The 57671-nt window shown below is 64.4% G+C and carries 52 protein-coding genes (2 of these 52 cut by a window edge); 31 read left to right on the top strand and 21 right to left on the bottom strand.

Annotation, left to right across the window (positions count from 1 at the left end; all coding sequences use genetic code 11):
* Positions 1–40 carry the 3' end of a hypothetical protein gene (locus IVB18_RS23120; protein ID WP_247991234.1) on the top strand. Its footprint begins 170 nt before the window's first position, so 40 of the gene's 210 nt are visible here — the last part of the coding sequence; its start codon lies off the left edge, out of view; its stop codon occupies positions 38–40.
* Here the strand turns inward: IVB18_RS23120 and IVB18_RS23115 are convergent.
* Positions 30–578 (bottom strand): CreA family protein, encoded by a 549-nt coding sequence (locus tag IVB18_RS23115; RefSeq protein WP_247991233.1) that lies wholly within the window; start codon positions 576–578, stop codon positions 30–32. The genes IVB18_RS23120 and IVB18_RS23115 overlap by 11 nt on opposite strands.
* A gap of 208 nt (positions 579–786) precedes the next feature.
* On the opposite strand from IVB18_RS23115, the gene IVB18_RS23110 reads away from it, so the two are divergent.
* The 5 genes from IVB18_RS23110 to IVB18_RS23090 all read left to right on the top strand — a co-directional run bounded on the left by IVB18_RS23110 (position 787) and on the right by IVB18_RS23090 (position 6743).
* A complete protein-coding gene (locus IVB18_RS23110; protein WP_247991232.1) occupies positions 787–2385 on the top strand; it encodes a L,D-transpeptidase in 1599 nt (532 codons plus the stop codon).
* A gap of 91 nt (positions 2386–2476) precedes the next feature.
* Positions 2477–3046, top strand: coding sequence for a glutathione peroxidase (locus tag IVB18_RS23105; RefSeq protein ID WP_247991231.1), 570 nt, complete (start codon positions 2477–2479; stop codon positions 3044–3046).
* A 164-nt stretch (positions 3047–3210) separates the two neighbouring features.
* Positions 3211–4212, top strand: coding sequence for a polysaccharide deacetylase family protein (locus IVB18_RS23100; protein ID WP_247991230.1), 1002 nt, complete (start codon positions 3211–3213; stop codon positions 4210–4212).
* Between the two features lie 8 nt (positions 4213–4220).
* A complete protein-coding gene (locus IVB18_RS23095) occupies positions 4221–4775 on the top strand; it encodes a dihydrofolate reductase (RefSeq protein WP_247991229.1) in 555 nt (184 codons plus the stop codon).
* Positions 4776–5018: 243 nt separating this feature from the next.
* Positions 5019–6743: an IS1634 family transposase gene (locus IVB18_RS23090; protein ID WP_247983724.1), complete on the top strand. Its 1725-nt coding sequence runs from the start codon at positions 5019–5021 to the stop codon at positions 6741–6743.
* Between the two features lie 81 nt (positions 6744–6824).
* On the opposite strand, the gene IVB18_RS23085 is transcribed toward IVB18_RS23090, so the two are convergent.
* Positions 6825–7277 (bottom strand): DoxX family membrane protein, encoded by a 453-nt coding sequence (locus tag IVB18_RS23085; protein WP_247991228.1) that lies wholly within the window; start codon positions 7275–7277, stop codon positions 6825–6827.
* Positions 7278–7585: 308 nt separating this feature from the next.
* A complete protein-coding gene (locus IVB18_RS23080) occupies positions 7586–9895 on the bottom strand; it encodes an NADP-dependent malic enzyme (RefSeq protein WP_247991227.1) in 2310 nt (769 codons plus the stop codon).
* Between the two features lie 248 nt (positions 9896–10143).
* Here IVB18_RS23080 and IVB18_RS23075 point away from each other — a divergent pair, with 248 nt between their 5' ends.
* Complete coding sequence (locus IVB18_RS23075; protein ID WP_247991226.1) at positions 10144–12123, top strand: hypothetical protein; 1980 nt, start codon at positions 10144–10146, stop codon at positions 12121–12123.
* Between the two features lie 182 nt (positions 12124–12305).
* Here the strand turns inward: IVB18_RS23075 and aspS are convergent, their stop codons facing one another.
* On the bottom strand, positions 12306–14081 hold the full coding sequence (gene aspS, locus IVB18_RS23070; protein ID WP_247991225.1) for an aspartate--tRNA ligase: 1776 nt from the start codon (positions 14079–14081) through the stop codon (positions 12306–12308).
* A 193-nt stretch (positions 14082–14274) separates the two neighbouring features.
* Between aspS and IVB18_RS23065 the strand changes: the two genes are divergently transcribed.
* The 7 genes from IVB18_RS23065 to rnd all read left to right on the top strand — a co-directional run bounded on the left by IVB18_RS23065 (position 14275) and on the right by rnd (position 23007).
* Positions 14275–15750, top strand: coding sequence for a protein adenylyltransferase SelO (locus tag IVB18_RS23065; protein ID WP_247991224.1), 1476 nt, complete (start codon positions 14275–14277; stop codon positions 15748–15750).
* A gap of 200 nt (positions 15751–15950) precedes the next feature.
* Complete coding sequence (locus IVB18_RS23060) at positions 15951–16799, top strand: phosphodiesterase (protein WP_247991223.1); 849 nt, start codon at positions 15951–15953, stop codon at positions 16797–16799.
* A gap of 1 nt (position 16800) precedes the next feature.
* Positions 16801–17751, top strand: a complete 951-nt coding sequence (locus IVB18_RS23055) for a sugar ABC transporter permease (protein WP_247991222.1) — start codon at positions 16801–16803, stop codon at positions 17749–17751.
* A complete protein-coding gene (locus IVB18_RS23050; protein WP_247991221.1) occupies positions 17748–18617 on the top strand; it encodes a carbohydrate ABC transporter permease in 870 nt (289 codons plus the stop codon). Before IVB18_RS23055 ends, IVB18_RS23050 begins: the two co-directional genes overlap by 4 nt.
* Positions 18618–18628: 11 nt before the next feature.
* Positions 18629–19960, top strand: a complete 1332-nt coding sequence (locus IVB18_RS23045) for an ABC transporter substrate-binding protein (RefSeq protein WP_247991220.1) — start codon at positions 18629–18631, stop codon at positions 19958–19960.
* A gap of 153 nt (positions 19961–20113) precedes the next feature.
* The gene (locus tag IVB18_RS23040; protein WP_247991219.1) at positions 20114–21484 is read left to right on the top strand and encodes an MATE family efflux transporter; all 1371 of its coding nucleotides are present in this window, start codon (positions 20114–20116) and stop codon (positions 21482–21484) included.
* Between the two features lie 374 nt (positions 21485–21858).
* Positions 21859–23007, top strand: a complete 1149-nt coding sequence (gene rnd, locus IVB18_RS23035; RefSeq protein WP_247991218.1) for a ribonuclease D — start codon at positions 21859–21861, stop codon at positions 23005–23007.
* Positions 23008–23070: 63 nt separating this feature from the next.
* Here rnd and IVB18_RS23030 read toward each other — a convergent pair whose 3' ends face one another.
* The 5 genes from IVB18_RS23030 to IVB18_RS23010 all read right to left on the bottom strand — a co-directional run bounded on the left by IVB18_RS23030 (position 23071) and on the right by IVB18_RS23010 (position 26603).
* Positions 23071–24453, bottom strand: a complete 1383-nt coding sequence (locus tag IVB18_RS23030) for an aspartate aminotransferase family protein (RefSeq protein ID WP_247991217.1) — start codon at positions 24451–24453, stop codon at positions 23071–23073.
* A gap of 131 nt (positions 24454–24584) precedes the next feature.
* Positions 24585–24755, bottom strand: coding sequence for a hypothetical protein (locus tag IVB18_RS23025; protein WP_247991216.1), 171 nt, complete (start codon positions 24753–24755; stop codon positions 24585–24587).
* 34 nt (positions 24756–24789) lie between these two features.
* Positions 24790–25353 carry an isochorismatase family protein gene (locus IVB18_RS23020; protein ID WP_247991215.1) on the bottom strand — a complete coding sequence of 188 codons (564 nt, stop codon included), beginning with the start codon at positions 25351–25353 and terminating at the stop codon, positions 24790–24792.
* Positions 25354–25378: 25 nt separating this feature from the next.
* Positions 25379–25999: a GNAT family N-acetyltransferase gene (locus IVB18_RS23015; protein ID WP_247991214.1), complete on the bottom strand. Its 621-nt coding sequence runs from the start codon at positions 25997–25999 to the stop codon at positions 25379–25381.
* The gene (locus tag IVB18_RS23010) at positions 25986–26603 is read right to left on the bottom strand and encodes a hypothetical protein (protein ID WP_247991213.1); all 618 of its coding nucleotides are present in this window, start codon (positions 26601–26603) and stop codon (positions 25986–25988) included. The genes IVB18_RS23015 and IVB18_RS23010 overlap by 14 nt, the downstream gene beginning before the upstream one ends.
* A 71-nt stretch (positions 26604–26674) precedes the next feature.
* Here IVB18_RS23010 and IVB18_RS23005 point away from each other — a divergent pair, with 71 nt between their 5' ends.
* Positions 26675–27715 (top strand): LysR family transcriptional regulator, encoded by a 1041-nt coding sequence (locus IVB18_RS23005; RefSeq protein ID WP_247991212.1) that lies wholly within the window; start codon positions 26675–26677, stop codon positions 27713–27715.
* A gap of 7 nt (positions 27716–27722) precedes the next feature.
* Here IVB18_RS23005 and IVB18_RS23000 read toward each other — a convergent pair whose 3' ends face one another.
* Positions 27723–28868: an autotransporter outer membrane beta-barrel domain-containing protein gene (locus IVB18_RS23000; RefSeq protein WP_247991211.1), complete on the bottom strand. Its 1146-nt coding sequence runs from the start codon at positions 28866–28868 to the stop codon at positions 27723–27725.
* A gap of 377 nt (positions 28869–29245) precedes the next feature.
* Here IVB18_RS23000 and IVB18_RS22995 point away from each other — a divergent pair, with 377 nt between their 5' ends.
* Positions 29246–29452, top strand: coding sequence for a cold-shock protein (locus tag IVB18_RS22995; protein ID WP_007591938.1), 207 nt, complete (start codon positions 29246–29248; stop codon positions 29450–29452).
* A 95-nt stretch (positions 29453–29547) separates the two neighbouring features.
* Here the strand turns inward: IVB18_RS22995 and purN are convergent, their stop codons facing one another.
* Positions 29548–30204, bottom strand: coding sequence for a phosphoribosylglycinamide formyltransferase (gene purN, locus IVB18_RS22990; RefSeq protein ID WP_247991709.1), 657 nt, complete (start codon positions 30202–30204; stop codon positions 29548–29550).
* Positions 30205–30209: 5 nt separating this feature from the next.
* Positions 30210–31283, bottom strand: a complete 1074-nt coding sequence (gene purM / locus IVB18_RS22985) for a phosphoribosylformylglycinamidine cyclo-ligase (RefSeq protein ID WP_247991210.1) — start codon at positions 31281–31283, stop codon at positions 30210–30212.
* A 154-nt stretch (positions 31284–31437) separates the two neighbouring features.
* On the opposite strand from purM, the gene IVB18_RS22980 reads away from it, so the two are divergent.
* The 4 genes from IVB18_RS22980 to ppx all read left to right on the top strand — a co-directional run bounded on the left by IVB18_RS22980 (position 31438) and on the right by ppx (position 36603).
* Complete coding sequence (locus IVB18_RS22980; RefSeq protein ID WP_247991209.1) at positions 31438–31980, top strand: CDP-alcohol phosphatidyltransferase family protein; 543 nt, start codon at positions 31438–31440, stop codon at positions 31978–31980.
* A 92-nt stretch (positions 31981–32072) separates the two neighbouring features.
* Positions 32073–32750, top strand: coding sequence for a DnaA/Hda family protein (locus IVB18_RS22975; protein ID WP_247991208.1), 678 nt, complete (start codon positions 32073–32075; stop codon positions 32748–32750).
* A 145-nt stretch (positions 32751–32895) separates the two neighbouring features.
* Positions 32896–35085: an RNA degradosome polyphosphate kinase gene (locus IVB18_RS22970; protein ID WP_247991708.1), complete on the top strand. Its 2190-nt coding sequence runs from the start codon at positions 32896–32898 to the stop codon at positions 35083–35085.
* A 15-nt stretch (positions 35086–35100) separates the two neighbouring features.
* Positions 35101–36603: an exopolyphosphatase gene (gene ppx, locus IVB18_RS22965; RefSeq protein WP_247991207.1), complete on the top strand. Its 1503-nt coding sequence runs from the start codon at positions 35101–35103 to the stop codon at positions 36601–36603.
* A gap of 9 nt (positions 36604–36612) precedes the next feature.
* Here the strand turns inward: ppx and IVB18_RS22960 are convergent, their stop codons facing one another.
* A complete protein-coding gene (locus IVB18_RS22960) occupies positions 36613–37473 on the bottom strand; it encodes a TerC family protein (RefSeq protein WP_247991206.1) in 861 nt (286 codons plus the stop codon).
* Positions 37474–37517: 44 nt separating this feature from the next.
* Positions 37518–37940: a nucleoside-diphosphate kinase gene (ndk, locus tag IVB18_RS22955; RefSeq protein ID WP_106943663.1), complete on the bottom strand. Its 423-nt coding sequence runs from the start codon at positions 37938–37940 to the stop codon at positions 37518–37520.
* A gap of 310 nt (positions 37941–38250) precedes the next feature.
* Here ndk and IVB18_RS22950 point away from each other — a divergent pair, with 310 nt between their 5' ends.
* From IVB18_RS22950 to IVB18_RS22940, 3 genes are all read left to right on the top strand, one after another.
* Positions 38251–38502 (top strand): sulfur globule protein precursor, encoded by a 252-nt coding sequence (locus IVB18_RS22950; protein WP_247286380.1) that lies wholly within the window; start codon positions 38251–38253, stop codon positions 38500–38502.
* A gap of 244 nt (positions 38503–38746) precedes the next feature.
* The gene (locus IVB18_RS22945; RefSeq protein ID WP_247991205.1) at positions 38747–38926 is read left to right on the top strand and encodes a hypothetical protein; all 180 of its coding nucleotides are present in this window, start codon (positions 38747–38749) and stop codon (positions 38924–38926) included.
* Positions 38927–38981: 55 nt separating this feature from the next.
* On the top strand, positions 38982–40844 hold the full coding sequence (locus IVB18_RS22940; RefSeq protein ID WP_247991204.1) for an ABC-F family ATP-binding cassette domain-containing protein: 1863 nt from the start codon (positions 38982–38984) through the stop codon (positions 40842–40844).
* Between the two features lie 279 nt (positions 40845–41123).
* Here the strand turns inward: IVB18_RS22940 and IVB18_RS22935 are convergent, their stop codons facing one another.
* The 4 genes from IVB18_RS22935 to leuC all read right to left on the bottom strand — a co-directional run bounded on the left by IVB18_RS22935 (position 41124) and on the right by leuC (position 45626).
* Positions 41124–41969: an alpha/beta hydrolase gene (locus IVB18_RS22935; RefSeq protein WP_247991707.1), complete on the bottom strand. Its 846-nt coding sequence runs from the start codon at positions 41967–41969 to the stop codon at positions 41124–41126.
* Positions 41970–42210: 241 nt separating this feature from the next.
* Positions 42211–43533 (bottom strand): 2-hydroxycarboxylate transporter family protein, encoded by a 1323-nt coding sequence (locus tag IVB18_RS22930; RefSeq protein ID WP_247991203.1) that lies wholly within the window; start codon positions 43531–43533, stop codon positions 42211–42213.
* A gap of 63 nt (positions 43534–43596) precedes the next feature.
* Positions 43597–44205 (bottom strand): 3-isopropylmalate dehydratase small subunit, encoded by a 609-nt coding sequence (gene leuD / locus IVB18_RS22925; RefSeq protein ID WP_276581221.1) that lies wholly within the window; start codon positions 44203–44205, stop codon positions 43597–43599.
* The gene (gene leuC / locus IVB18_RS22920) at positions 44202–45626 is read right to left on the bottom strand and encodes a 3-isopropylmalate dehydratase large subunit (protein ID WP_247991202.1); all 1425 of its coding nucleotides are present in this window, start codon (positions 45624–45626) and stop codon (positions 44202–44204) included. Before leuC ends, leuD begins: the two co-directional genes overlap by 4 nt.
* A 128-nt stretch (positions 45627–45754) precedes the next feature.
* On the opposite strand from leuC, the gene IVB18_RS22915 reads away from it, so the two are divergent.
* Positions 45755–46675: a LysR family transcriptional regulator gene (locus IVB18_RS22915; RefSeq protein WP_247991201.1), complete on the top strand. Its 921-nt coding sequence runs from the start codon at positions 45755–45757 to the stop codon at positions 46673–46675.
* Between the two features lie 159 nt (positions 46676–46834).
* Here the strand turns inward: IVB18_RS22915 and IVB18_RS22910 are convergent, their stop codons facing one another.
* From IVB18_RS22910 to IVB18_RS22900, 3 genes are all read right to left on the bottom strand, one after another.
* Complete coding sequence (locus IVB18_RS22910) at positions 46835–47332, bottom strand: hypothetical protein (RefSeq protein WP_247991705.1); 498 nt, start codon at positions 47330–47332, stop codon at positions 46835–46837.
* A gap of 165 nt (positions 47333–47497) precedes the next feature.
* Positions 47498–47950 carry a DNA polymerase III subunit chi gene (locus tag IVB18_RS22905; RefSeq protein ID WP_247991200.1) on the bottom strand — a complete coding sequence of 151 codons (453 nt, stop codon included), beginning with the start codon at positions 47948–47950 and terminating at the stop codon, positions 47498–47500.
* 6 nt (positions 47951–47956) lie between these two features.
* Complete coding sequence (locus IVB18_RS22900; protein ID WP_247991199.1) at positions 47957–49456, bottom strand: leucyl aminopeptidase; 1500 nt, start codon at positions 49454–49456, stop codon at positions 47957–47959.
* 344 nt (positions 49457–49800) lie between these two features.
* Between IVB18_RS22900 and lptF the strand changes: the two genes are divergently transcribed.
* The 7 genes from lptF to IVB18_RS22865 all read left to right on the top strand — a co-directional run.
* Positions 49801–50970: an LPS export ABC transporter permease LptF gene (gene lptF / locus IVB18_RS22895; RefSeq protein WP_247991198.1), complete on the top strand. Its 1170-nt coding sequence runs from the start codon at positions 49801–49803 to the stop codon at positions 50968–50970.
* Positions 50967–52064, top strand: coding sequence for an LPS export ABC transporter permease LptG (gene lptG / locus IVB18_RS22890; RefSeq protein WP_247991197.1), 1098 nt, complete (start codon positions 50967–50969; stop codon positions 52062–52064). Before lptF ends, lptG begins: the two co-directional genes overlap by 4 nt.
* On the top strand, positions 52064–54553 hold the full coding sequence (locus tag IVB18_RS22885) for an LPS-assembly protein LptD (RefSeq protein ID WP_247991196.1): 2490 nt from the start codon (positions 52064–52066) through the stop codon (positions 54551–54553). The genes lptG and IVB18_RS22885 overlap by 1 nt, the downstream gene beginning before the upstream one ends.
* A 66-nt stretch (positions 54554–54619) precedes the next feature.
* Positions 54620–55546 carry a SurA N-terminal domain-containing protein gene (locus IVB18_RS22880; protein ID WP_247991195.1) on the top strand — a complete coding sequence of 309 codons (927 nt, stop codon included), beginning with the start codon at positions 54620–54622 and terminating at the stop codon, positions 55544–55546.
* Complete coding sequence (pdxA, locus tag IVB18_RS22875) at positions 55546–56559, top strand: 4-hydroxythreonine-4-phosphate dehydrogenase PdxA (RefSeq protein ID WP_247991194.1); 1014 nt, start codon at positions 55546–55548, stop codon at positions 56557–56559. The genes IVB18_RS22880 and pdxA overlap by 1 nt, the downstream gene beginning before the upstream one ends.
* Positions 56559–57416: a 16S rRNA (adenine(1518)-N(6)/adenine(1519)-N(6))-dimethyltransferase RsmA gene (gene rsmA, locus IVB18_RS22870; RefSeq protein WP_247991193.1), complete on the top strand. Its 858-nt coding sequence runs from the start codon at positions 56559–56561 to the stop codon at positions 57414–57416. The genes pdxA and rsmA overlap by 1 nt, the downstream gene beginning before the upstream one ends.
* 129 nt (positions 57417–57545) lie before the next feature.
* On the top strand, positions 57546–57671 hold the 5' portion of the coding sequence (locus tag IVB18_RS22865) for an alcohol dehydrogenase (protein ID WP_247991192.1). The gene runs 933 nt beyond the window's last position; only the first 126 of its 1059 coding nucleotides appear in the window; its start codon is at positions 57546–57548; its stop codon lies beyond the right edge, outside the window.

Raw genomic sequence — 57671 nt, 5'->3', positions numbered from 1 at the left:
TGCCAAACCGCGCATCAGCCGCGAGCGCGTCACTGAGTGAAGAAGTCGCCGCACTTCTGGACGTTTGCGTCAGCCGCACCCCACGGCATGATCGGCACGGTCGAGGTCGAGTTCTTCGGCGAGCCCTCGATCAGCCTGTCCGAATAGACCATGTAGACCAGCACGTTGCGCTTGGCGTCGCAGCCGCGCACGATCTGCATCTTCTTGAAGAACAGCGAGCGGCGCCGCCGGAACATGTCGTCGCCCTGCTCCATCTTGTCCTTGAACTTGATGGGTCCGACCTGACGGCAGGCAAGCGAGACGTCCGAGACCTCCTCGGCAAGGCCGAGCCAGCCCTTGAAGCCGCCCTTTTCCGGCACCGTGAAATGACACGCCACACCCTCGACCTCGGGATCGTCGAGGCCATAGGTCGCGAGCTTGTCATTCGGGCTCATCAATTTGAACACGGTGGAGCGGCGGAAAATCAGATCCGGCTCGTCGGCGGCTGAGGCGGACGCCGCCGGCAAGACCAGCAGCAGGAGGAATAAAGCGAAGCCTTTCAAGCGGATGCCGGAAAGAGCGGGGAAACGAGATGACATGAAGTTCTCCGGTAATAAGTCCCCACAATGTAGGCATGCGATAGCGGGTCAGGAGGGCGACGGGCAAGCCGCCGCGGCCGCCGTTTACCGCTCCGTGAGGCTTTTTTGCTACGGTTTGGACAAATGTAGCTGACGGCTGAACTGCAGTGCCGGTGAACGCGTATCCCCTCTGAGAGACTAACATCTGATTTGGATTATGGATTCGAGGATGAATAGCGTGAACGGGTCTGGTTTTTCTGCCAAGCCGGCGCGGCTGTGGCAGGTCGCCATTTTGACGGCGGCGGGTGCGATCGGCACGGCCAGCCAGGCGGAAGCAGCGTTTTATTATTGGACGGATTATTCCGACGGGTCCTCCTACGGCCGGCAGGAGCGGCAGCCCGAAATACCGCGGCAGAAGCCGCAGAAGCGCGGCGCAGCCGGCAAGAAGGACGTCGTCGCCGAGAAGGAAAACGGCACGAAGCCGCAAGGGCCGCTTGTCATTGTCGTCTCGATCGATCGGCAGAAGGTCACCGTCTACGACACCAACGGTGTGTTCGCAGAAGCCCCGGTGTCGACCGGCATGAAGGGCCATTCGACACCGATGGGTGTGTTCAGCATCATCCAGAAGCACAAATTCCACCACTCCAACATCTATAGCGGCGCGCCGATGCCGTACATGCAGCGGATCACCTGGTCCGGCGTCGCCATGCATGCCGGTATGCTGCCTGGCTATCCGGCCTCGCACGGCTGCATCCGCATGCCGATGGCGTTCGCCGTGAAGATGTGGAACTGGACCAGGATGGGCGCGCGCGTCGTCGTCACGCCCGGCCAGATGACTCCGCAAAACTTCTCGCATCCCCTGCTCGCCTCCGTGCGCGTCCCGCCGCAGCCTGCGGCGAGCCTCCAACCGACGACGACCGTTGGCGAAAAGGCAGACAAGGGCGCGGTCGACGGCGAGGTCGCTGAAGCAAAGCCGGTCGAGACCAAGACCGCCAGCGCGGACGCCGTGCTCGAGCTGCGCTCGTCGGTCGGACACGCCGTGATGTCGGATGTGACGACCGGCAACGCGTCGGCGCGCGAGGAAGCCGCCGCACCTGCCGCTGACGCAGCGGCGAAGCCCGCCGAGGGCGCGGAAGCGCCCAAGACGGCGACGACCGAAGACAAGCCCGCCGACAAGATCGAAGCCGCCAAGGTCGAAACTGCAAAGCCCGAGCCCGCGAAAGCGGAGTCGGCCAAGACTGAGGCTGCCGACACCGCAAAGAAGCCCGACACAACTGTTACGGCCACAACGCCGGCCGCCTCGCCGGATGCGAAGAAGGACGAGAGCCGGGTCGCCGATCCCGCGCCCGCCGCAAAGCCGGAGGCGCCGAAGCGGGCCGGCCAGATCGCGGTCTTCATCAGCCGCAAGGATTCCAAGCTCTACGTGCGACAGAATTTTTCGCCGCTGTTCGAAGTGCCCATCACGATCGCCGCGAGCGACCGGCCGCTTGGCACGCACGTCTTCACCGCCGAGGTCGACAAGACCGACACCAATGCGCTGCATTGGTCGGTGGTGTCGCTGCCCGTGTCGATACGATCCGCCGCCCGAGAGGACGACGGCCGCATGACGCGCCGCCAGCGTGGTGCCGCCGTGATCCCGGTCGCCGCAAAGCCCGTGGTCACCCCGGATAGCCCGGCCGAGGCGCTTGACCGCGTCTCGATCCCCGCCGACACCATGGCGAAGATCAACGAAATGCTCACCAGCGGCAGCTCGATCATCATCTCCGATCAAGGCATCAACCAGGGCGAGACCGGCGAAGGCACCGACTTCATCGTGCGCCTGTACTGAACGGTTCACCGCGTCAGATAACGCGGTGTTGAGCAGGCCGATCGCATCGGCGGCGTAAAGTGCGTCCCGGATCATTTCGGGGGACGCCGCCATGCTGAACCGCAGGACCGTGCTCACCGCGGCGCTTGTCGCGACGGCCGCATCAGCAACGCGTGCATTGGCCGATGGCGGGATGAGCCGAATCTCGGCCTACGCCTTCTCCTTCCCCGCATTGTCCGGCGACGACATCCGCCTCGCCGCCTTCACCGGCAAACCGCTGCTGGTCGTGAACACCGCTTCGCTCTGCGGCTACACCCCGCAATATGCGGGGCTGCAAGAACTCTGGAGCGAGTTTCGCGAGCGCGGGTTCACCGTTATCGGCGTGCCCTCCAACGATTTCGGCAGCCAGGAGCCCGGCGGCACCAGCGAGATTTCGGAGACCGCGCACCACCAATACGGCGTTACCTTCCCGATCGCGGCCAAGGCGATCGTGGTCGGGCCGATGGCGCATCCCTTCTACAAATGGGCGGCCGACGCACGGCCTCGGGAGGTTCCGCGCTGGAACTTCCACAAATACCTGATTGGCTGCGACGGCTATGTCGCCGAGGTATTTGCCTCCGCCGTCGAGCCAACCGACACACGGATCAAGATGGCGGTCGCCAAGGCTTTGGCCGATAGTTGACGCGCCGCCTCCCAACACGCTTGGGCACAATTGTGGCGGAGTGCCAAACAGCCGTTGCAATGGCGATGGCCCACCATCTAGGCTAGGCTATCTGGGGCAGGACAGGTTTTGCCGGAAGCGAAAAGCCACGGCGGAACAACGGGATCAATCTCGAGGACAACACCATGCGTGTGGCGGCAGGACTCATTTTGGCAGGCGCGATGTCTCTGGCGATGACAGGCGCGGCATGGTCGCAGACCCCGGCCACGAAACCCTCAGCCGCGACGCAGGCAGCACCGGCTGCGACGACGGCAGCTCCAGCGCCCGCAGCAGCACCCGCACCGCAAGCCGCCACAAAACCGACCGCGCCGCAGCAGGCGCCGCAGCCCGCCCGCGCAGCCTGCAACACGCCGGGTGCACTCGGGGTCGCCCGCACCGTCGAGATCGATACCACAGGCGGTCCGGGCTTCGGCTTCGAGCACTTCAAGGAGCTCGACTTCCTGCGCGACCATGAGGTGGTCCTGACCTTCGACGATGGCCCTTGGCCGAAGAACACGCCCGCGGTGCTGAAGGCGCTCGCCGATGAATGCACCACCGGCATCTTCTTCTCCATCGGCAAGCACGCGACCTATGAGCCGGAGATCCTGAAGCAGGTCTACGCGGCCGGCCACACGGTGGGCGCTCACACCTGGTCGCACGCCAACCTCAACAACAAGAAGCTCACCGAGCAGCAGCGCAAGGAAGAGATCGAGAAGGGCTTTTCGGCGGTGAAGTGGGCGCTTGGCGGCATCTCACCCTCGCCGTTCTTCCGCTTCCCCGCGCTCCAGCATCCGCCGGAGATGGTCACTTATCTCGGTAACCGGAACATCGCGATTTTCTCGTGCGACATCGATTCCTTCGACTTCAAGGCCTCCAAGCCCGAGAAGGTGATCGAGACCGTGATGAAGAAGCTCGACGGCAAGGGCAAGGGCATCATCCTGATGCACGACTTCCAGAAGCACACCGCGGAAGCCCTGCCCGAGCTCCTCAAGCGCATGAAGGCCGGCGGGTACAAGGTGGTGGCGATGCGTGCCAAGTTCCCGGCGTCAACGCTGCCCGAGTATGACCAGGAGCTGCTCAAGGACGTCAAGCTGCCGACGGTGAGCAACCGGCCGGTCAACAGCGTCGTGACGACGGTCTCCGAATAGCCGCGCCATTGTCCTTTCGTATCGAAGGCTACGTCATCGTCTCCGCGGACGGCATGCTCGCCGACGCGACGCATGTCATGCCCGGCAGCCTGAAATTCGAGGGTGACAAGCTGTTCTTCGAGCAAGCGCTCGAGCGCGCTGCATTGATCGTGCACGGCCGGCATTCGCACGAGCAGCAGCCCAACTCGCCGAAGCGCAAGCGGCTGGTCACGACCCGCAAGATCAAAACCCTCACCGTTGATCCGGAGCTGCCCAACGCGACGCTGTGGAATCCCGACCATGCGAGCTTCGAGGAGGCCTGCGCCTTTGCCGACGTCGCCTCCGGCACGGTCGCGATCATCGGCGGCCCCGTCGTGTTCGACATGTTCATGGACCGTTACGACACATTCTGGCTGTCGGAAGCCCCGCATCTGCGGCTGCCCGGCGGCGAAGGCTGTTTTGTCGGCGTGCCGGCGCGGACGCCGCATGAGGTGCTCGCCGAACACGGGATGAAGCCGGGCGCGCCATTCGTGCTCGACGCGGCGCATGACGTCACCGTAACGCCGTGGCGCAGGACCGGTTAGCGCCTCGCCGGCCTACCCCACCCGCCTCGCAAAATTATCGAAAACAACCCCATGCAAAGTAGAATGGCCCTGCCGGCCAGGATGCTTTGAGCGGCACCTGCGGAACTCTAGACCGAACTTCCCCTCGGGATTTTTGTTAGAGCGTTGAGAGGATTTGAGAAGTTTGGATCGGGCTGATTTTGTAGGCATGTAAATGATGATTTTTGGCTTGCGAATGGCAGGTTTCCGTGATTCGATTCCAGCATGTTCGTCGCCCGCATTCCCAACCGCAACTCACCGCCCGCGATCCTGTTGCGCGAGAGCTATCGCGAGGGCGACAAGATCAAGTCGCGCACGCTGGCCAACCTGTCGCATTGGCCGGATGAGAAGATCGATGCGCTGCGCCGCGTCCTGAAAGGCGAGGAGCTGGTCTCGCCGGCCGAGCAACTGCGGATCGAGCGCTCGCTGCCGCACGGCCACGTGGCCGCGGTGCTCGGCATGGCGCGCCAGCTCGGACTGCATCGCCTTGTCCCGGACAAGCCCAGACGGTTGGCCAGGCTGGCTTTGGCCTTGATCGTGGCACGGGTGATCGAACCGGCCGCCAAGCTGGCCACGGCGCGCCAGCTCAGCGAGGCGACGGCGGCGCATTCGCTGGGCGAACTGCTCGATCTCAGCGCCGTCGACGAGGACGAGCTTTACGAAGCGCTCGACCTGCTCGGCACGGCCCAACCGGGGATCGAGGCGACGCTCGCCAAGCGCCATCTGCATGACGGCTCGCTGGTGCTCTACGATCTCACCTCCAGCTATCTGGAGGGGCGACATTGCGAATTGGCGCGGCATGGTTACAGCCGCGACGGTCGTTCCGACAAGCTGCAGATCGTGTTCGGCTTGCTGTGCGCCGCCGACGGCTGCCCGGTGGCGGTGGAGGTGTTCGAAGGTAACACCGCCGACCCGAGCACGCTGGCCGCGCAAGTCGACAAACTGAAGGCCCGCTTCAAGCTGTCGCGTGTGGTACTGGTCGGCGATCGCGGCATGATCACCAGCGCCCGTATCGAAGCCGATCTGATGCCGGCCGGGCTCGATTGGATCACCGCTCTGCGGGCGCCGGCGATCCGCAAGCTCGCCGAGGACGGCGGCCCGCTGCAATTGTCGCTGTTCGACGATCGCGATATGGCCGAGATCACGTCCCCCGACTTCCCCGGCGAGCGCCTGATCGTGTGCCGCAACCCGGATCTGGCCGACGAGCGTCGGCGCAAGCGCGGCGAGTTGCTGGCGGCGACCGAGAAGGATCTCGCCCGCGTCAAGGCCGCCGTGCAGCGTCAGCGCAACCCCTTGCGCGGCGAGGATGAGATCGGTCTGAAGGTCGGCGCCGTGCTGGGCAAGCGTAAGATGGCCAAGCACTTCCACCTCGCCATCACCGACACTTCGTTCGACTTCAGTCGGATCGAGGATGCCATCGCCAACGAAGCGTCGCTCGACGGCTTCTATGTGCTACGGACCAACGTGCCGGCCGAGAACCTCGACACCGCCGCCACGGTGCGTGCCTACAAGAGCCTGGCCCAGGTCGAACGCGCCTTCCGCACCATCAAGACCGTCGAACTGGAGGTGCGCCCGATCCACCATCGCCTCGCTGGCCGCGTGCGCGCCCACGTCTTCCTCTGCATGCTCGCTTATTACATCGTCTGGCACATGCGCCGCGCGCTGGCCCCGATCCTGTTCGACGATCACGACCGCGAGGCCGCCGACGCCGCGCGCGTCTCGCCCGTCGCCAAGGCCAGAGTCTCGGCCGCGGCCAGAACCAAGGCTAATCGCAAGCACACCCACGATGGCCGGCCCGTGCACAGCTTTCGAACGCTGTTGCAGGATCTCGCCACGCTCACACGCAACATCGTTCGCATCGGTCAGGACGCCCCGGCCGCTATGCTCACAAGTCCAACCCCACTACAACAAGACGTCTTCAATCGGCTCGGCATTCCTATCGCCCCATAATGTAGGCAGACGCGCCGTCACGCCCGCTGGAATTACACGCCAGCTCAAATGCTTACGTCGCTACTCAAGGGGAAGTTCGGTCTAGACGTCGCCGTAGGCCGTCTCGGCCGGGCGCGTGGCACGGCCGTAGCCCATGATCATGAACAGCGCACCGATGATGGACAGGTTCTTCAGCGCGTCGACCAGCACCTTGCCGTTCTCGGGCGGCACCTGGTTCCAGAAATCGTAGAACAGCACGGTTGCGACGGCGACGTAGATGATCAGCAACATCGCGAACAAGCGCGCACCGAAATTCAGCGCGATCATCACCCCCGCGATGATCTCCAGCGCGCCGACCGCGATCGCCAGCAGCTGCGGCGTGGTCATGGCGGTCGCCGTCTCGATCTGCTTGGCGTAAGGCGCGATCATGTCGGGCACCACGACCTTGGTGGCGATGAAATCGGCCGTCGCCTGGATCGCGAACAGCTTCGTCGCGCCGGTGTAGATGAACAGCACGGCGAACAGAATTCGCCCGAAAGTCACGAACGCTGGCATGGTCGGCCTCTTGGCAAAGCTTTGAGCGCGGGATGCTTCAGGTGATTATGAAGAGTCCGTCTGAGCTTTTCAAACGGGGAAATGGAGAACTACAGGCAATTCAAAGTGTGCAGCGCGCTGTGCTGTGGCGCTCCCTAGCGGAATCGAACCGAGCTCTCCTTCCACGCCCTCAACGTCGTGGCCGGGCTTGTCCCGGCCATCCACGCCTTGCCCAGCTGTACGAAGAACGTGGATGCCCGGGACAAGCCCGGGCATGAGGAGTTCACGGGAGGATCGACTGTCCGAACGACGGAGGCCCGTAAGAGCAGCTACGTGAACAACGCCGGCTGCTGTCGTGCCGCGCGCTCCTGTGCTTCCACCACGGCGACCGCGGTCATGTTGAGGATGCCGCGGGCCGTAACCGACGGGGTGAGGATGTGCGCGGGCCGGGCCGGACCGATCAGGATCGGGCCGACAGGGAGCGCGTCCGCCAGCGACTTGATCATCTGATAGGCGACGTTGGCGGTATCGAGGCTCGGCATGATCAGGATGTTGGCCTCGCCCTCAAGCTTGGAGTGCGGCAGCACCATCCTGCGCGCCGCGGCGGAGAGCGCGGTGTCGCCCTGCATCTCGCCGTCGGCCTCGATCTCCGGATGCTTCTCCTTCACGAGTTGGGTCGCCCGGCGCATCTTGCGCGAGGATTCGGTGTCGTAGCTGCCGAAATCGGAATGCGAGACGAAGGCGATCTTCGGCTTGATGTTGAAACGCTGGACGTGGACTGCCGCCAGCGAAGCGATCTCGGCAAGCTCCTCCGCGCTCGGATTGGGCCGAACTTGCGTGTCGGCGATGAAAAAGGCACCCTTGCTGGTGATCAGCAGCGCCAGCGCCGCATAGTCGCTGATGCCGGGCGAGAAGCCGACGATCTCGCGGACATGGCGCAGATGGCTCATGTAGCGGCCCTCGACGCCGCAGAGCATGGCATCCGCCTCCCCGCGCACCACCGCGAGCGCCGCGATCACGGTGTTGTTGGTGCGCACCACCGTGCGCGCCGCATCCGGCGTGACACCGCAGCGACCTGCAACCTCGACATAGGACTGCACATAGGAGCGGTAGCGCGGATCGTCCTCGGGATTGATGAGATCGAAATCCTTGCCGGCCCGGATCGAGAGGCCGAAGCGCTTGATGCGGGCCTCCACCACCGACGGACGGCCGACCAGGATCGGCTGCGCCAGCTTCTCCTCCAGCACCACCTGCGTGGCGCGCAGCACGCGCTCGTCTTCGCCTTCGGCATAGATCACGCGAACCGGCTGGGTCTTGGCCTTCGCGAACATCGGCTTCATGACGAGGCCGGAGCGGAAGGCGAAGCGCTCGAGCAGCGCGGTGTATTCGTCGAAATTGGTAATGGGGCGCGTCGCCACGCCCGATTCCATCGCGGCCTTCGCAACGGCCGGCGCGATGCGCAGGATCAGCCGCGGGTCGAACGGGCTCGGGATCAACGAGCCCGGGCCGAAACCCTGCGTCTCGCCGGTATCAAAACCCTGCGCCACGGCATCCGACGGCGCCTCGCGCGCGAGCTGCGCGATGGCCTCGACCGCGGCGTGCTTCATCTCCTCGTTGATCGCGATGGCGCCGACGTCGAGCGCGCCGCGGAAGATGAAGGGAAAGCACAGGACGTTGTTGACCTGGTTCGGATAGTCGGAGCGCCCGGTGCAGATCATGGCGTCGGGACGGGCTTTGCGCGCCTCCTCCGGCATGATCTCCGGCGTCGGGTTCGCGAGCGCCATGATCAATGGCTTGTCGCCCATCGCCTTAGCCATCTCGGGCTTTAGCACGCCCGGTGCAGAGAGGCCGATGAAGATGTCGGCGCCGCCGATGACGTCGGCGAGCGTGCGCTTGTCGGTGTTCTGCGCATAGACCGCCTTCCAGCGGTCCATCGAGGTGTTGCGGCCTTCGTGCACGAGGCCGTCGATGTCGCAGACCCAGATGTTCTTGCGTTGCGCGCCCATCGACACCAGGAGATTGAGCGTCGCGATCGCCGCAGCCCCTGCCCCGGACGCCACGATCTTGACGTCCGACAGCTTCTTGCCGTTCAGCCGCAGGCCGTTGGTGATGGCGGCGGCAACGATGATCGCGGTGCCGTGCTGGTCATCATGGAAGACCGGGATCTTCATGCGCTGCTTCAGCTGCGCCTCGATCTCGAAGCATTCCGGTCCGCGGATGTCCTCGAGATTGATGCCGCCGAAGGTCGGCTCCAGCGCCGCCACCGTCTCGACCACGCGGTCGATGGTGTCGGCGGCGATCTCGATGTCGAACACGTCGATGCCGGCGAACTTCTTGAACAGAACCGCCTTGCCCTCCATCACCGGCTTCGACGCCAGCGGGCCGATATTGCCGAGGCCGAGCACCGCGGTGCCGTTCGAGACCACGGCAACCAGATTGGCGCGGATCGTCAGCGTCGCGGCCTCCGCCGGGTTCTTGGCGATCTCGGTACAGGCGGCGGCAACGCCCGGAGAATAGGCAAGCGCGAGGTCGCGCTGGTTGGCAAGCGGCTTGCTCGCCTGGATCTCGAGCTTTCCGGGGCGCGGCAGACGGTGATAGGCCAGCGCAGCCTGGTGGAGATCATCAGAATAGGACGACATGCGGTGTCTCGCCTCGCGTTACCGGCCTCGAAAATGCATGATTTGGAGCGGCCGCCCGTTCGGACGGTATTCCGGGTCATGGAAACGGGATGAAGCACGGCCCACGCCCCGGTGGCAACATCCGATTGCGGACCCATCAACAGACCGCGCATTCAAATATTTGAAAACCATAGCTTTCCCTGGACCGCACAAGGCTTTGCGAATATGGCAGGTTGCGCGGTGCACAATGGGCAACTGGAGCCAGAGGAATGAAGCGAATCCTGATCGGCCTGATCGCGGCGGCCGTGCTGGCCGCGGGCGGATGGTTCGGCTTCAACCTCTACGCAAAACATCGCGCCACCGCTGAGATCGAGGCGACGTTCGAGCATATCCGCAGCCAGGGCGGCAAGGCGAGCCACGGCAAGATCGCGTTCGACGTGATCAGCCGGACGCTGACGATCGAGGACATCGCGGTCGATCCAGGCCCGCAGTCGCAGTTGAATGCCAGGATCACCGGCATCAAGGCAGCTGGCGTTCGCCAGATCGACGATGCGCGCTTCTCCGCCGAAACCATCGACGTATCGGGCATCGAGTTCACGGTCGACACCGCAGTTGGTCCCTCGCAGCTCAAAGCCACCTATAAGATCCCGCAGGCCGCGGTACGGGACTACACCGGCGAGCTTCGTCTTCCGGATGCGCGGGCATCGGGCTCTATCGTCGACCTCTACCGCTTTTGGCTCGAGCAGCTTGGACGCGTCACGGCGTCTTCAATTCTGGTGCCGACCATTACCATCGCCACCACCACCAATTCCGGCTCGAGCGCGTCCAACATCGGCGACATGGCCTATTCAGGTCTACAGATCCGCAACCTGCGCCGCGGCAAGGCCGATGCAACCAACGCAGATCGCTTCACCTTCACCATGCAGGTGCCGCAGCCGGGCAAATCCGAGAAGATCACGGGCGAGCTGTCCAACCTGGTCATGAATGATCTCGACATGACCGCCATGCTCGCGAGCTTCGATCCAGAGAAGGCGAATGACGACAGCTACCACCGGGTTTACAGGCAAATCTCGACCGGCCCCTATGTCCTGACGTCCACGCAAGGCGTGCGCATGCAGATCGACAGCATCACGGTCGATGATCTCGCAATCAAGCCGTCGAAATTCCGGATGGCCGAGATGCTGGCCGCGCTGCCGCAAGATCAGTCGGCCCCTCCGACGCCTGCGCAGGCGCGCGACATTATTGAGAAATTTGCCGGCGTTTATGAAGGCTTGCTGATCGGCAAAGTCGGCGTTCGCAATCTATCGCTCGGCACACCGCAAGGGACCGCGCGGCTCAATGCCGTCAAATACGACCAAGGCGAGTTTGCGCTCGAGGGCCTCGATGCGCCCACGCCGCAAGGCCAGATCAAGATGGAGCGCTTCGCACTCAAGTCGCTCAGCCCGACGCACCTGTTGCGCTGGACGGCAGGCCTCATCAATCCCGGACAGGCGCCGTCGCCAGATCAGATGCTGGGCCTGTTCCGGGCGCTCGACGGCGCCGAAATCAAGGGCGCGGTCACGCCCTACAAGAACACACGGCAGCTCGTCACCATCGACACGATCAGCCTGAACTGGGGACAATTGGTCGGCTCGATTCCGAGCAAGGCCAATCTGGTCGTGAAGATGGTCGCCCCGACCGATCGGACCAATCCGGCACAGCTGCCGCTGACCATGGCCGGCATCGACAAACTGGCAATCAACCTCGATCTCGGTGCGGCCTGGACGGAGGCGTCGGGGGCTTTCGCGCTCGCGCCCGTCACCATCGATCTCGGCAATCTCGCCAAGGCGCAGGCCCGCCTCGCGCTCGCCAGCGTGCCGCGCGGCGTGTTCTCAGCTGATCCGGCGCAAGCGATGGGCCAGGCCGCGCAGATCGAGACCGGTGCGATCGAGCTCTCCTTGCGCGACAACGGCGCCATCGATCTGGTCGTGGCGCAGTTCGCGCGCATGCAGAACGTCAGCCGTGACGCTGCGCGCAGCACCATTGTCGAGCTGATCAGGGCAAGGGGTGAGCAGATCGCTTCCGCCAATCCCGACATCAGGGCGGCGGTGGATGCGTTCGCGAGCTTCGTCGCAACCTCGGGCCAGACGCTCGCCATAAAGCTGACGCCGCTCGGCAAGGTACCGGTGGTTCAGCTCATGAACCTCCTGAGCAACGAGCCGATCGTAGCCCTCGCGCAATTTCGGATCGAGGCGTCGACGGGGTTGTAGAAAGCCGCGAACGTGGCTGCGCTCCCTCGCCCCGTTCTTACGGGGAGAGGGTTGGGGTGAGGGGCTGCTTCCACAATCACGGTGACAATTTGGACTCGCGGAGAGTCCCCCCTCACCCGGATCGCATCTACGATGCGATCCGACCTCTCCCCGCAAGCGGGGCGAGGTAAAGAAGCGGCAGCTCAGCTCTTCTGCGGCAGGTTCACCCGCACATGCAGCTCGCGGAGCTGCTTGGTGGTGGCCTCCGAGGGCGCGCCCATCAGCAAGTCCATGGCTTGCTGGTTCATCGGGAACAGCGAGATCTCGCGCAGGTTGTTGGTGCCGCAGAGAAGCATGACGATGCGGTCGACGCCCGCGGCCATGCCGCCATGCGGCGGAGCGCCGTACTGGAAGGCGCGGTACATGCCGCCGAAGCGCTCGACCACTTCCTGCTCGCCATAGCCCGCGATCTCGAACGCCTTCACCATCGCTTCCGGCACGTGGTTGCGGATGCCGCCCGAGGCGATCTCGTAGCCGTTGCAGGTGATGTCGTACTGGAACGCCTTGATCGTGAGCGGGTCCTGGCCCTTGAGCGCGTCAAGGCCGCCCTGCGGCATCGAGAACGGGTTGTGCGAGAAGTCGATCTTCTTGTCGTCCTCGTTGTACTCGTACATCGGGAAGTCGACGATCCAGGCGAGCTCGAACCGCTCCTTGTCGGTGAGGTTCAGCTCCTCGCCGACCTTGTTGCGGGCAAGGCCTGAAAACTTCCAGAACTTGTCGGGATCGCCGGCGACGAAAAAGGCGGCGTCGCCTTCCTTGACGCCGATCTGCGCGCGGATCGCAGCGGTGCGCTCGGGCCCGATGTTGTTCGCGAGCGGTCCGGCGCCCTCGCCGCCCTCACGCCACATGATGTAGCCAAGGCCCGGCTGGCCCTCGCCCTGCGCCCAGGAATTCATGCGGTCGCAGAACGCGCGCGAGCCGCCGCCCGGCGCCGGGATCGCCCAGACCTGGTTCTTGGGGTCTTCGAGCATGCGCGCGAACACCTTGAAGCCGGAGCCGCGGAAATGCTCTGATACGTCCTGCATCTCGATGGGGTTGCGCAAGTCCGGCTTGTCGCTGCCGTACTTTCGCAGTGCTTCCGCGAACGGAATCCGGCGCCAGCCCTTCGTCACCGGCTTGCCCTTGGCGAACTCCTCGAACACGCCCGTGATCACGGGCTCCATCGCCGCGAAGACGTCATCTTGCGTAACGAAGCTCATTTCCACGTCGAGCTGGTAGAACTCGCCCGGCAGGCGGTCGGCGCGCGGGTCCTCGTCGCGGAAACAGGGCGCGATCTGGAAGTAGCGGTCGAAGCCCGACATCATCAGCAGCTGCTTGTACTGCTGCGGCGCCTGCGGCAGCGCATAGAACTTGCCGGGATGGATGCGCGAGGGCACCAAAAAGTCGCGCGCGCCTTCCGGCGAGGATGCGGTCAGGATCGGGGTGTTGAACTCGAAGAAGCCCTGCCCCTTCATGCGGCTGCGCATGGAGTCGATGATCGCGACGCGCGTCATAATGTTCTGGTGCAGCTTCTCGCGACGCAGGTCGAGGAAGCGATACTTGAGCCTGATGTCCTCGGGATATTCCTGGTCGCCGAACACCGGCAGCGGCAGGTCGCCCGCCGGGCCCAGCACCTCGATCTCGCTGACATAGATCTCGATCTTGCCGGTCGGCAAATCGTCATTGTCGGTGCCTTCGGGGCGGCGGCGGGCCTTGCCGTCCATCCGCACCACGAATTCCGAGCGCAATTTTTCGGCCCGCGAGAACGCCGGCGAGTCCGGATCGACCACGCACTGGGTCAGGCCGTAATGGTCGCGCAAGTCGATGAACAGCACGCCGCCATGGTCGCGAACGCGATGGACCCAGCCCGAGAGGCGGATCGTCTCGCCGATGTTGCTCTCGCGGAGCGCGCCGCATGTATGTGACCGGTAGCGATGCATGGTCGTCCCAAAATGATGTCTGAGGATCGAATCGGACGGCCGAAACGGCCGGTCCAAAGTTGCGGCAGGGTTTACCCGACGAGGCCGGGGGCGGCAACCAAGGGAACGGCCTGTTTTGGGCCCGAACCGCCCATTTTCGCCCAATCAAGGCCCGGGCCTTTGCCGATCGGCATTCCCCGCCTATCTTTAGGCCATGACGATCCATTTCCCCTTCCAGAACTCCTATTCGGCGCTGCCGGACGCTTTCTTCGCCCGTGTCGCGCCGACCCCTGTCGCAGCCCCCCGGCTGATCAAGCTGAACCGGCCGCTGGCGGTCCAGCTCGGGCTCGATCCCGACCTGCTGGAGACGCCGGAGGGCGCCGAGATTCTGGCCGGAAAGACGCTTCCAGCCGGCGCCGATCCCATCGCCATGGCCTATGCCGGCCACCAGTTCGGGCAGTTTGTTCCTCAACTCGGCGACGGAAGGGCGGTCCTGCTCGGCGAGGTCATCGACAGGAACGGCGTCCGCCGCGACATCCAGCTCAAGGGAAGCGGCCCTACCCCGTTCTCCCGCCGCGGCGATGGCCGCGCCGCGCTCGGGCCGGTCTTGCGCGAATACATTGTCAGCGAAGCCATGTTCGCGCTGGGCATCCCGACCACGCGCTCGCTCGCCGCCGTCGTCACCGGCGAGCACGTCATCCGCGAGACCGCGCTGCCGGGCGCGGTGCTGACCCGCGTCGCCGCGAGCCACATCCGCGTCGGCACCTTCCAGTATTTTGCGGTTCGCCGCGACACCGACGCGATCCGCCAGCTCGCCGATCACGTCATCGCCCGCCACTATCCGGAGCTGCTCGGCACCGAGCGGCCCTATCACGCGCTGCTCGCCGGCGTGGTCGCGCGCCAGGCCGAACTCGTCGCGCGCTGGCTGCTGGTCGGCTTCATCCACGGCGTGATGAACACCGACAACAGCTCGATCTCCGGCGAGACCATCGATTACGGTCCCTGCGCCTTCATGGACGCCTACGATCCCGCGCAGGTGTTTTCCTCGATCGACGAGACGGGCCGCTACGCCTACGCCAACCAGCCGCGCATCGCGCTGTGGAATCTGACGCGGCTCGCAGAGTGCCTGCTGCCGCTGTTCGGCGAGGAGCAGGACAAGGCGATCGAGCAGGCGCAGGAGATTCTCGGTGCGTTTCCCGACATCTTCAGCAAGGCGTATCAGGCGGGCCTGCGCAAGAAGGTCGGCCTGTTCACGGAGCGCGACGGCGACGAGGCGCTGATCCAGGATTTGCTGGATGCGATGGCCAAGAACACCGCCGACTTCACCCTCACCTTCCGCAAGCTCGGCGATGCCGCGGGAGATCCGGCTGCTGACGACGCGCGCGCAGAGTTCATGGACCCCGCAGCCTTCGACGACTGGGCCAAACGCTGGCGCGAGCGTATCGCCGCGGAGCCGCAGACCGCCGCCGAGCGGCAGACCGCCATGAACGCCGTCAATCCCGTCTTCATCCCGCGCAATCACCGCGTCGAGGCCGTGATCCAGGCCGCCGTCAACAACGACGACTACGCGCCGTTCGAGGAGCTGGTGAAGGTCTTGGCCAAGCCGTACGAGGACCAGCCGGACTACGCCGCCTACGCCGATCCGCCGCTGCCGGATCAGCGCGTGTTGCAGACGTTCTGCGGGACGTGAGGCGCGGCCAATCTTCGCCACCACTTTTAATTGGTTCACGGGTGGATTACGCCTTCCGCTAATCCATCCCGCGCGGCGGACGTTGTGGACATGTCCCGCCCGCAGGAACCGCTGTCATCAAACTGAAACACTCGCGCTCTAACGGGCTGACGGGCCGTCTTGCCGGAGGCGACCATCCTCCAACAGCCCGACAGCGTGCCATGCCCTTCAAATTCATCCACATCACCGATACGCATCTCGCGGGCCCGGGACAAAAGCTCTATGGCCTCGATCCGCGCGCCCGGCTGGACGCTGCGATTGCCGACATCAACAAGCATCAGTCCGATGCCGCCTTCGCGGTCGTGACCGGCGACCTCACCCATTGGGGCGAGCCCGCGTCCTACGCGAATTTCGCCGAAGCGATGACCGCGCTAAAAATTCCCTACATCGCCATGGTCGGCAATCACGACCGCCGCGTCGCCTGCCTCGACGGGCTGAAGGCTGCGCCGCGCGATCCCAACGGTTTTGTGCAGGGGACGCGGACCACCGAGCACGGCCTGTTCGTCTTCCTCGACACGCTGGACGAGACCAGCCATGCCGGCGAGATGTGCGCAAAGCGCCTCGGCTGGCTTGCGAGCACACTTGCCGCAGCTCCAACCGACACGCCGTTCGTCGTGTTCATGCATCATCCGCCCTTCCCCGTCGGCGTACTCGCGATGGACGAGATCGCGCTGGCGCAGAGCGCCGAATTTGCCGAGGTGATCGGGCCATATCGTTCGCGCATCCGTCACCTTTTCTTCGGCCATGTGCACCGGCCGATCTTCGGCAGCTATGGCAATATCCCGTTCTCGACGCTGCGCGGCACCAACCATCAGGTCTGGTTCGAGCTCGATGCCAACGCGCCGCATCTGGCGAGCCACGAGCCGCCAGCCTATGGCGTGGTGCTGATCGACGGCGAGAACCTGGTCGTGCACAGCCACGACTTCCTCGACACCAGTCTGCGTTTCCCCTTTGCCGCACCGGCGGGAGTGGACGACCGCGACTATGCGCTCAATTTCCCGGCGCGGTGAGATGAGCTTCGCTGAACCCGCGACTCTCGCGGTCGCGGCCTCGGCGCCGCCGCGACTGCACATCGTGAGGCGGTTCACGACCGGTTTCAAAACCTCGCTGCCAGCTTATCTGCTGCTACTCCCGTCGCTGGTCTTTCTGGCGCTGTTCACCTACGGCGCGATGGGGCGCGTGTTCGTCGACGCGCTCTACCAGCGCGCCACGCCCAAAGCGCCTGTCCGCTTCGTCGGCCTCGACAACATCAGTACGGTGCTTGCGGATCCCGCCTTCACCGGCGCGGTCGTGAATAACCTCATCTACGCCGTCGGCACGGCGATCCCGAGCATCGCCCTCGCGCTGTTGTTCGCGCTGGCGCTGGCGCGCACCAACGCCGTGACCAGCGCGTTGCGCGCAGCCCTGTTCCTGCCGGTGCTGATCCCGATGGTCGCGGCGTCCGCGCTGTTCCTGTTCATCTTCCTGCCCAATGTCGGACTGCTCGACTATTACATCGGCAGCCTGCTTCCGGTGTTGCCGAACTGGCTCGGCGATTCCGACATCGCGCTTTACGCGATCATGATCATCACGATCTGGAAGAACGCGGGCTACTACATGCTGTTCTTCCTCGCCGGACTTCAGGCGGTGCCCGAGGACGTGATGGAGGCCGCCCATCTCGACGGCGCCGGGCCGTACCAGCGCCTGCGCCACATCATCCTGCCCGAGCTGCGCCCGACCTTCCTGTTCGTCACGGTGATCGCCACGCTCAATGCGGTCACGCAGGTCGACCACGTCTTCGTCATGACCAAGGGCGGACCATCCAACTCGACCAACCTCGTGCTGTTCTACATCTACCAGCAGGCAGTGGAGCATTACGACATCGGCAAGGCCTCTGCAGCGACGCTGCTGACGCTCGCCGCGCTGATGGGGCTCACCGCGCTCTCCTTCCGCACGATGGCGAACCGCGAGGGCGGGCCATGAAGCTGTTCGATGGTCTGTTCAAGGACGCGCCGCTCGCCACGCGCGGCGAGATCTCGCCGAAGCTCGGCTTCGTGCTGACGGTGCTGCTTGCGATCATCTGGCTGATCCCGTTCCTGTGGATGGGCGTGGCGACGCTGCGCCCCGCCTCTGACGGCATCAACCTGATGGCCGAACTGATGCCGAGCCTGAGGCCGACGCTCGACAACATCAGGGATGCCTGGGAGATCGGCGATTTCCCGTGCTACGTCCTCAACACCACGATCATCTGCACCGGGATTCTGATGGTGCAATTCGTCACGATCACGCTGGCGGGGTTTGCGTTCGCGCGCCTCGCCTTCGCCGGCAAGACGCTGATCTTCTATCTGTTCCTGATGCAGCTCATGCTGGTGCCGGTGCTGCTGATCGTGCCGAATTTGAGCCTGGTGGCGCAGCTCGGCCTCTACGACACGCTCACCGGCGTGATGATGCCTTTCTTCGCCTCGGCCTTCGGCACCTTCCTGATGCGTCAGGCCTTCGAGGCGATTCCGACCGAGCTGGAAGACGCGGCCCTGATCGACGGCGCCAGCATGTTCCAGCGCATCCGTCACATCTATGTGCCGCTGTCGCTGCCGAGCTTTTCCGCCTTCGCGATCATCTCCGTGACCAGCCATTGGAACGACTTCCTGTGGCCGCTGATGGTGATCAACTCGCCGGATAAGCGGCCGCTCACGGTCGGACTGTCGGTCTTCACCACGACGGCGGAAGGCACCCAGGCCTGGGGCACCATCGCCGCGGGCACGCTCATGGTGATCGCGCCGCTGCTCATCACCTTCCTGATCTTCCAGAAGCGCTTCATCAGCTCTTTCGTCACCTCAGGCATCAAATAGGAGATTTTTCGATGATGTTTTCCCGCAGGCTCATGCTCGGCCTCGCCATCGCAGGTACCATGGCAGGCGCCCTCGCCTTCCCGGCGCTGGCCGAAGGTCCGACCGAGATCGACTTGTTCTTCCCCGTTCCCGTCGACGGCAAGCTCGCCCGCGACATGGGCACGTTGATCAAGGAGTTCAACGAGACCCATCCCGCGATCAAGGCCACCGCCGTCTATACCGGCTCCTATGACGACACGCTGATCAAGACGCGCGCCTCGATCAAGGCCGGCAAGCCGCCGGCAGCCGTGATCATGTCGGCCAACTTCCTGCTCGACATGCAGATCGAGAACGAGCTCACCAACCTCGATTCCCTGATCGCCGCAGACGGCACCACCAAGGACCAATTTTTGGGCCAGTTCTTCCCGGCCCTCCAAGGCAATGCCGTGATCAACCGCTCGGTCTACGGCGTACCGTTCCACAATTCGACGCCGCTGCTCTACATCAATGCAGACCAGGCCAAGGAAGCCGGCCTCGATCCGAGCAAGCCGCCGCAGACCTGGGCCGAGCTGACCGACTGGGCCAAGAAGCTGACCAAGCGCGACGGCGACAAGGTCACGCGCTGGGGTATCGCGATCCCCTGCGCCTATGACTATTGCGGCTGGATGATGGAAACGCTCACCATGACCAATGGCGGGCGCTACTACAATGAGGAGTTCGGCGGCGAGGTCTATTACGACACGCCTTCGATGCAGGGCGCACTGACCTGGTGGAGCGACCTCGTCAACAAGCACAAGGTGCATGCGCCGGGCGCCACGCCGGGTCCCGCCGTGAGCACCTCCTTCATCTCCGGCAATGCCGCGATGATGATGCTCTCGACGGGCTCGCTGACCTATGTGCGCGACAACGCAAAGTTCGCCTACAAGGTCGCCTTCATCCCGCGCAACGTCCGCAACGCCGTGCCGATCGGCGGCGCCTCGCTGATCATTCCGGCGGGCCTCGAAGCCGACAAGCAGAAGGCTGCCTGGACGCTGATCAAGTGGATGACCTCACCCGAGAAGAGCGCCTGGTGGAGCCGCGCCACCGGCTATTTCGCCCCCAACATGGCCGCCTACAAGACGCCTGATATGGTCGACTTCCTCAACAAGAACCCGGACGCCACGACCGCCGTCGAGCAGCTCGACGTCGCAAAGCCCTGGTTCGCCACCTACAAGACCGTTCCCGTGCGCAAGACGCTGGAGGACGAGGTGATGCTGGTCCTCAACGGCAAGAAGCAGCCGAAGGAGGCGCTCGCCGCCGCCCAGAAGGCCGCCGACGAGCTGCTCAAGCCGTACAACGCGGAGACCTCGCTGAAGCTGCCTTGAGGTCCGAAACCTCTCCCGCGCCAAATTATTACCCGGGTAATATTGACAAACGTATATTACCCGGGTCTAATTTATCTCTCAGGACGCATCTGCGTCGTTCAGACCTTGCGCCGGCGTTGCGGCGTAGCGGTCGATCATCGTCTGAGAGAGCCAATGACCCACAGCCACAACGCGTACACGCGCGATCCCATCCCTTCCACGTTCATGCGCACCGCGCTGCCGATCATCCTGGTGAGCAGCGTCAGCGGGCTGCAGACATTGGTCGATGCGATGTTTCTCGGGGCCTTTGTCGGCCCTGAGGCTCTCACCGCCGTCACCATGGTGTTTCCGATCTCGATGCTCTTGGTTGCGCTCGCGACGATGGTCTCGAGCGGGATGGCCAGTCTCATGGGACGCCTGCTGGGCGCGAACACACCGGGCGACGCGCGGAGCCTGCTCGCCGGGGCGCATGGTCTTTCGCTCTGCATCAGCGTGATCGCAATGGGGCTGTTCGCCTTGGTGGGCTGGCCCCTCACATTGCATCTGGCCAGCGGCTCGCCTGAACTTGCACGGATGGGCTATGACTTCCTGAGCATCGCAGTCTACGCGTCCCCGCTCCTGTTCCTGCTGTCCATCAATTCCGATTCCCTGCGTATCGAGGGACGCGTCGGCGCAATGACGATTGCTGGCGTGCTGGTGACCTTGGCCAACATCGCCTTCAACTACGTCCTGATCGTCGACTTCAGGCTTGGCGTCGCCGGATCCGCGTGGGGGACAGTGCTGGCGCAAGCACTCGCGCTGGCCGTGATCGCGCTCTACCGGGCCAGCGGCAAGGCACGGCTGACGCTCGCATTTCGGGATGCCGCGCACTGGCGCACCGCATGGAGCGACGTCATGGCGCTCGGCGCGCCCCGCAGTCTCAGCTTCATCGGCATCGCGGCCGGTGCAGCCGCGACAATCGTATCTCTACGTCTGTTTGGCGGCGCGCACACCGATGCCTCGATTGCGGCCTACGGCGTTCTCAGCCGCATGATGACATTTGCTTACTTCCCGCTGCTCGGCATGAGCCTCGCCCTCCAGGCAATGGTCAGCAACAATTATGGTGCGGGCCTGTGGTCGCGTTCCAATTCCACGATGAAACTGGCCCTGGTCTGGAGCCTGGCCTACGCAGGTCTCGCCGAGATTGGTCTGATCCTGTTCCGGCACCAATTGGGGGGACTGTTTGTGTCGGATACGGTCGTGATCGAGCAGGTGGCCGAGATCACGCCAACCTTCGTCGCCGGCTATTTCAGCTTCGGTCCGATGATGATGATCGCGAACTATTTCCAAAGCATCGGAGACGTCAGGCGTTCGGCGCTGCTGTCGCTCTCGCGCACCTACCTGTTTGCCGTGCCGCTCATCTTCCTGCTGCCGCTTGCGGTCGGCGAAATAGGCATCTGGCTGGCGTTACCGGTCGCGGACGCGTCTCTGGTGGCCGTGACGTTGATGGTGTTGAAGGCGAGATCAGCGCAAGCCGAATGGGGATTGTTTCAACCGGCCAGATAGCATCCACGGCTACTTCCATCGCGCGGCGGCGCCGTGCATTAACGAACCGTCCACCATCCAATCCGCCCCGCTCGCCGGTAACCACGAGAATTAACAGACCCTCAACGGACCCCAGACAAGTTTCGCAATGTGTCTGGGGGGATTTTGCCGTGGATCTGTTGGTGTTCGAGTTCCTGGGATTGGCGCTTGTCGCCATGTGCGTGGTCGTGGTGGCGCTGCCCTGCGCCCGAAAACCCTCGCAGCGGGTCCGTTACGAATAGGATTTTCGCGGAAAAAGGCGATTTCGGCCCAAATGCAAAGCTTGAATTCGCTACGAGCCCTTGACATCACAGCACTTTCGGCAGAACGGCTGATATACGTGTCAAGGGCCGTTCATGGATTTGATTACCACCATCGCTGACCTTGCGGCTGCCTGCAGCCGACTGGCCAAGCACCCCGTCATTACCGTCGATACCGAGTTCCTGCGCGAAACCACCTACTACCCGCTATTATGCGTGGTGCAGATGGCGAGCGCCGAGGAGGCCATCGTCATCGACACCCTGGCCGAGGGCATCGACCTCAAGCCGTTCTTCGAGCTGATGGCCAACGAGAGCGTGTTGAAGGTGTTCCACGCCGCCCGCCAGGACATCGAGATCATCTGGCACCAGGCCAACATCATCCCGCATCCGGTGTTCGACACCCAGGTCGCCGCGATGGTGCTCGGCTATGGCGACAGCATCGCCTACGACCAGCTGGTCGAGAAGGTCACCGGCCACCGACCGGACAAGACCCACCGCTTCACCGACTGGTCGCGCCGGCCGCTGACCAAGGAGCAGATGCACTACGCGGTATCCGACGTCACGCATCTGCGCGACGTGTTCGCGGCACTCGACGCCGACCTCAAGAAGCGCAGCCGCAGCGAATGGGTCTCGATCGAGATGGAGGTCCTGACCTCGCCCAAGACCTACGACTTCCATCCCGAACGCGCCTGGGAACGGCTGAAGACGCGGGTGCGCAAGCCGAAGGACCTGGCGGTGCTGATGGAGGTCGCGGCCTGGCGCGAGCAGGAGGCCCAGAGCCGCGATGTGCCGCGCGGCCGCGTGCTGCGCGACGAAGCCATCAGCGACATCGCAACCCACGCGCCGAACAGTGTCGAGAAGCTCGCCCATCTGCGCTCGGTGCCGAAGGGTTTTGAGAAGTCCAAATGGGGCGCGGACATCGTCGCAGCGGTCGAGCGCGGGCTGGCACGCGACTTGTCCATGCTGCCGAAGCTGGAGAAGCCGCGCAACAACTCCAACGGCGCGGCCATCGTCGAGCTGCTGAAGGTGTTGCTGCGGATGACGGCCGAGCGCCATGCGGTCGCCAGCAAGGTGATCGCGACCGTCGACGATCTCGAGGAGATCGCGGCTGACGACGACGCCGACGTGCCGGCCCTGCGCGGCTGGCGCCGCGAGCTGTTCGGCGACTCCGCCCTGAAACTCAAGCGCGGCGAGATGGCTCTGGCGATCGAGAAGGGTCGCGTGATCGGGGTCCAGCGGGCTTAGGCGCCTCCCATGCCGTCCTGGCTTTCGCCAGGACGACACCGAGGATGTGATGACGCGTTCGCCCTAAGCCGGCGTCAACTTCGCCACTTCCGGCTTCATGTCATCCAGCACGCCGGTGATCGCGGCGACCAGTTCGTCGATCTGGCCCTTGGTGACGATCAGCGGCGGGCAGATGGCGATGGCATCCAGCATGTTACGCGAGATCACGCCGCGTTCCTGGAGCATGCGGCTGGCCATGCCGCCGACAGCGCCGGGCGTCGCTGCTGCAGTCTTGCGCTGCTTGTCGAGCACGAGCTCGAGCGCTGCGATCATGCCGACGCCACGGACCTCGCCCACCAGTGGATGGCTGCTGAGCTCGCGCAGCCTGCCTTGCATATAGCCACCAAGCTCGGCAGCGTGTGCGACCAGACCGCGCTCCTCGATGATCTTCAAATTCTCCAGTGCAATGGCTGAGCCGACGGGATGGCCGCCCGCGGTAAAGCCGTGGCCGAGCACGCCGATCTTGTTGCTCTCGTCCGCGATCGGATCGAACATGCGGTCGTTCAGGATGATCGCCGACAGCGGGAAATAGCTCGAGGTGATCTGCTTGGAGACCACGATCGCATCAGGCTTGATGCCGTAGGTCTCGCAGCCGAACATCTTGCCGGTGCGGCCGAAGCCGCAGATCACCTCGTCGGCGACCAGCAGGATGTCGTACTTGTTCAAAACCTTCTGGATCTTGTCCCAATAGGTCGCCGGCGGCACGATGACGCCGCCCGCGCCCATCACCGGCTCGCCGAAGAAGGCCGCGATCGTGTCCGGCCCTTCCTTCTGAATCAGCGCGTCGAGCTCCTCGGCCCGCCGCGTCGCGAACGCTTCCTCGCTCTCGCCGGGCGCGCCGTCCTTGTAGAAATGCGGCGAGCCCGTGTGCAGGATGTTCGGCAGCGGCAAGTCGAACGAACGGTGATTGTTCGGCAGGCCGGTGAGGCTTGCGGACGCGATCGTGACGCCGTGGTAGGCGCGCATGCGGCTGATCACCTTCTTGCGCTGCGGCTGGCCCAGCGCATTGGAGCGATAGGCGATCAGCTTCAGGACGGTGTCGTTCGCCTCCGAGCCGGAATTGGTGAAGAACACCTTGCTCATCGGCACCGGCGCCAGCGCCACGAGCTTCTCGGCGAGGTCGATCGAGGGACCGTGCGATTTCGCGGAGAACGTGTGGTAGAACGGCAAGGCCTGCATCTGCCGGTGCGCTGCCTCGACCAGCCGCTTCTCGTTGAAGCCGAGCCCGACGCTCCACAGCCCCGCCATCGCCTCGAAATAGCGCTTGCCCGCCGCGTCGAAGACGTAAGGCCCCTCGCCGCGCTCGATCACCAGCGGACCAGCCTGCTGATGGGTGCGCGCGTTGGTGTAGGGATGGAGCTGGTAGGCCACATCCCGGGCCTCTTGCGAATTGGGCAGCATGGACATTTGCGAGGATCCTTAAAGTCGTCACGTAGCCGGCGTCATCACTTGGCTATTGCGAGAGTAGACAACTTGCAACGCCAATTCGTCGGCAGCAAACGCCCAGCAGCGTTGCACAAAGCGGCGCCAGACCCGACTCAGGCCGCGCCGTCGTCATCTCCGCCGTCCGCGGCCTCAGCGGCTTCCCTCACCTCGACCAGCGCCATCGCGAGCAGATAGACGGTCGTGGGCAGGCCGGCACGGCGCGCCGTCTCGATGGCGCGCGACAGGTCGACCGCCAGCTCCTTCAGTTCTTCTCCACGTGACAATGTCCCACCCCATCCATCCGCCGATCGCGTCCGCCTACACCGCGACGACGCCGCTGGTCTTGATCAGTTCGGCGCTGGAATGGATTGTAGCAAAATTGCCGATGACATTCACCACCGCCTGCTTGTAGGCGGCGGCATCGCCCGAGCCCGGTTGCCGGCAGGCCACGGCATCGCCGACCACCTGGTAGCGATGACTGCGGTGAAACCCCTCGACCACAGTGGCCAGGATGGTCTCGTCCAGGGAAAAGCCTGTCAGCACGCAGCGCGCGCTCCGGATATTGGACATGTAGTCCACGAACCGCGACGAGCTGTAGGCCGAGGGCAACGGGTGCTCGAACGTCATCTCTCCCGGCCGTGGCTTCGCCTCGGGAATCCAATCGGTCAGCCTGGATGCCGGATTGAACCACGCCGCCTGCGCGATGCGCTTCAGATGCATCACCGGCCAGAGATTGCCGCGCCACAGCGTCAACAGTTCCAGGCAGCGCGAGGTGGCGGCGTCGCCGTCGAGGATGACATGGCGACGCCCCTGGGTGAGGTATTCGACCTGGAGATCCGCGCAGACCAGGATCGGCGGATCGTCGTGAGCGGAAACCAGCATTGTCTTGCGCGTGGCTGCACCAGTTTCAACGGCCGGCGAGCGCGGCGTCCCGCAACGGCGACGTCACGGTCCGCCCCGCCGAGGCATCGAGCACGCCTGGCCGGTCCCAATCGCCCTCGGGGCGGATGATCACATAGGGATCGCTGTCCAGCGTGATCGCGTCCGGCCCCGGCTCGATCTCCAGCACCATCTCCGTATAGGAGAAATCGGAGAAGGTGATCTTGCGGTTGTGGCCGAGCGGCTTGGCGCCGAAATGAGCCCAGAAGTCGACCAGCCGGTCCTGGGCTTGGCCGTAGATCTTCCGGAACCCCTTGCGCTTCACATAGTCGACGCTCGCCTGCACCAGCTTGAACGAGACGCGCGAGCGCCGATATTGATGGCGCACCGCGAGCCGCTCGACCTTGGCGAATTCGCCGAAGAAGCGCACCCGCAGGCAGCCCGCAGGCTCGTTGCCGACAAAGCCGATGAAATGCGCGGCGACCAGATCGTTGCCGTCGAACTCCTCCTCGAACGGACAATCCTGCTCTGCGAGATAGACCGCGGAGCGGATGGCGGTGACGAGCATGAGATCGCCGGGGTCGCGCGCAATCCTGATGGTGATGGCGCGTGAGTCCGGCTTGGCGAGAGGAATCCTAGTGCCGTGCATCTGCAAAACTCCTTGCTTGGACGATCGAGCCGGGCATGCGCATCGGCCGCCGGTTCCAGGGCCGCTCGTAACACCAGAGGTCGGGTTGGAAGCTCGGGACGGGCTCGAAGCCGGTCGCCCTCATGATGTCGCGTCCGGCCACGGTCGAAGGCTGCGCATAGCAATCGGCGCCGCGAAACCGCTGCTGGCGCAGATGCGCCGCGGCCTTGCCGAGGCCGGCGATGCCGCGCCCCGACGCCGCAATCGCCCAGATGTAGACCGCGGCGACCTCCTCCCTCGCGGAAGCGAGATAGCGCGTCTCGGGCGCGGTCAGGCAGATCTCGTCGAGCAGCAGCGCATCGTGTCCGCGATCGCTCAGGAACAGGAACGCCATGCCGCCGAGCAGATCGCCCTTCCGGCTGAAGGTCAGGATGCTCTGGGGATCGAAAGTGAAGTATCTTGCAAGCTCCGCCGTGGCGAGCCGCACGCCCGGCACCAGCCGGCGCGCCATGTCGGAAAGCGCGGCAATTTCGGACAATTTCGCGCAACGGACATCGATGTCCGGGCTCAGCGGCAGCGCGTCGAAATCATGCCTTGCGGCAAACGAGCCTCTTTCCATACCCATGCCGCCCCTCTATCGTTTGAGGCTTTCGTGCCCCGCTTAGACGCCGAGCTTAGCGGTTGGGGATCAGGAGTATGCAGCAACTATTGCACCGGGGTGCTGCGATGATGCATCACCGTGAAGAAGCCCTGGAGGCATCCTGGGACGATTTGAAACTGTTTTTAGCTTGCGCAAAATATAAAAGTTTCCGCAACGCCGCCGAGGAGCTCGGGCTCACCAGCACGACCCTGATGCGCCGGGTCGACCGACTCGAAGAGAGCATCGGCTGCAAGCTGTTCCTGCGCGACCAGAGCGGGCTCACGCTCAGCGATGAAGGCACCGCGATGATCGCGGACGTCGCGCATATGGAGCGTCACGCCTTCAACGTTTTCCGGCGCGCCTCGCGCTCCTCGAACGATACCGCCGGCACCGTGCGCGTCGCGGTAACGGAAGGCCCCGGCAATTTCTGGATCCTGCCGCGACTGATCGATTTCCAGAAGACCTACCGCAAGATCGCGGTCGATCTGCGCTGCGCCATGGAGCAGGCCGACGTCGCGCGGCTGGAATCCGACATCGCGATCCAGCTCGAGCCGCCGACCAATCCCGATCTCATCGTCGCCAAGCTCGGCCGGCTGCACATCTATCCCTTCGTCTCGAAGGAATACGAAAGCCTCTATGGCGTGCCGGCGACGCTGGCCGAATTGAAGAACCACAGGATCGTCAAGCAGACCGCGCCGCAGGTCGACGACACTGCTTATGCGCGCATCCTCGGACTGACGTCGCTTGAGGGCATCGTGGGGATTAAGACCAACTCCTCGGTCGGCGCGCTCTACGCAGTGGAGCGCGGCGCCGGCATCGGTTTCCTGCCGACCGTTTCAATTGCCCTCGGCGCCTCGCTCGTCGCCGTCGATCTCGGCGTCAGCCACCACGCCGATCTCTGGCTCACCTATCACAAGGAATTCCGCGCCTCCGAGCGCCACAAAATCGTGGTCGACTGGCTGAAGAAGATCTTCGATCCCAAGACCTACCCCTGCTTCCGCGACGAATTCATCCACCCGAATGCGCTGGTGCCGATGATGACGGCCGCGCGCGAGGGCTTTGGTCTGACCGGCTATGTTGCGGCGACGCCGATGTGAGGGCGCCTCACCACCTGTGTTCGAAGCCGACCGTGCCCTGGTGCGACCTGATCTCGTTGCGGAACTTGCCGTCGTAATTGACGTAGAGCCGCGCGGTGCTGGTCAGGCTGAGCGAGGCCGAGGCGCCGGCATCCATGCCGTAACGGCTCTCGCCGATGCCGGGGACGACGATGCTCTCGGTCCCCAGACTCACCTGGATTGAGCCCAGGTTCTGATAAAAATTATCGACGAACTTACCGTAGGCCAACAGATCCAGAATCTTCCGGTCGAAGATAAAGTAGCGCCCGATCTCGGCCCCGATCATGACACGCGCGCGCGAGAGCGCCGTCGAGCCGACGTTGAGCGGATCGAACCCGCCGGCCTCCTGGAATGCCGCGCTGGTGGCGCGGACATATTCGAGCGCGCCCTTGGGCACGATGCGCATCTGATCCTTGGTCCAGTAATAGCTGATCTCGGTCAGCGCGCCGTCGACCGCGGCGCGATAGCCCGCGGTCGCGAGGCCAAAGCCGGTGTCCCGGCTGGAATGGACCTTGCCGAAACCGTGCACCACCGCGAATGCCCAGGTCCACGGCCCCTTGTCGACGGAGCCGTTGAAGCCGAGCTGGGTCAGGTCGAGCGCTGCAGACTGGAGCGCGAGCGGCACGTCGATGTCGGTGTGGCTCTGGTCGACGGAGAAGCCGATATTGACGCCGGGCGCAACGCGCGCGCCGAAGCCGGCGACGCCGCCAAAGGTCTTGCGCTTGTCGCCGACGAAATCGCCCTGCGCATCGGTCCGGACCGAAACGCCGTAGCCCTCGACCCAGGTGCGGTAGCGCGGATCCTCCGTGCTCTCGGAAGCGCCGCCACCGCCGGGATTGGTCCGGAACGCCCGATTGAAGCCGCCCGATGCCTGGTTACCGAGCCGCTCCAAAAATCCCGAACCGAGATTGAGCGTGCTGTTGCCGGCCGACTGGTCATAATTGGTCGAGGTCGGCATCGGAACCGGGGTCGGTGACGGCAACGGCGTCGGGGTCGGGGTCGGCGTCGGACTTTGCGCGAAGCCGGGCGTCGCCCCTGACATCATCACGACGAGCGCAAACGCCATGGCGATCTGGCGGACACGGTCCAGCCCGATCGTCTGCCGTGTCCCGGAGAGCTGCGAGGTGCAGCGCATGACGACAAATCCCGAAACGAATGGTGGGGGCGCAGGAATGCAACATAAGCTGCGGCGCGTGCGGCGATTTGTGCTGAACAGCCACGGAGGGTCAACCGGTTGGCACGCCACGGCCGAGGCTATTGCCCTGATTGTGGTTCCGCGGCCACAGGTCGCAATTTGCAATCCCGTTCGCCCGGCCCGGTCTTGAAATTCGCGCACCGCTTGCTAACGCGCGATTTTCATGTTGCAATATCGGACACAATCGGAATTGGCGCTCGGCTGTGCGTTTCGCGACATTGAGACTCAAGACTCGAACAGACTTCCGGAAGCCCGTTTGTGGCGTGGCACGCGAAAAGCGGCCGCGTCTTTTTTGTATCTAGCGGAGGAGACTGAGGATGCCGCAAAAGGGCACCGTCAAATGGTTCAACCCGACCAAGGGCTATGGGTTCATCAAGCCGAACGGCAGCGACAAGGACGTGTTCGTCCACATCTCTGCCGTCGAGCGTGCCGGACTCTCCACCCTCAACGAAAACCAGGTGGTTGAATACGACCTCGTGGAAAACCGCGGCAAAGCCTCCGCGGAAAACCTCAAGGTCTCCTGACTACTCTCAAGACCTGCGAGAGATCATGACGTTGCCCCCGGCTCTGCCGGGGGATTTTATTTGTGACCATGAAGAAAAGCGTGCGCTCCGCCGCTTCAGCTCGTCACGACGGGCGCAATCAGAAAATTTTCCGTCGCCCCGCTTCCCGCCGTCTTGCAGACGTCGCCCTCGATCCGGACCTTGCCGGTGGCGATCAGCCGCAGCGCCTCGGGATAGATGCGGTGCTCGACTTCCAGGATTCGTTCCGAGAGCGTAGCGGGCGTATCGTTGTCGCTAACGGGGACCGCGCCCTGCATCACGATCGGGCCGGCATCGGTCTCGGGGATGACAAAGTGCACCGTCGCGCCGGACAGTTTAACGCCGGCGCGCAAGGCCTGGCCGTGCGGGTCGAGGCCGGGGAAAGATGGCAGCAGGGAGGGATGGATGTTGAGCATCCGCCCGTACCAGGACTTGGTGAACTCGGCCGTGAACAGGCGCATGAAGCCGCCAAGGCAAATCAGCTCGATGCCGTGCTGATCGAGGGCTGCTTGCAGCACCGCCTCGAAGCCGGCGCGGTCCTTGCCGAACGGCTTGCTCTCGATCACCAGCGTCTTCACGCCGCTCGCCTTGGCCCTTTCGAGTCCCAGGGCATCGGCCTTGTTCGAGATCACGAGGGAAATCTCGGCCGGAAAATCCGGCGCGGCCGCGCCCTTGATCAGCGCGGCCATGTTGGAGCCCCGCCCCGATATCAGGATGGCGACGCGGCGCTTCATGGGGCTCACGGCGCGAGATCGAGGTGGCCGTTATAGACCACGCGATGCTCGCCCTCGGCCGGGATCACCTGGCCGAGCACGGCGACCGTCTCGCCGGCATCGGTGAAGACCTGCACCACCTTGTCGACCGCATCCGGCTCGACGATCGCGATCATGCCGATGCCGCAATTGAAGGTGCGCAGCAATTCGAGCTCGGCGATGCCGCCCTGCGCGGCCAGCCATTTGAACACCGGCAGCACCGGCAGGCGCGCCAGATCGATGCCGACGCCGAGATGTTTTGGCAGCACGCGCGGAATGTTGTCGGTGAAGCCGCCGCCGGTGATGTGGGCGAGCCCCTTCACCGCGCCGGTCTCGCGGATCGCGCGCAGGCAGGATTTGACGTAGAGCCGGGTCGGCGTCAGCAGCGCGCCGCCGAGCGTCATGACGGGCGAGAACGGCGCCTGCGCCTCGAAGCTGAGCCCGGACTGCTCGACGATCTTGCGCACCAGCGAGAAGCCGTTGGAATGCACACCCGACGAGGCCAGGCCGATCACGGCATCGCCGGCGGCGATGTCCTTGCGCGGCAGCAACGTGCCCCGCTCGGCGGCGCCGACGGCAAAGCCGCCGAGATCATAGTCGCCATCCCGGTAGAGGCCGGGCATCTCGGCGGTCTCGCCGCCGATCAGGGCACAGCCCGACTCGCGGCAGCCCTCGGCGACACCCGCCACGATCGCCGCGGTTGCCTCCGGATCGAGCTTGCCGCAGGCAAAATAATCCAGGAAGAACAGTGGCTCGGCGCCCTGTACCACGAGGTCGTTGACGCTCATGGCGACGAGGTCGATGCCGATGCCGCCATGCAGGCCGGTCTCGATCGCGATCTTGACCTTGGTCCCGACGCCGTCGGTGGCGGCGACCAGGATGGGATCCTTGAAGCCAGCCGCCTTGAGGTCGAACAGGCCGCCAAAACCGCCGATCTCGGCGTCGGCGCCGGGGCGCGCGGTGGCGCGCACCATCGGCTTGATCAGGTCGACCAGGCGGTTGCCCGCATCGATGTCGACGCCTGAATCGGCGTAAGTGAGGCCGTTTTTGCGGTCGGTCATGCCCGATTTCCAGTGGGTTTGCGGCTGGTTACGTCGAATTCCGGGGACACGCAATGGCTCGCATGGCGCCCCGGGCTGTACTATGTAGATATCAACCGGTTCAGCCTTCAAACGGGCCGGATTCGACGTCAGGCCGGGTGCCGGGAAGCGCCGCGTGAGTATTCCGAATATCATTACCCTGGGCCGCATCATGCTGGTCCCGATCATTGTCTGGGCCATCGTGTCGAGCCAAATGGAGGTGGCGTTCGCCGTCTTCCTGATTGCCGGCATCAGCGACGCCGTCGACGGCTTCCTCGCCAAGCGCTTCAACATGGCGAGCGAGCTCGGCGCCCTGCTCGATCCGCTCGCGGACAAGGCGCTGCTGGTCTCGATCTACATGTCGCTCGGCATCTGGGGCGCCATTCCGCGCTGGATCGTGATCCTGGTGGTCTCCCGCGACATCATGATCGTCGCTGCCGTGATCGTGTCCTGGCTGTTCGACAAACCGGTCGAGATGAAGCCGTCGAAGGTGTCCAAGCTCAACACTGTGGCCCAGGTGGCGTTCGCGGCGCTGGTGCTGGCCGCACTTGCCTTTGGCTTCAAGCCGCAGCCCTATGATATCATCCTGATGGGCTTCGTCACGGTCTTCACGCTCTCCTCCGTGTCGCTCTATCTCGTCGAGTGGCTGCGGCACATGAGCACCATCGAGGCCAAGTGAGCCGGGACGCGGCCCCGCAAAAGGCCAACTCGCGCTCGATACGTCGAATCTCTTCAAGCAAAGCCGGCGCGCCGGCATGGAGCAAAGCAAGCGTGGCAGGCCGCGTTCATCCCCGACAATTGGCGTTTTCGCTTCCGCACGCGGAAAGCCTGAGCCGGGACAATTTCCTCGAAGGCCCCGCCAATGCGGCCGGTCTCGGCCTGATCGACAGCTGGCCGGAATGGCCGAACCGGATCATGTGGCTGGCCGGCCCCGAAGGAAGCGGCAAGAGCCATCTCGCCGCGATCTGGGCCGAGGACGCCGGCGCCCGCTCCACCACGGCCAATGCGCTGACCCCCGCGACCGTCCCGGGCGCGCTCGCGACCGGCGCGCTGGTGGTCGAGGATCTCAAGGCGAAGGATTTTGACGAGCGCGCCGTCTTCCATCTGATGAACCTCGCGCGTGAAGACGGCGCCTACGTCCTCTTCACCGGCCGTGAGATGCCGGCTGCGCTGGATATCGAGCTGCGCGACCTGCGCTCGCGCCTGCGCGCGGTCCCGGTGATCTCGCTCTTGCCGCCCGACGACCAGCTCTTCCGGGGCCTCATCGTCAAGTTCTGCGCCGACCGCCAGCTCACCGTTGACGAGACCGTGGTCAGCTACCTCGTCACCCGCCTGGAGCGGTCCTCGGCCGCCGCCCGGCAAGCCGTGGAACTGCTCGACAGCGAGGCCTTGCGGCTCGGCCGCCCCGTCACCAGGGCGCTCGCCGCCGAGCTGCTGCGGGACGCCTGACCGCGTCCGTTCGATTCCAAGGCCGCTTGACGCGGCGGGTTGGCGGAACATCAATGTCATCGAAACGTCATCGCACTCACACATGCTTGCGCCGGTTTTGCGCATAAGTCGCAAAGTGAGGCGAAACAGGATGGATCGACTTCTGATGGACTCTGCGCAAGCCATTGAAATTAAAGAAAAAGCTCAAGAACCAGAGGCACAGCCGGCGATCGCTTCGAGCCCCGAACGGTTCATCAACCGCGAGCTGTCCTGGCTGCATTTTAACCGGCGCGTCCTGGAGGAATCGGTCAATCCCAGCCACCCCGTGCTGGAGCGGGTTCGATTCCTGTCGATTTCGGCAAATAACCTCGACGAGTTCTTCATGGTCCGCGTCGCCGGCATCAAGGCCCAGGTGCGCGAGGGCATCGCCGAGCGCAGCCCTGACGGCCTAACGCCGTCGGAACAGCTCGCGCTGATCAACCGCACCGTCTCCCAGCTTGCCTCCGACCAGCAAGCGATCTGGCGTGACCTGCGCGCCACGCTGGCCGACGTCAACATCGTGCTGATCGACGGCAAGGAGGTCACCAAGGCTGAGCGGGCCTGGATTGAGGACTACTTCCTCAGCAATGTGTTCCCACTGCTGACGCCGCTCGCGATCGACCCGGCGCATCCCTTCCCGTTCATTCCGAGCCTCGGCTTCACCATGGCGCTCCAGCTCACGCGCGCCGCCGACGGTAAGCAGATGAACGCGCTGATCCGCATGCCCGGCAAGATCGACCGCTTCATCCGCCTGCCGGCCGACGGCACGGTGCGGCTGATCACGCTGGAACAGGCGACCGCCTTGTTCATCAACCGCCTGTTCCCCGGCTACAATCTCCACGGCCAGGGCGCCTTCCGCATTATCCGCGACTCCGAGCTCGAAATCGAGGAAGAGGCCGAAGACCTTGTCCGTCTGTTCGAGACCGCGCTGAAGCGGCGCCGCCGCGGGTCGGTGATCCGGCTCGAGATCGACGGCAAGATGCCGGAGCAGCTGCGCAGCTTTGTGCAGCATGCGCTCTCGGCCGCCGACGACGAGGTGTTTCTGGTCGACGGCGTGCTCGCCATGAACGAGCTCTCGCAGCTCACCCGCCTCGACCGGCCCGACCTCGAATTCACCCCTTATGTGCCACGCCATCCCGAGCGCGTGCGCGAGCATGGCGGCGACATTTTTGCCGCGATCCGGCAGAAGGACCTCGTCGTCCACCATCCCTACGAATCCTTCGACGTGGTGGTGCAGTTCCTCCAGCAGGCGACGCGCGATCCCGACGTCGTCGCGATCAAGCAGACGCTCTATCGCACCTCCAACAACTCGCCGATCGTGCGCGCGCTTGCGGAAGCCGCCGAGGCCGGCAAGTCCGTCACCGCGCTGATCGAGCTGAAGGCACGCTTCGACGAAGAGGCCAACATCCGTTGGGCGCGCGACCTCGAACGCGCCGGCGTGCAGGTCGTCTACGGCTTCCTCGAACTGAAGACGCACGCAAAACTCTCGATGGTGGTGCGCCGCGAGGGCGGCAGCCTCACCACCTATGTCCATACCGGCACCGGCAACTATCACCCGGTGACCGCGCGCATCTACACCGACCTTTCCTACTTCACCTCGGATCCGACCATCGGCCGCGACGCCGCGCGCGTGTTCAACTTCATCACCGGCTACGCGGCGCCTAGCGATCTGGAAAAGATGGCGGTGTCGCCGCTGACCTTGCGCAAGCGCATCATCCAGCACATCCAGGGCGAGACCGAGCATGCGCGGCACGGCAAACCTGGCGCAGTCTGGATGAAGATGAATGCGCTGGTCGATCCCGACATCATCGACGCGCTCTACGAGGCGTCACAGGCGGGCGTCCAGGTCGAGCTCGTGGTGCGCGGCATCTGCTGCCTGCGGCCCGGCATCCCCGGCCTGTCGGAGAACATCCGCGTCAAGTCGATCATCGGACGCTTCCTGGAACACGGCCGAATCTACTGCTTCGGGATGGGCCAGGGCCTGCCGAGCGCGAAAGCGGCTGTGTATATCTCGTCGGCCGACATGATGCCGCGCAACCTCGACCGCCGCGTCGAGGTGCTGTGTCCGCTGCAAAATCCCACGGTGCATCAGCAGGTTCTCGAACAGATCATGGTCGCCAACCTGAAGGACAATGAGCAGAGCTGGCAATTGTTGCCGGACGGGTCCTCAACGCGTATGAAGACCGCGAAGGGCGAGGAGCCTTTCAACGTCCACAACTACTTCATGACAAATCCGAGTCTGTCTGGCCGTGGAAAGTCGCTCAAGGAATCCTCGCCGCGTCGTCTCACGCGCCGGAGCGAACGTCATCAATCCTGATCGGGGATCGCCGACGTGACGCGGCCGCGCAAGCGTGGCTCGAGCGTCGCAGTCATCGACATCGGTTCCAACTCGGTCCGTCTCGTCGTCTACGAGGGACTGACGCGGAGCCTCATTCCGATCTTCAACGAGAAGACGCTGTGCGGCCTCGGACGCGAGGTGCAGAGCACGGGCCTGCTTGCGCCCGACGCCGTCGACAAGGCGCTGACCTCGCTGAAGCGGTTTCGCGCGCTGTGCCGCGTGATGCAGGTCGGACGCGTGTTTGCGATCGCGACCGCTGCGTGCCGCGACGCCTCCAACGGTCCCGACTTCATCGCAAAGGCCGAGCGCATCTGCGCCGTCAAGATCGAGATATTGTCCGGACCGCGCGAAGCGCGGCTGTCGGCGCTGGGCGTGATCTCGGGAATTCATTATCCCGACGGCATCGTCGGCGATCTCGGCGGCGGCTCGCTCGAACTGATCGACGTGCGCAGAAACAGCGTGCGCAGCGGTGTCACGCTGCCGCTCGGCGGGCTTGCGCTCCAGGATCTCGCACACAAATCGCTCAAGCGCGCCGACCGTATCGTCCGCGAAGAGCTCGATGAGGTGCCCCAGCTCAAGGCAGGCAGCGGCCGCACCTTCTATGCGGTCGGCGGCACCTGGCGCGCGCTCGCACGCATCCACATCATCCAGAGCGGCTATCCGCTCCAGGTGATGCACGGCTATTCGATTTCGGCCGCCGAGGCGCTCGACTTCTCGCGTCGTCTCCGTCGTCTTGCGGCCGCCGACATGCTCGCCGACATCGAAATCGTCGCGGATGCGAGGCGCCCTCTCCTCACCTATGCAGCGCTGGTGCTCGAGCACATCATCCGCGCGGCGAAGCCCAAGACGATCGTGTTCTCGACCTTCGGTGTGCGGGAGGGCCTGCTGCACGAGAAGCTGTCGGAGACCGAGCGCAACAAGGACGGATTGATCTGCGCGGCGGAGGAGCTGAACCAGCTCCTGTCGCGCTCGGCCCGCCATGCCCGCGAGCTGATCGCCTGGACCGACCGCCTCGCCCGCGTCGTGAAGCTGCGCGAGTCCGAAGAGGACCGCAGGCTGCGCCACGCCGCCTGCCTGCTCTCCGACATCGGCTGGCGCGTCCATCCCGACCATCGCGGCGAGCAGACGCTGAGCCTCGTCGTCAACGGCAATTTCGGCGCAATCACGCACATCGAGCGCGCCTTTGTCGGCCTGTCGGTGTTCTATCGCTATGCCGGCCTCAGCGAAGAAAACCAGCCGCCGGCCGCGATGCAGGAGTTGCTCACGCCGGCGCAGCTCGAACGCGCCCGTCTCCTGGGTGCGGCGTTCCGCGTCGCGCATCTGATCTCGGCGGCACGGCCGGGCGTGCTGCCCGCCACGCATTTCCGCAGCCAGGACCGCAAATTGATGCTGGTGTTCGAGCACCGCCTCGGCGATCTCGTCGCCGACCGCGTCGGCAGCCGCTTCCGCGCGCTCGCCCGCCTGATCGGCCGCGCCGGCTCAATCGTGCGGCGCTAGATTAGAAAATCACTCCGCCGAGACCTTGGCGTGGCGTTCGGAGGCTTCGAGCGCGGCGTGGCTCAGGCTGCGCCGGCGCCAGATAGTGCCGACGACCAGCACCACGACGACGCCGAGCGCTGCGCAGAGATATTCGCCGCCTCCGCCGCCATGAGTGAATTGCGGCGGGATGCGCAGTGCAGCGAGCATCGAATCCAGCGACGCTCCGAACGGCCCGTCGAACAGCGTATGCAGCTTCGGCGCGACGCCGGGATCGGTCGCGATCACCTCGCCCGAAATCCAGCCGAGCAGCGCCGCACCAGCCCATACCAGGACCGGTAGCTTTGAGAGCAGCGCCATGATCAGCGCCGCGCCGGCGACGATCAGGGGGACGCTGATGGCAAGCCCGAGGATCAGCAGCGGCGCACTGCCATTGGCGGCGGCAGCGACCGCGATGACATTGTCGAGGCTCATGACGATGTCGGCGACCACAACGATCTGCACGGCCTGCCACAGATGGGAGGCGGACTCGACGCCGTCCTCGTCCTCGTTTTCCGGCACGAGCAGCTTTGCGGCGATCACGATCAGCGCGAGGCCGCCCACCAGCTTGAGGTACGGCAGCGCCATCAGGCTGGCGACGATGCCGGTGAAGATGATCCGGAGCAGCACCGCGGCGCCGGCGCCGAGCACCATGCCCCACAGCCGGTGCCGCGGCTTCAGGCCGCGGCAGGCGAGCGCGATCACCAGCGCATTGTCGCCGGAGAGCAGGATGTTGATCCAGATGATCTTGCCGACCGCGATCCAGAAGGTCGGTTCGGCCATCTCACTGCGGAACTGGGTGAAGAATGCCCCGATCGTGGCGGGATCGAAGATCTGCCAAAGCCAGTTCACAATGCGTCCTTTCGCCCCGCCGTCTTAACTTATCGGCTGATGGATCAGCCGACGATCTCATTGCCCGAGAAGAACTGCGCGATCTCGATCGCGGCGGTCTCCGGCGCGTCCGAGCCATGCGCGGAGTTCTCGCCGATCGACTTTGCGTAGAGCTTGCGGATGGTGCCGTCGGCCGCTTTGGACGGATCGGTCGCACCCATGGCATCGCGATACTTGGCGACGGCGCCCTCGCCTTCCAGCACCTGGACGACGACCGGGCCCGAGGTCATGAATTCGACAAGCTCGCCGAAGAACGGGCGCGCCTTGTGGACGGCATAGAAGGTCTCGGCCTGCTCCTTGGTCATACGGATACGCTTCTGCGCGACGATGCGCAGGCCGGCCTTCTCGATCACGGCGTTAACCGCACCGGTCAGGTTACGCGCGGTCGCATCGGGCTTGATGATCGAGAAAGTGCGTTCGATGGCCATGATCTTGTCCTTGAGGAGAGAGCGGTGGTTCGGAGTTGCGCGGCTTATATCGGCGCCGTTGCCGAACGGCAAGCGACCGCCAGAATGGCCTCACTGGCGCTTCGTCGCAGGGCCAGGACCCGAGATTCCACCCTGGATTACAACGATTTCATCCAGATGAACCCAATCTGAAGCCGCTGTCAGGGTTTGGTTCAGCCTCGCCGGCGTAAGGTCCTGCCTATCGAAACGAGAGCCTGATCATGAGGCGAACGGTTTCGGCGGCCTTTCCATCGACGCGCAGGCCCGCGCCGGCAGTTCTGAGGAGATCACCATGTTGAGGAAACTTTCGCTTGCCGCAGTTGCCGCGGTCGCGCTGGGTGCCGCGCTGGCGCCGACCTCCGCCTCCGCTCACTGGCATGGCGGCTGGGGCCACGGCGGCGGAGGCGGCTGGCATCACGGCTGGGGTGGACCGCGCTTCTACGCCGGCGGCCCCGTCTCCTACGGCTATGGCGGCTGCTATGTGCGCCGGCTGGTCCCGACCCCCTGGGGACCCCGCTGGCGGATGATCAACCGCTGCTACTGAGCCCGACAGCACCTTCCAAAGGTACCTACCGCCCCCCAGGTACCTTCCAAGAGAAGCCCCGGCGTGCCCCCGCCGGGGCTTTGCGTTGGGGCCGCCCTTGCGCGGTCCTTGGGCGGCCCTTGGCCTGCATGACGAAATTCATACAATTTTTACTAGAATGCCCAGCGGCCCGTGGCGGGGGCGAAACAATTTTGCGCTCAGGGACTTGGTAGGGTGTCGTAATTGTGAACCAACGGAACCTCGCATGAATTGCCTCCTCGCCGATGACAGCGAACAGATCGACCGACGCACCAGCCGCTCGATTTGCGATGCCGTTGGCGAACGGCTTCAGCAGAGCATTCGGCCAGAACCCCGGCTGCCTTCGAACCTTGAACACCTCTTGAACGAGTTGCAGAAGCGCGACCGCGAGGGCGGCTCGCACTAGCTGACAGGCCGCAAAAACGGGTTGCGTTCGCGGCGCCTTGCGGTGACAAGGCCGCATGCTTTCCATTACCGACCTTACGGTCCGGCTCGCCGGACGCCTGCTGATCGACCAGAGTTCCGTGCAGATCACGCCCGGTTCGCGCGTCGGCCTGGTCGGGCGCAACGGCACCGGCAAGTCGACGCTGTTCAAGATCATCCGCAGTGAACTGGCGGCCGAACACGGCACGGTCACGCTGCCGCCGCGCTGGCGCGTCGGCAGCCTCGCCCAGGAAGCGCCGAACGGGCCCGAAAGCCTGATCTCGGTCGTGCTCAAGGCCGACCTCGAACGCGACGCACTCCTGCACGAGGCCGAGAGCGCCATCGATCCGCACCGAATCGCGGAGATCCAGACCCGGCTCGTCGATATCGACGCGCATTCGGCGCCGAGCCGAGCCGCGGCGATTCTTTCAGGCCTCGGCTTTTCCGCGGCCGATCAGGCCCGCCCCTGCGCCGAGTTCTCCGGCGGCTGGCGCATGCGCGTCGCGCTGGCAGCGACCCTCTTTGCAGCTCCCGACCTGTTGCTGCTCGACGAGCCCACCAACTATCTCGACCTCGAAGGCACGCTGTGGCTCGAGGATCATCTGGCGCATTACCCGCGCACGGTGATCGTGATCAGCCACGATCGCGACCTGCTGGAAAGCTCGGTCGACCAGATCCTGCACCTGGAGCGCGGCAAGCTCACGCTCTACCGCGGCACCTATTCCTCCTTCGAGGAGCAGCGCGCCGCGCGCGAGCTGCTCGACGCCAAGCAGGTCAAGCGCCAGGAGGCCGAGCGCGCCCGGCTGCAAGCCTTCGTCGACCGCTTCAAGGCCAAGGCGTCCAAGGCGCGCCAGGCACAATCTCGCGTGAAGATGCTGGAGCGGCTGAAGCCGATCACCGCGCTGGTCACCCAGGACGTGCGCGAGATCAGCTTCCCGGCGCCCGAGAAAATTCTGTCGCCGCCGATCATCGCCGCCGACAACGTGTCGGTCGGCTACGATCCGGCTGCCCCCGTGCTCAACCGCGTCACCCTGCGCATCGACAATGACGACCGCATCGCGCTTCTCGGCGCCAACGGCAACGGCAAGTCGACGCTGGTGAAACTGCTCGCCGGCCGCCTTACGCCGTTTTCGGGCAAGGTGACGCGCGCCGACAAGCTGTCGATCGCCTATTTCGCGCAACACCAGCTCGACGAACTGAACGAGGACGCCTCCGCCTACGACCACGTCCGCAAGCTGATGGGCGATGCGCCCGAGGCGAAGGTGCGGGCGCGTGCCGGCGCGATCGGCTTTTCCGGCAAGGCGGCCGACACCAGGGTTGGAAAACTGTCGGGCGGCGAGAAGGCGCGGCTGCTGCTGGGCCTTGCGACCTTCTTCGGCCCCAACATGATCATCCTGGACGAGCCGACCAACCATCTCGACATCGACAGCCGCGCCGCGCTCGCCGAGGCGATCAACGAATTCCCCGGCGCGGTCATCATGGTCTCGCACGACCGCTATCTGATCGAAGCCTGCGCCGATCAGCTCTGGATCGTCGCCGATCGCACCGTGACCAATTACGACGGCGATCTCGACGAATACCGACGCCTGGTGCTGTCCTCGCGCAACGCCGAACCCGGCCAACGCGACCGCAGCGCCGCAAGCGAAAAGTCACAGCGTCCGAGATCGGACAATCGCGGCTCGCTGAAAAAGCGCATCGCGGAAGCCGAATCCGAGATCGCCCGCGTCAGCGAGATCATCGCCAAGATCGACACCGCGCTGGCGCTGCCCGACATCTTCACACGCGACCCCAGGCAAGCCGCGCAATTGTCGAAAGCGCGCGCCAATGCTTCGGACGCGCTGGCGCGTGCCGAGGAGCAATGGCTTGAGGCGAGCGCACAGTTTGATGAGGCGGCGGGGTAACATCTCCGCGGCGAGGCCACGAAAATCCGAAAAACAACCCCATGCAAAGTACCGGTATTAACCACCTTGTAATTAGTCATTGAACGGAATGCCATTTGCCGGGTCGATGGGTGCCGCTGACTCGGCGATGCCGGCGCAATTGCCTTGTGGCATCAGTTGTCGCGATCACGATCATGATCGCGCCGCCGACGCGCGTGGCGATCTGGGCAAACGTCATCAGGCCAACCCAAAACGGCAGTACGCGTAATCCGCGTCTCACCGTTGCGGCAGTCACCGTAATCACGTGAGGAAGGCATTGAGCTTATCGAGGAGCAGCTCCGGTGCTTCTTCCGGCAGATAGTGGCCGCAGGGCAGGCTTCCGCCTTGCACATCGTTCGCCTTGGCGCGCCATGTCTCGAGCACCTCGTAACTCGATCCGACGACTCCCTTTCCGCCCCAGAGCACCAGCAGCGGGCAACCGATCCTCCTGTCGGAATCCGCCTCATCGTGGATCAGGTCGATCCCGGCGGCGGCGCGATAATCCTCGCAGACGGCGTGCAGGGTCTCGCGGGTGTAGCACCGGCGGTACTCTTCGAACGCAACCGGGTCGATGGCGCCCGGCGTTTTGTTCTGCTTGTTGATATGGGTCTGAAGATAGAATTCGAGGTTGTTGCCGATCAAGGTTTCCGGAAGCGGCGCCGGCTGAATGAGAAAGAACCACCACATGTACCGTGTGGCGAACTCCTTGTTCACCTTGGCGTACATCGTCGCGGTCGGCGCGATGTCCAGCAGGACGGCCTTGGAAACGGCATCCGGGTGATCAAGCAACAGGCGATGCAGAACCCGCCCGCCGCGATCGTGGCCCACGGCCCGGAAGCGATCAAAACCGAGCGCGCGCATCACCTCGACCTGATCCCGCGCCATCTCGCGTTTGGAATATCCGGTACTGTCCTTGCCACCTTCGGGCTTGCTCGAGTCACCGTAGCCGCGCAGATCGGTCAGAACCACGGTAAAGCGCTCCGCAAGCTTGGGGGCCACCTTGTGCCAGCACGCCACTGTCTGCGGGTGTCCGTGCAGCAGCAGGAGCGGTGGTCCCTCGCCTTTCACGAGGGCGTTGATCTCGGCCCCGCTCGTTTTGAGGCGCATCTGGCGAAACCCTGGCAGCAACTTTTGAATCTGGCCGGTATTCACGGCATCGTTCTCCTGAGCGAAAGCACCCTGCGCCAGTATTGCCGAACCGACGGCACCACTTGTCAGCGCCATCGACATCAGATGACGGCGCGTCAGCCCGATCTCCGATGGATCGAAGCATGATTCAGCCTGTTCGAATTCAAGCATTAAAGTCTCCCCTGGAACATTCATCCCGCGCGAAACGCCGCGGCCTGTATCAAGACATCGATTTCATCAAGAGTGTCGCGATGACGATCATGATCGCGCCGCCGACGCGGGTTGATATCTGGGCGAACGCCATCAAGCTCATGCGATCCGCGGCGCCGAGAATGGCGACGTCGCCGGTGCCCCCGAGGCCCGAGTGGCAGGCGGTCACGATCGCCGCCTCGACCGGATACATGTTCAGCCACTTGCCGACGAAGAATCCCGACGCGATCATCGCCAGCACTGTGGTCGTGCAGATCATGATGTAGCCCGGATTGAACGAAGCGACGAGCTGTTGCCACGAGACCAGCAATGTCCCCATCGCCACCAGGATCGCGAAAGTCAGGTTTGTCGACATGAACTTGTTGATCTGGTAGGCGCCGAGCTCCATTTCGGCCGGCAGGATCCTGGTCAGCTTCAGCGCCACCGCGGCGATGATCATCATGATCGGCCCGGGGATGCCGGTGAACGGCGCCAGGATCATGCCGAGCACGAACAAGCCGCACGAGAGCACCATGCCGGCGCCGAGCAGTCCGAGATCGATCGGCCGGTCAGGCCGCGCCTCGCCGAGAATGTCATCATCCCCCGTCTTGACCAGCATGCCCTTGCCGTTGAGGTCGTTCCGCGTCTCGCCGAGCCGAGCCAGCAGGCCTGCGCTGACGATCGCGACGACGTTGCCGAGCAGCGCCGCCGGCACCATTTGCGCCACGAGCTCGCCTTGCGGCCGGTGCAGCATCTCCGAATAGGCGATCGAAAGCGGCAGGATCCCCTCCGCAAGTCCGCCCCCGACGATCGGAATGATGACGAAGAAGAACGTGTCCTTCGGGCTGTGGCCGAACAGAAGCCCGACGGCGATGCCCGCGCCGACGGCTGCGATCGTGCCGATGAGGAGCGGGACGAACATGCGAATGAAGCCCTGAACCAGGACGCGGTAGGGCATGCCGAGGATCGAACCCGCGACAAGGCAGGCGATGAAGAAATACTGAAAGTTGGCCGTGCGGAACGTGGTCGTGATCGCCTTCAGGGCAGCCTCGGGCATCAGGCCGTAGCTCACCAGGGCCGAAGGCACGAACAGGCAGAGGATCGCCGTGCCTCCGATCTGCTTCAGGACCGGAATGGTCTGGCCGAGCTTGCCGAGCAGAAAGCCGAGCAGCATCAAAACCAATAAACCGCCGATGACGTCGTTCGGCAGCTTTCCGAAATAGACGGCTGCTCCGCAGACGAGCGCGGCCACGACGTAGATGCCGATCGGCAATGGGCCGATCTTGAGGCGAGCGAGAGTCGTTGCAGCGGCGGCCTCCGGTGCCTCAGCCGGGCTATATGTCGTGTCTACCAAGGGTCCCTCCGCTGTTTTATCGTTCGCGGCACGGCGGATCGAGCCGCGCCGAAATCGTGCCGTTCAGACGATCCAGGGGTTCTCCGCGCGATACCGCGCCTCGAAGGCGTGGATATCGTCGGCGAAGACAAGCGTGGACGCGATGAAATCGCGGCCCGTCAGGAAGGCCTCCTTCCTCGCCAGCTCGATGTCGAACGTGATCGAGCGGCGGCCGCGGTCGAACCGGATCGTCTGGGCCGCGAGATCGATCGTGACACCATTGCGCGAGCTGTCGGCCACGACCTGGGCGAGTTCAGTTACCACGACGGGATCGAGCGAGATCGTCAAGAGACCGTTGTTGGCGCAATTGTCGTTGAAGATGCCGGCGAAGCTGGTGCCGATCAGCGCGCGAATGCCGAGTTGCTGGAGCCCCCAGACGGCGTGCTCGCGGCTCGACCCGCAGCCGAAATTCGGGCCGACCACAAGAAAGCAGGCGTCGTGATAGCCTTCCTGGTTCAGGATGAATTCCGGATTGGACTTGCCGACGCTGAAGCGCAGCAGGTTGAAGGCGCCCTCGCCGAGGCCGCTACGGTCCACGCCCTTGAGAAACATCTTCGGCATGATGACGTCGGTGTCGACGTTCGGCGCCATCATCGGTGCAGCCGCGCCCGTGACCTGATCGAAGGGGGTCATTGGCGTGGTCCTCCCAGAAGCGAACGCACATCGGTGATGTGTCCAGTGACGGCGGCCGCGGCGACCATTGCCGGGCTCATCAGGTGCGTGCGCGCGCCCGGCCCCTGGCGGCCTTCGAAGTTGCGGTTGGTCGAGGACGCGCACCGCTCTCCCGGCCTCAGCACGTCGTCATTCATCGCAAGGCACATCGAGCAGCCGGACTGCCGCCATTCGACCCCGGCATCGGTGAACACCTTGGCGAGGCCTTCCGCCTCGGCCTGCCCTCTGACCTGGGTCGAACCCGGCACCACGATCGCTCGCACGCCGTCCGCGACGCGGCGGCCGCGAAAGATCTCGGCTGCATCGCGCAAATCCTCGATCCGCGAATTCGTGCAGGACCCGATAAAAGCGAAGTCGATCGGGACGGATTGAATAGGCAGTCCGGGCGTGAGGCCCATATAGCTCAATGCGCGGCTTGCGGCCGCCTTGCGGTCGGGCGCGGTCTGCTGTGCAGGATCGGGAATGCTCTCCGTGACCGCGATCGCCTGGTCGGGACTCGTGCCCCAGGTCACCAGCGGCGCGACCTCGGACACATCGAGCGCGATCTCGCGATCGAACCGGGCGTCGGGGTCCGAGGCCAGTGCCAGCCAGCTCTTGGCCGCGCGCTCCCACATCGTGCCTTTCGGCGACCGCGGACGGCCCTTGAGATAATCCAGCACCTTCTGATCCGGCGCGATCACGACGCCGCGCGCGCCCGCCTCGACGATCATGATCGACATCACGATCCGTCCCTCGACGCTCATGTCCGAGATGACGGGACCGCTGAACTCCACCGCGTATCCGGACGCGCCGTCGGCACCGATCCGCCGGATGACCTCCATGACGATGTCCTTGGACGTGACGCCGAGCGGCAGGTGGCCGCTCAAGTCGATGCGCATCGTCTTGAGCCGGCGGTAGCGAACCGTCGAGGTCGCCAGATAGTGCTCGATGTCGGATGTTCCGATGCCGTAGCCGAGGGCGCCGAACGCACCATAGGCCGTGCTGTGGCTGTCGCCGGCGGCAATCACCATGCCGGGCATGACGAGCCCCTGCTCCGGAGCAACCACATGCTCGATACCCTGCCGGGGGTCGAGAATGTCGAAATACTCGATGCCGAAATCCCTGGCGTTCTCGGCGAAATAGTCGACCTGCCGCGCCGCCGCGCTGTCGGGCATCGCGCGGGTGCGGCGCGCGGCCGTGGGGTTGACGTGGTCAACCACCATCAGCGCCGCTTTCGGATTCCAGACCTTGCGTCCAGCCGCACGCAGCCCGGCGAAGGCCTGCGGACTGGTATATTCGTTGAGCACGGTGCGGTCGACATAGAGCAACACGAGACCGGCATCATCGAGATTGCGGACGACATGGGCGTCGACCAGCTTATCGTATAGCGTCCGCGCGGCCATCGCGCTTTCCTCCCGGAAAACTCTTTCGCCCCACCGTGCCGCCCGCCACACTGGAAATCCAATGTCGTGTTCTGATATCATTATGCAAAACATGCATAAGCAATGCAGGGACGGCAGGAGGGTCTGCGATGGAAATCAACTGGCTGCACGATTTCATCGCGGTGGCGACCACACGCAGCTTCTCGCGGGCAGCAGAGCAGCGGAATTGCTCGCAGCCGGCGCTGAGCCGCAGAATACAGGCGCTCGAGCTATGGACTGGCGCTGCGCTGCTTGATCGCACGACTCACAGCGTCAATCTCACGCCGGCGGGCGAAGGCTTTCGCGAGACGGCCGAGGACGTCCTGCGCCGGCTCGCCGCCGGCCGGCTCGACGCTCAGGAGCGAGCCCGCGGCGCATCCGACGTGCTGAAGTTCGCTTCAACCAACGCGCTGTCGCTGACCTTCTTTCCCGATTGGCTGCGCGGTATCGAGACCAAGCTGTCGTTCGTTCCAAACGTGCAGCTCGTCGCCAATCACATGGAGGCCTGTGAACGGATATTGCTGGCTGGCGACGCCCATTTCCTGCTCTGTCATTACCACCCGGCGGCGACCACGGCTTTGGCGCCCTCGCATTTCCGCTCGCTGCATGTCGGCAATGACAGGCTCATCCCGGCGACGGTGCCGGTTTCAGGTCGGAGCCGCAAGCCGCGTTTCAAGCTCCCGGGTACGGCAGCCGCACCGGTTCCGTTCCTGAGCTTCCGTTCGGAATCGGGCATGGGACGGATCCTTGAAGCCGTGCGCGCGACGTCTTCGCTCGACGTCCATCTGCGTACGACGTTCACCTCTCACCTGGCGAAGCTGCTGGTGACAATGGTCCAGGACGGCCGCGGCATGGCGTGGCTGCCTGAAAGCCTGATCGCTTCTCAGCTCGCCTCCGGCGAGATCGTCGCAGCGGCCGGGCCGAAATGGCATGTGCCCATCGAAATCCACGTGTTCCGGCCGAAGCTCCGCCTGCCCCAGGCCGCAGAGGCGTTCTGGCGTCATATCGAGAAAAACGGCAGTCAGGTCTGATATGGCCTCGTCGCAAGACGATGAGCGGCTCGCCTTTTCGCACGCTTGCCAAGGTGCGGCTTCGGACACTGCTGAGCCGAGGCCTATAGCGATGCAAGCTGGGTCCCGGCTCAGCGCCGCGTCATTTCATGCCGCGCCGCGTCCGGGACGTGAGAGTGATCAGGTCGCTGCCTTCTTCTTCGCCTTTGGCCTGGTGGCCTTCGGCACGACCGGCGGCTCCGGCGTGCCCTCGATCGAGGACAGACGTCCGGACGTAAAGGTGTAGATGCCGGCACGCGGGCCGGTCGACCAGGTCACCACCGCGACGCGCCTGCCCGCGGCATCATTGGAGAGATTGACGCTCGAGGGCGCGCCAATGCCGCGCACCACATCGCATTCAGCGTGGCCGAGTGCGACCGTGCCGCCCGTGGCCGCCGGTGCGGTTGTCGACGCATTGGCATCAGCCGGCCCCGGGGCCGGCGCCATGCCGGGACACGCACCATCGGCACTGACCAGATCCTCAGCCGTCACGGGCCGATCCGGAGTGAGTGGCGGCGATTCGATCGAGATGTTCCTGATGAAGAGGCGGCCGGGCTTCTGAAACCATTCGGCGTCCTTCGACAACAGATCGGGCGCGCCGCCCGAACAGCCCGCGATCAGCGGTGCTACGGTGGCCAACGCAACTATGAGCGACTTGGGAAGCTTTTGATGTCGCACGATAAACCAAATTCCCCGCGTGAAGGACCAGCCCTAAGCGATTGTCCCAACATCACTTTGCGGCACGAAGGTGACCGAAGCCAACCTTACCCGAAAAGTGCAAATTATCATTAATTCCGAACGACGCTAATTCCGCCGCTGCCACCGGCCGCGCTCATCGGCTTGCCAATAGGTGACATCAAATCCCCGCGCCTTGCAATCCGTCCAGGCGCTTCGGGCTAAAGCCAGCGCGTCCGGATCGTCGCCGTCGAACAGCCACACCATGCGCTCGTAGCTCTGGCAGTCCTGCGGCAGCGCGGCATTGTCGATCAGGAAGCGGACATGGGCGCCGTTCGGATTGTCTTCCTCGATCGCCAGCACGATCGACTGATCGGCAGCGTCGTTCACGCGCCATGTCGCGTGCGGCAGGAAGGAATCGTCGCGATAGGTCCATAAGTGCGCATCGAGCGCATCGGCGCGCTCCGGCGAGGTCGACTGCACCACGACGCGCCAGCCGCGCTCCAGCGATTTCTCCAGAAGCGGCGGCAAGACGTTCTCCACCGCCATGTTTTGGAGATGATAGAACAGCACCTCAGTCATCTTGGGTCATTTGCGCTCGTAGTGGTCAGCGACCAGCCGGTCGAGCAGCCGGACGCCATAACCGGATCCCCAGCTCTGGTTGATGTCGGTCTTCGGCGCGCCCATGGCGGTGCCGGCGATATCGAGATGCGCCCAGGGCGTGCCGTCGACGAAGCGCTGGAGGAACTGCGCCGCGGTGATCGAGCCGCCATGGCGGCCGCCGGTGTTCTTCATGTCGGCGAACTGGGAATCGATCAGCTTGTCGTATTCCGGGCCGAGCGGCATGCGCCAGACCTTCTCGCCGCTCTCGAGCCCGGCCGTCAGCAGCCGTCCGGCAAGCTCGTCATTGTTGGAGAACATGCCGGCATGCTCGGTGCCGAGCGCCACCATGATCGCGCCGGTCAGCGTCGCCAGGTCCACCATGAATTTCGGCTTCGTTTTCTTGGCGACGTACCAGAGCACATCGGCGAGCACGAGGCGGCCTTCCGCATCGGTGTTGATGATCTCGATGGTCTGGCCCGACATCGAGGTGACGATGTCGCCGGGGCGCTGTGCATTGCCGTCGGGCATGTTCTCGACGAGGCCGATGGCACCGACCACGTTGGCCTTCGCTTTGCGTGCCGCGAGCGCATGCATCAGGCCGACGACGCAGGCAGCTCCCCCCATGTCGCCCTTCATGTCCTCCATGCTGCCGGCCGGCTTGATCGAAATACCCCCGGTGTCGAAGCAGACGCCCTTGCCGACGAAGGCAACCGGCGCCTCGCCCTTCTTGCCGCCGTCCCAGCGCATGATCACGGTGCGGCTCGGCCGCGCCGAGCCTTGGCCGACGCCAAGCAGCGCGCCCATGCCGAGCTTGTCCATCGCCCTGACGTCGAGCACCTCGATCTTGACGCCGAGCTTGCGGAGCAGGCTGGCACGGCGCGCGAACTCCTCGGGGTAAAGCACGTTCGGCGGCTCGTTGACGAGGTCGCGCGCGATGATCACACCATCGACGACAGGTCCGGCCGACGCAAACGCCTTCTTTGCCGACGCGACGTCGCCAACCGCGAGCGAGACGTCGGCGCGTGAGCCACCCTCCTCGCCGTCCTTCTTCTTCGTCTTGTAGCGGTCGAACTTGTAGGCGCGCAGCCGCAGGCCTGCGGCGATCGCGACCGCCTGCTCGCCCGTCATGGCGCCATCGGGCAGTTCCGCCATGATGGTCATGGCGCTGGTCCCGGCGGCAAGCTTGCCCGCCGCCACGCCGCCGAACTTGAGCAAGTCGTTCGCCTTCAGGCTCGTTGCCTTGCCGGCGCCGATCACGATCAGGCGGGTCGCCTTCACCCCCTCCGGCGCCAGAATGTCGAGCGCGGCACCGCTTTTACCTTTGAAGGCGGCAGCGGTTGCCGCTCGCTTCACGAGTTCGTTGGCACCGCCAAGAGCTTTGGCCGTCGCCGGACCGACCTTCAGACCGTCGTCGCAGAACACCACCAGGATGCCACGGGGGGCGGCAGACAGCGGGACAAAGCCGACCTTGATGGCATCGGACATGGATAACTCCTCCAAAACATGGGGCTTTTTGCCGGTCAGCAGTCTTGGCCAAGGGCCGGACCTGAACGGCGATTCAGCGGACTTTCCGCACTATGGCCCGCCCGCCCCACAGATGCCAAGCGCCGCCCGTGGCCGCCAGGCCACTACGAGGGAAATATTAACCATATGTTGAGGGTGCCATGGGGCAGCCATTTTGTTGACAGATCAAAGGGATGGTAGTGAGAAAGTAAGCTGGCGGACGAGATGGCTGCACGACCCTGGGGATCCCATTTCGGGATGGGTCGGACAGCCGGAAATTCCGGTGACTGCGTTTTGGGGTCTTGGTGGGGATCGTGCGGTAGCGCATGGGGTCGATCGATAGGTATATCTTCCGCACGACGCTGGCGTCGTTTGCGCTCGTCCTCGTCAGCCTCACCGGCGTGATCTGGATTACGCAGGCGTTGCGCGGCATCGACCTGATGACGAGCCAGGGTCAGACCATCCTCACCTTCCTCGGCATCACCAGCCTCGTGGTCCCGGCACTGGTCCTGATCATCTCGCCGATCGCGCTGATGATCGCGATCTCGCATACGCTGAACAAGCTCGCGACCGATTCCGAGATCATCGTGATGAATGCCGCCGGCTTCTCGCCGTTCCGGCTGTTCTATCCGTTCTTCTACGCCACCTGCGTGGTGGCGCTGCTGGTCGCCTTCATCGCGGCCTATCTCGCCCCTGACGGCATGCGGCGCATCAAGCAGTGGGACGCCGAGATCACCGCCGACGTGCTCACCAACATCCTCCAGCCCGGCCGCTTCGCCCAGCTCGACAAGAACCTCACGATCCGGATCCGCGAACGCCAGCCCGGCGGCATCCTCGCCGGCATCTTCATCGACGACCGCCGCGATCCGAACGAGCGCGTCTCGATCGTCGCCGAGCACGGCGAGGTCGTGAAGAACGAGAACGGATCGTTCCTGGTGCTGAAGGACGGCAATCTCCAGCGCTTCGAGACGGGCAAACGTGATCCGGCGCTGGTGGCGTTCGGCCGCTACGGCTTCGACATGTCGAAGTTCTCCAACCAGGGCCATGACGTCACGCTCGGCATCCGCGAACGCTATCTCTGGGAGCTGGTCGCGCCGTCCGAGGACGACCCCGTCTACAAGGCGGTCCCCGGCCAGTTCCGGTCCGAACTGCATGACCGCATCATGGCGCCGCTCTATCCCTTTGCCTTTGCGGCGCTGACCTTCGCCTTCCTCGGTGCGCCGCGTACTACGCGCCAGAGCCGCAACTTTTCGATCGGCGGCTCGGTGATTGCGGTGTTCGGCCTGCGCATGGCGGGCTTCGCCTGCTCGGTGATGGCTGTGAAGTCGCCGTCCGCGGCACTCGTCCAATACGCGATGCTGGCGACTGCGATTGGCGCCGGCATCTGGTTGATCGTCGGCGGCATCGTGGTCGAACCGCCCGCCCGCCTGATGGAGGCCATCGACAGATCGAACGCGCGCATCGCGCGGCTGTTCGGACGGCCGGCCGCCGCATGAGCATGCTCACCAACACACTCGGGCGCTATTTCGCCGGCCGCTTCGTCGTCGCGGCGCTCGGCGTGTTCGCAAGCATTTTCCTGCTGCTGGTGCTGGTCGACTATATCGAGATGGTGCGCAAGACCTCGGGGCTGGCGTCCGCCTCCGCGATCATGGTGGCGGAGACCTCGCTGTTCCGCGTGCCGCAACTGCTGGAGAAGCTAACGCCGTTCTGCATGCTGATCGGCGCGATGACCTGCTATCTCGCCCTCTCCCGCCGGCTCGAGCTCGTCGTCGCCCGCGCCGCCGGCATCTCGGCATGGCAATTCATCTCACCGGCGCTCGGCAGCGCGCTTCTGATCGGGGTGATCGCCACCGTCGCCTATAATCCGATGTCGGCAAATCTGCGCGAGCTCTCCAAGCGCATGGAAGCCGAGCTGTTCGGCTCGGCGCCCGGCGGCGGCATCCAGGACGCCTCGGGCTTTTGGCTCAATCAGGTCACCGATGACGGCCAGATCATCATCAACGCGGCGCGCAGCGAACAGCAGGGCGTCCGGCTGACCGGACTGACGCTGTTCCGATTCGATACGGATTGGCATTTCAAGGAGCGGATCGAGGCGCGCGAGGCGACGCTGGAGGACGGCCACTGGCTGTTCAGGACCGTGCGGCGCTTCACGCTGGACTCGCCGCCGATCGATCAGGCCCGGCTGGAGATTCCGACGACGCTGACCGAGGCACAGGTCCGCAACAGCTTTTCCACACCCGAAACTGTGTCCTTTTGGCAACTACCGAGCTACATCCGCTCCTCCGAAAGCTCAGGCTTCGCGACAGCCGGATATCGACTCCAGTATCACAAGCTTCTGGCGCAGCCGTTTTTGCTCGCAGCGATGGTGATGCTTGCGGCTTCCGTGTCATTGCGCTTCTTCCGGATGGGTGGCGTACAGAAGATGGTTTTGAGTGGCGTGGGCGCAGGCTTTCTGCTCTACGTCCTGTCGAAAGTGACTGAAGACTTGAGCAAGGCTGAGTTGATGCATCCGATCGCTGCGGCGTGGTTGCCCGTTGTGGTGGGCGGCCTCACCGGCTTTTTGGCCTTGCTGTATCAGGAGGACGGATAGTGACTGCCGTCCACCGAGGGCTCGTGTCTCGTTTGACGCGGCGCACCGTGGTGCGCGCGAACGGGTGCGGCTTGTCCGTCCGCAGGCTCCTGCTCGTAGTCGTCGCAGCGGTATCGCTCGGCGGGCTGATCGACGTTGCCGCAATGGCACCGGCCGCAGCCCAGAGCTTCACCTACAATCCGCTGCCGCCGCGTCCGAAGCCGCCGAAGGCCGCCAACGACAATCAGATGCTCGTGCAGGCGACCGAGGTCGACTACGACTACAACAATTCGCGCGTCTCCGCGGTCGGCAACGTCCAGCTGTTCTACAACGGCACCAGCGTCGAGGCCGACAGGGTCGTCTACGACCAGAAGACCAAGCGGCTCCATGCCGAAGGCAACATCCGCATGACGGATGCCGACGGCAAGATCACCTATGCCGAGATCATGGATCTCTCGGACGACTACCGCGACGGTTTCGTCGATTCGCTGCGCGTGGACACCGCCGACCAAACCCGCATGGCCGCAAGCCGCGCCGACCGCTCCAGCGGCAACTACACGGTGTTCGAGAACGGCGTCTACACCGCCTGCGCGCCGTGTAAGGACGATCCGAAGAAGCCGCCACTGTGGCAGGTCAAGGGTGCACGCATCATCCACGACCAGCAGGAGAAGATGCTGTACTTCGAGACGGCGCAACTCGAATTCTTCGGCGTGCCGCTGGCCTACATGCCGTATTTCTCGACGCCCGACCCGACCGTGAAGCGCAAGACCGGTTTCCTGATGCCGGGCTTCACCTCCTACACCGCGTTCGGCTACGGCGTCGAAGTCCCGTTCTACTGGGCGATCGCGTCCGACATGGACGCGACCTTCAGCCCGCGCATCACGTCCAAGCAGGGCGTGCTGATGCAGGCCGAGTTCCGCCAGCGCCTGATGGACGGCGCCTACCAGATCCGCGTCTACGGCATCGACCAGCTCGACCCCAGCCAGTTCGCCGGCCAGCCGGGCGACCGCCAGTTCCGCGGCGGCGTCGAGACCAAGGGCCAGTTCGCGCTGAACGACAAATGGGTCTGGGGTTGGGACGGCGTCCTGCTCACCGACTACTATTTCATGTCGGATTACCGCTTGTCGGCATACCGCGATCCGCTCGGATCGTTCCTGAACCTGCCGACGGACGCGCTCTCGCAGCTCTATCTGACCGGCGTTGGCAATCGCAGCTTCTTCGATGCGCGCACGATGTACTGGCTGAGCTTCTCGGGCAACCAGAGCCAGGTGCCGGTCGTCTACCCCGTCATCGACTACTCGAACGTGCTCAACTATCCGGTCTTCGGCGGCGAGTTCAGCTACAAGACCAATTTCGTGAACCTGTCGCGTGACAGCGCCGTGTTCGATCCGATCACGACGCTCGCCAACACCAACAGCCTGTGCACGACGGCGTCGGCCGATCCGCTCGCGCGCACGCCGTCGCAGTGCCTGCTGCGCGGCTTCCCCGGCACCTACACCCGTCTGACGGCGGAAGCGCAGTGGCGCAAATCCTTCACCGATCCGTTCGGTGAAATCTGGACGCCGTTCGCCATTCTCCGCGCCGATGCGATCAATTCCTCGGTCTCCAACCAGCCGGGCGTTTCGAACTATCTGCCCGTCGGCGACACCCAGGCGTTGCGGCTGATGCCGACCGTCGGCCTCGAATACCGCTATCCCTTCATCAACATTCAGCCCTGGGGCTCGACCACCGTCGAGCCGATCGCCCAGATCATCATCCGGCCGAACGAGACCTATGCCGGCAAGCTTCCCAACGAGGACGCCCAGAGCATGGTGTTCGACGCCTCGAACCTGTTCAGCGTCGACAAGTTCTCCGGCTACGACCGTGTCGAAGGCGGCGGCCGCGCCAATGTCGGCGTGCAGGCCACAACGCAGTTCGACAAGGGCGGCGCCGTCAAGGTGCTGTTCGGCCAGTCCTACCAGTTGTTCGGCATGAACTCCTACGCAGTCCAGGACTCCATCAATACCGGCCTCGCTTCCGGCCTCGACAAGCCGCGATCCGATTATGTCACGAGCGCCAGCTACTCGCCCAACAGCACTTACACGTTCAGTGTCCGCTCCCGCATGGACGAGCAGACCTGGAACGTCCAGCGCTTCGAGGCAGAAGGCCGCGCCAACTTCAATCGCTGGTCGATCAGCATGATGTACGGCAATTACGCGCCGCAGCCCGAGCTCGGCTATCTGACGCGCCGCGAGGGCATCTTGACCTCCGGCTCGCTGAAGGTCGCGACCAATTGGGTGGTCACGGGGTCGGCGCGCTGGGACCTCGAGGCCAACAAGATCAACCAGTATGTGCTCGGCGCCGGCTATGTCGACGATTGCTTCGTGCTGGCGGCGAACTATGTAACTTCGTATAGCTATTCCGCGGGCTCGACGCCGCCCGTCCTGAGCCACGCGTTCATGTTCCAGATCGGCCTGCGCACGCTGGCGACCACGTCGACGACCAGCAGTTCTGGCAGCGGTCTCCAGTGAACAGTTTGAAGTGACGGCCGCGTGTTCCCGATCGCAGGTTCACCGCGGCTGATGCGAGCGACAACCATGACGAATCCATTGCCTGTCTTCCGCCTCCTCCTCGTCTTCGCTGCCCTGATCCTGATCGGCACGCCGGCGCGGGCGCAGAACATCGTCGTCATGGTCAACGGCGATCCCATCACCGATTTCGACATCGATCAGCGTTCCAAGCTCGACCAGTTGACGACGCAGAAGACGCCGGGCCGGCAGGACGTCGTCAACGAGCTCATCGAAGACAAGATCAAGATGAAGGAAGGCAAGAAGTACGGCGTCGATCCCGGCGTCGCCGACATCGATCAATCCTACGCCGGCATGGCGCAGCGCATGCGCCTCTCGCCGGAGCAGCTCACCAAGTCGCTCGAGACCAAGGGCGTCCGTCCCGAAACCCTGAAGGGCCGCATGAAGGCCGAGATGGTTTGGACCAGCCTGGTTCGCGGCCGCTACAAGGAGAAACTGATGGTCGGCGAACGGGACGTCGCACAGGCCGTGCAGGCCCAGACCGGAGAGAAGCTCCAGATCGAAGGCACCGAATACAAGATGCAGCCGATCGTGCTGATCGTGCCGCGCGGATCGTCTCCAGCCTTCCTGGAGACGCGGCAGAAGGAAGCCGAGACGTACCGCTCGCGCGTCGCGAGCTGCGACGAAGCCAATTCGCTGTTCCGCTCGACGCCGAACGCCACCATCCGCGAGAGCGTCACCAAGACGACCGCGGAACTGCCCGAGGCACTGCGCAAGGTGCTCGACGACACGGCGATCGGCCACCTGACCGCGCCCGAGGCGACCAAACAGGGCATCGAGATGGTCGTGCTCTGCTCGCGCAAGCCGACCATGATCGACACGCCGAAGAAGCGCGAGGTGCGCGAGAAGATGTACGCCGAGAAGTACGAGAAGACGCAGAAGACCTATCTCGAAGAGATCCGCAAGGCGGCGATGATCGAATATCGCAACCGCTGATGGTTACGCACCCGGTAAAGCCCCTCGCCCTGACCCTGGGAGAGCCCGCCGGCATCGGCCCTGACATCACGATCGCAGCCTGGCTCAGGCGCCGCGAATTGAACCTGCCCGCCTTCTATCTGCTCGGCGACGAGGCGACGATCGCGCGCCGTGCCGGAGCGCTCGGCGTTGACGTCAAGATCGCCTCCGTGAGCGAGAGTGAGGCCGAGGCCGCCTTCGCCGACGCCCTTCCCGTGGTTGCGACCGGCGAGACTGCGACCGCCGAGCCCGGCAAGCCCGACGTATCAAGCGCGCCGGCCGCGCTCGCCTCGATCCGTCAGGCGGTCGCCGATGTCCGCGCGGGCCGCGCCGGCGCCGTCGTCACCAATCCGATCGCCAAGAGCGTGCTCTACCGCGCCGGCTTCCGCCATCCCGGCCACACCGAATTCCTCGCCGAGCTTGCCGCGCAGGACGGATGCGTGCCGCAGCCGGTGATGATGCTGTGGTCGCCGCGGCTCGCCGTGGTGCCGGTGACCATCCACGTCTCGCTGCGCGAGGCGCTGTCCCAGCTCACGAGCGAACTGATCGTCTCGACCGTCCGCATCGTCGCCACCGAGCTGAAATCCCGCTTCGGCATCGTGCGGCCGCGGATCGCGATCTCCGGCCTCAACCCGCATGCCGGCGAGGACGGCTCGCTCGGCCACGAGGAGCAGACCATCATCGCGCCGGCGCTCAAGGCGCTACGCAACGACGGCATCGAGGCCAGGGGCCCCTTGCCGGCCGACACCATGTTCCACGAGGCTGCGCGAAACACCTATGACTGCGCGGTCTGCATGTACCACGACCAGGCGCTGATCCCGATCAAGACGGTCGCCTTTGAGGACGCCGTCAACGTCACGCTCGGCCTGCCCTTCATCCGCACCTCGCCCGATCACGGCACCGCGTTCGACATCGCAGGCTCAGGCAAGGCCAATCCGGCGAGCCTGATCGCAGCGCTCCAGCTTGCGAGCCGTATGGCGGCGACAACAAGCTGATGAGCGCGATCGACGACCTCCCGCCACTTCGCGAGGTCATTCGCCAGCACGCGTTGTCGGCCCGCAAATCGCTGGGCCAGAATTTCCTCCTCGACCTCAATCTCACCGCGCGCATCGCGCGCGCGGCGGCGCCGCTGGAAGACTCCACCATCGTCGAGATCGGCCCGGGCCCGGGCGGGCTGACGCGCGCCCTGCTCGCGCTTGGCGCCAGGCGCGTCATCGCGATCGAGCATGACGAGCGCGCGATCCCGGCGCTGGAGGATATTTCCGCGCGCTATCCCGGCCGGCTCGAGATCGTGCATGGCGATGCCATGACCTTCGACCCGCGCCCGCTGCTCGAAGGCCAAAAGGCCAAGATCGTCGCCAACCTGCCCTACAACATCGCCACGCAGCTCCTGATCGGCTGGCTCACGACCGAGCCCTGGCCGCCCTGGTACGAGATGATGGTGCTGATGTTTCAGCGCGAGGTCGGCGAGCGCATCGTGGCACGCGAGAGCGAGGAGGCCTATGGCCGTCTCGGCGTGCTTGCCAACTGGCGCGCGGAGACGAAGATCCTGTTCGACATTTCGCCGTCCGCCTTCGTGCCGCCGCCGAAGGTCACCTCCTCGGTCGTCCGTCTGGTGCCGCGCGCGAGCCCGCTTGCCTGCGATCGCAAACTGCTCGAGCAGGTCGCGGCCGCGGCCTTCGGCCAGCGCCGCAAGATGCTGCGGCAGAGCCTGAAATCGCTCGGCGTCGATCCGGCGCGGCTCGCGGCGGCTGCCGGCGTCGATGCGACGCGGCGCGCGGAGACGATCCCGATCGCGGGCTTTGTTGCCATGGCGCGTGAATTGGCTGATATACGCGGCGAAGCCAGATAGAAGCATGATCCGGACCCGAAGGGCCGCGTTAGCGCAAAGTGTGAAGCGGTTTTCCGAAGAGATCATGCTTAAATAACGAGACCAAAGCGCGACGATCGCGTTTTGGTAAAAATTCCGGAGGAAAGAATTATGGCGCTGATGCGTCGGCAGTCCCTGGTCAAGTTCGATGCGCCGCTGTGCGAGACCATCGTCGACACGCCCAAGCCGCAAGGCGCGGAGGTGCTGGTGCGCATCGAGCGCTGCGGGCTCTGCCAT

Origin of the sequence: Bradyrhizobium sp. 186, from assembly GCF_023101685.1 — a bacterium.
Lineage (GTDB): Bacteria > Pseudomonadota > Alphaproteobacteria > Rhizobiales > Xanthobacteraceae > Bradyrhizobium.
Note: the sequence above shows the minus strand (reverse complement) of the source record. Positions and strands in the feature narration are given on the sequence as shown.

Excerpts from the sequence above, each read along its gene's own strand:
- IVB18_RS23115 (WP_247991233.1), bottom strand. The coding sequence starts at position 578 with ATGTCATCTCGTTTCCCCGCTCTTTCCGGCATCCGCTTGAAAGGCTTC.
- IVB18_RS23110 (WP_247991232.1), top strand. The coding sequence starts at position 787 with ATGAATAGCGTGAACGGGTCTGGTTTTTCTGCCAAGCCGGCGCGGCTG.
- IVB18_RS23105 (WP_247991231.1), top strand. The coding sequence starts at position 2,477 with ATGCTGAACCGCAGGACCGTGCTCACCGCGGCGCTTGTCGCGACGGCC.
- IVB18_RS23100 (WP_247991230.1), top strand. The coding sequence starts at position 3,211 with ATGCGTGTGGCGGCAGGACTCATTTTGGCAGGCGCGATGTCTCTGGCG.
- IVB18_RS23090 (WP_247983724.1), top strand. The coding sequence starts at position 5,019 with ATGTTCGTCGCCCGCATTCCCAACCGCAACTCACCGCCCGCGATCCTG.
- IVB18_RS23085 (WP_247991228.1), bottom strand. The coding sequence starts at position 7,277 with ATGCCAGCGTTCGTGACTTTCGGGCGAATTCTGTTCGCCGTGCTGTTC.
- IVB18_RS23080 (WP_247991227.1), bottom strand. The coding sequence starts at position 9,895 with ATGTCGTCCTATTCTGATGATCTCCACCAGGCTGCGCTGGCCTATCAC.
- IVB18_RS23075 (WP_247991226.1), top strand. The coding sequence starts at position 10,144 with ATGAAGCGAATCCTGATCGGCCTGATCGCGGCGGCCGTGCTGGCCGCG.
- aspS (WP_247991225.1), bottom strand. The coding sequence starts at position 14,081 with ATGCATCGCTACCGGTCACATACATGCGGCGCGCTCCGCGAGAGCAAC.
- IVB18_RS23065 (WP_247991224.1), top strand. The coding sequence starts at position 14,275 with ATGACGATCCATTTCCCCTTCCAGAACTCCTATTCGGCGCTGCCGGAC.
- IVB18_RS23060 (WP_247991223.1), top strand. The coding sequence starts at position 15,951 with ATGCCCTTCAAATTCATCCACATCACCGATACGCATCTCGCGGGCCCG.
- IVB18_RS23055 (WP_247991222.1), top strand. The coding sequence starts at position 16,801 with ATGAGCTTCGCTGAACCCGCGACTCTCGCGGTCGCGGCCTCGGCGCCG.
- IVB18_RS23050 (WP_247991221.1), top strand. The coding sequence starts at position 17,748 with ATGAAGCTGTTCGATGGTCTGTTCAAGGACGCGCCGCTCGCCACGCGC.
- IVB18_RS23045 (WP_247991220.1), top strand. The coding sequence starts at position 18,629 with ATGATGTTTTCCCGCAGGCTCATGCTCGGCCTCGCCATCGCAGGTACC.
- IVB18_RS23040 (WP_247991219.1), top strand. The coding sequence starts at position 20,114 with ATGACCCACAGCCACAACGCGTACACGCGCGATCCCATCCCTTCCACG.
- rnd (WP_247991218.1), top strand. The coding sequence starts at position 21,859 with ATGGATTTGATTACCACCATCGCTGACCTTGCGGCTGCCTGCAGCCGA.
- IVB18_RS23030 (WP_247991217.1), bottom strand. The coding sequence starts at position 24,453 with ATGTCCATGCTGCCCAATTCGCAAGAGGCCCGGGATGTGGCCTACCAG.
- IVB18_RS23020 (WP_247991215.1), bottom strand. The coding sequence starts at position 25,353 with ATGCTGGTTTCCGCTCACGACGATCCGCCGATCCTGGTCTGCGCGGAT.
- IVB18_RS23015 (WP_247991214.1), bottom strand. The coding sequence starts at position 25,999 with ATGCACGGCACTAGGATTCCTCTCGCCAAGCCGGACTCACGCGCCATC.
- IVB18_RS23010 (WP_247991213.1), bottom strand. The coding sequence starts at position 26,603 with ATGGGTATGGAAAGAGGCTCGTTTGCCGCAAGGCATGATTTCGACGCG.
- IVB18_RS23005 (WP_247991212.1), top strand. The coding sequence starts at position 26,675 with ATGCAGCAACTATTGCACCGGGGTGCTGCGATGATGCATCACCGTGAA.
- IVB18_RS23000 (WP_247991211.1), bottom strand. The coding sequence starts at position 28,868 with ATGCGCTGCACCTCGCAGCTCTCCGGGACACGGCAGACGATCGGGCTG.
- IVB18_RS22995 (WP_007591938.1), top strand. The coding sequence starts at position 29,246 with ATGCCGCAAAAGGGCACCGTCAAATGGTTCAACCCGACCAAGGGCTAT.
- purN (WP_247991709.1), bottom strand. The coding sequence starts at position 30,204 with ATGAAGCGCCGCGTCGCCATCCTGATATCGGGGCGGGGCTCCAACATG.
- purM (WP_247991210.1), bottom strand. The coding sequence starts at position 31,283 with ATGACCGACCGCAAAAACGGCCTCACTTACGCCGATTCAGGCGTCGAC.
- IVB18_RS22970 (WP_247991708.1), top strand. The coding sequence starts at position 32,896 with ATGGACTCTGCGCAAGCCATTGAAATTAAAGAAAAAGCTCAAGAACCA.
- ndk (WP_106943663.1), bottom strand. The coding sequence starts at position 37,940 with ATGGCCATCGAACGCACTTTCTCGATCATCAAGCCCGATGCGACCGCG.
- IVB18_RS22950 (WP_247286380.1), top strand. The coding sequence starts at position 38,251 with ATGTTGAGGAAACTTTCGCTTGCCGCAGTTGCCGCGGTCGCGCTGGGT.
- IVB18_RS22945 (WP_247991205.1), top strand. The coding sequence starts at position 38,747 with ATGAATTGCCTCCTCGCCGATGACAGCGAACAGATCGACCGACGCACC.
- IVB18_RS22940 (WP_247991204.1), top strand. The coding sequence starts at position 38,982 with ATGCTTTCCATTACCGACCTTACGGTCCGGCTCGCCGGACGCCTGCTG.
- IVB18_RS22935 (WP_247991707.1), bottom strand. The coding sequence starts at position 41,969 with ATGCGCCTCAAAACGAGCGGGGCCGAGATCAACGCCCTCGTGAAAGGC.
- leuD (WP_276581221.1), bottom strand. The coding sequence starts at position 44,205 with ATGACCCCCTTCGATCAGGTCACGGGCGCGGCTGCACCGATGATGGCG.
- leuC (WP_247991202.1), bottom strand. The coding sequence starts at position 45,626 with ATGGCCGCGCGGACGCTATACGATAAGCTGGTCGACGCCCATGTCGTC.
- IVB18_RS22915 (WP_247991201.1), top strand. The coding sequence starts at position 45,755 with ATGGAAATCAACTGGCTGCACGATTTCATCGCGGTGGCGACCACACGC.
- IVB18_RS22905 (WP_247991200.1), bottom strand. The coding sequence starts at position 47,950 with ATGACTGAGGTGCTGTTCTATCATCTCCAAAACATGGCGGTGGAGAAC.
- IVB18_RS22900 (WP_247991199.1), bottom strand. The coding sequence starts at position 49,456 with ATGTCCGATGCCATCAAGGTCGGCTTTGTCCCGCTGTCTGCCGCCCCC.
- lptF (WP_247991198.1), top strand. The coding sequence starts at position 49,801 with ATGGGGTCGATCGATAGGTATATCTTCCGCACGACGCTGGCGTCGTTT.
- lptG (WP_247991197.1), top strand. The coding sequence starts at position 50,967 with ATGAGCATGCTCACCAACACACTCGGGCGCTATTTCGCCGGCCGCTTC.
- IVB18_RS22880 (WP_247991195.1), top strand. The coding sequence starts at position 54,620 with ATGACGAATCCATTGCCTGTCTTCCGCCTCCTCCTCGTCTTCGCTGCC.
- pdxA (WP_247991194.1), top strand. The coding sequence starts at position 55,546 with ATGGTTACGCACCCGGTAAAGCCCCTCGCCCTGACCCTGGGAGAGCCC.
- rsmA (WP_247991193.1), top strand. The coding sequence starts at position 56,559 with ATGAGCGCGATCGACGACCTCCCGCCACTTCGCGAGGTCATTCGCCAG.